The organism is Azospirillum sp. UENF 312511 (assembly GCF_058780635.1).
Genome location: NZ_JBSNCG010000003.1, coordinates 395,568 through 452,697 on the forward strand (window position 1 = coordinate 395,568; position 57,130 = coordinate 452,697).

The following is a 57,130-nucleotide window of genomic DNA, read 5'->3' on the forward strand; positions in this document are numbered from 1 at the left end:
GTTCATCTCGGCCAGCGCGTTGCCGAGGTTGTAGGGATGCGCCCAGTTGGCCGGGTCGAGCCGCCCGGCCCGACCGTAGAGCGTCACCGCCTCCGCCCGTCGCGCCTGGGCGCGCAGCAGCACGCCCAGATTGGCGACGGCGGCCAGAGTCTTCGGGTTCAGCGCGATGGCGCGGCGGAAGAAGGCCTCCGCGCGCGCCGAATCGCCGGCCCGGCGGACCGCCTCCGCCATGGTGAGCAGCCCGTCCATCGCCATCTCCAGCGACGGATCGAGGTTCAGCGCCCCGGCGTAGGCGTTGGCCGCCCCGGCGACATCGCCCAGGCTTTCCATCACCAACCCGTAGTTGGCCCACCAGATGGGGACTGAGGGATAGGCGGCGATGGCCCGCCCGATCAACTCCAGCGCCTCGTCGAACCGCCCGGCCTGCGCCGCGACGAGGCCCTGGCGGTGAAGTCCATCGGACTCGTGCGGCGTCATAGACAACCTCAATATCATTGCGGGATTGCGATAAGCTTTAGGCGTAGCTACATTTGCTTATCATTACGCTAAAGCGAGGCACAGAATGTCTGGAGATGATAAGGTTGGTGGTCCGGTGCTACATCCGGTAACTGAAGGGTTTGCTCCAGCCGCCCCAATCACCCGAGGGCTTGGACCTTCTGCACCAATATCTAAGCCTTCATACCAAGGCGGGCTTACGCCGAGTGCTCCATTGAATCCGACGCAACAGACTGCCCCCTCTGCGCCGCCAGCAAAGCCAAAGAATTGACCATCTTTTTTGGGCAGACACGTACCTCAACGTAATTTATCTCACGTTGAGGTACGTAAGAAAGCTTTACTCCCCACGGCGCATTTTCGACGACACAGCTTGCATCTTCCCAGTCGGCATCTTCTTTTTCTTTTTTCTGAGTTACAACCATTAACAAGTCACCATCAGGGCTTACATAGTACGGAAAAACGCCAGCCTTTCTCAAGTCATCTCGGTGATAAAAAACCGTGTCATCAAGCTGAAGCACTCTACCGCTTTTTAAATGAACTATAATTTGAGAGGGAAATATTTTTGAATTATTAAATACAATCGTCCACGGACTATATTCATTGTCTTCCGAGGTTATGCGAAGAAACTTCAAAAGAGAATGGAGAAGCTTATGTCCAGCACCTTTCCACAGTATACCAAGAAGAAATGAAATCAGTAAATTTATTGAAACAAAAACCCATGTCTCCTTAGGAACAAATCTGTCAATAGCACCAAAATATACAGCATAAGAGACGGTTGAAAACATCAAGCTTCCATAAAACAAATGAATTGCATTCAATGCATTCCACTGTCTATCGATAAAATAGATCTGCATTCCTATATAACCAGGGGCTATAAACAAAAGTATGTAAAACGCCTCGTTTGATACCTTTAATAAGTCCATAGCCCCCTCCTAACGCTACTCACTGAATAACCGCACATTGGATAATTGAGCGGTTATTCAGTAGAAGTGCCAATTAATAATTCATTCCGTACGGCCGAGCTGGTCCATCAGTTCCCGCCACTCGCGCTTGGACAGGCCGCTGGCCTCCTGGGTCACCGCCTCGCCGGAGAGCAGGCGCTTCACCACCTCCAGGCCGGTCTTCGACATGTGGGTGCCGCCCAGCCGGTACTCGCTGAAGGCGTCGAACACGGCGGGGACCCAGCGCTTCACCACGTCCAGCATGGCCTCGGCGTAGACGCGGATCTCGTACTGGGCGTGCGGGTCGGCGCGCAGGCTGAGGAAATGAAGAAGGTTGTGGAGATCGACCTTCCAATACCACTGCGTGTAGTAGTTCAGCGTCAGGTTCATGCGCGCCAGCTCGCGCGCCAGACCCTGGCGCCCTTCCTCGATGGTGGTGCCGTCCTCGCGCTGGTTCAGCATCTCCTCGTAGTGCGCGTAAACCGTCTCCGAATCGTCGCGCAGCAGCTTCATCACCGCCGCCGCCTCGTCGCCCTGAAGAACGTCGCCGCGGCCCTGCCGGTTGACGACGGCCTGGGCGCCCAGGTTCTCGGGCGTCGGGATGTAGAACTCGCGGTCGAGGATGGAGTAGCGCGCGGAGTATTCGTTGACGTTCGCCGTGCGATGGCGAATCCACTGGCGGGCGACGAAGATCGGCAGCTTGACGTGGAACTTGATCTCGCACATCTCGAACGGGGTCGAGTGGCGGTGGCGCATCAGATACTTGATGAGGCCGGCGTCCTCGGTGACCTTCTTGGTGCCCTTGCCGTAGGACACGCGCGCCGCCTGGACGACGGCCGAATCGTCGCCCATGTAGTCGACGACGCGCACGAAGCCGTGGTCCAGGACCTCGATCGGCTCGTAGAGGATCTCCTCCAGGGCCGGAACGGTGGCGCGGCGGGTGGTGGCGGTGACGGCGCGCAGGCGGTCGATCTCGGCGCGCTGCTCGGGCGTGATCGGCATGGGTACTCCGGGGACTGAAATTCGGGCGGCACTCTACGTCCGCGAACCCGGACAGTCACCCCTTTGCAAGAGCCTCCGGTCAGAATCCGCCGCACCCCCTTTCCATATCGGAGCGAAGGGCCTATATTGGGTCCGTCGGCAGCAGCCGACTATGGCGATAAACGCCTTGCGGAATAAGCGTTGTGGACCCGGGGGCGGTACCCGGCGCCTCCACCAAACAAACCACCGGTCTCTCGGGCGTTGCCGTAGGGAGCGGGTTCGTTGGGGGCGAAATAGGATCGACACGCGTGGTAAAGGCATGGTCTTCGCCCGGCATGGTTCCGCCGTTATCGGGCCATTGCAATAGTTGCCAACGACAACGTTGCTCCGGTCGCCGTTGCCGCCTAACAGCGGTAACTGACCGAAATCAATCCCCGATGGGTAGCACCTGAGGGTGGGGCCGTGGGCCGCCTAGCAACAGAAGGCCCACACTTACCCGTCTGGCGTTAAGGACCCGCCCAAGAATGCCGAGAGAGCAGTTGCGTTATGACCGCATGGTCGAGGCCGCCCTGCGCGGTGTCGTCCGTGACGCGCTCCGCCAGGTGACGGACCGCGGGCTCCCCGGCGATCATCACTTCTACCTGACCTTCCGGACGGGTTACCCGGGCGTCGACATCCCCGAATATCTGTCGTCCCAGTATCCCAACGAGATGACCATCGTCATCCAGTACCAGTTCTACGGGCTGGAGGCGCTGGACGATCATTTCGAGGTGACGCTGAGCTTCAACAACGTGCATGAGCGGCTGGTGATTCCCTACGCCGCCATCACCACCTTCGCCGATCCGTCGGAGAATTTCGCCCTGCAGTTCCAGCCGGTCGAGCCCGCCGAATTGGCGGAGATCGCCACCATTCCCGCGCGCGAGACGTCGGAGAAGAAGGCTGCGGACGGCAAGGATGGGCCGAAGCCGTCCATCGCGAAGCTCGCCAAGTCGGATATCGGCAAGGCCGAATCCGGCAAGCCCGACTCCGACCGTTCCGGCGAGGAGCCGAAGCGCGGCGAGGTCGTGGCGCTCGACGCTTTCCGCAAAAAATAGGCTTTTACCAACAGGCTCCCCACCATGGCCACGGTCAGCGAACTCGTCCGTTTCCTGTGCGAGTCGCTGACGCCGTTGGGGGCCATCACCGCCCGCCGCATGTTCGGCGGTTACGCGGTCTATTGCGACGGCGTCGTCTTCGCCCTGGTCGCCCGCAACATCCTGTATTTCAAGACCGACGACGGCAACCGCGCGGAGTACGAGGCGCTGGGCCTGCGCCCCTTCAAGCCCTTCGACGACAAGCCGACGGTCCTGCCCTACTTTCCGCCGCCCGACTCGGCGCTGGACGACCCGGACGAGCTTCTGCTCTGGGCCCGCCCGGCCCTGGCGGCGGCGATCCGCACCGCCGCCGTCAAGAAACCGTCCCGCAAGAAAGCTGTCCTTAAGAAGGCCGGGGCCTGAGCCGTCAGATGTTCTCGGCCATATGGGCGGAGGCGGTGTCCACCGGAGCGGCGCCGGCACGCTGGCGGACCTGACGGGCGAAGCGCGCCGGACTCGGCAGATGGCTGAGCAGACGGCCGGCGCGGCCCATGGCGGACATCGCCTTGCCCATGCTCATGACGTCGCGGAGCCGGCGGTCCACAAAGGCCCAGGTCTCGGCATGGCCCTCCGACCGGTCGTCCAGCCAGTAGAAGGTCGCGGAGCTGAGCACCGCGGCCAGCGTGGCGCGCTTGGTGTAGTGGTTGAAGTCAGTGGCCGTGTCGCCCGCCGCGAACCACATGGCGTCCACCGTGCGGTAGAGCATGGTCAGCCCCATGCCGATATTCTGCGGCATGGCGAGGTAGGCGAGCAGGCGGCGCTTGGCCTCCATGTGCGGTTCCAGCACCTCGAAATGGGTGCGGATGGCGAGCGCGATCTTCTCGCCCACCCTCATCTCGTCGAGCGGGTGCTTGTCCAGCTCGGCCAGCATGCGGCGGTCGGTCCAGGCGCCGAAATGCTCGGCCAGCTCCGGCACGCCGCCGGGGAAGGCGCGGTGCATGGTCGCCGTGTCGTAGCCGGCCATCTGGGCGCCGTCGCGCAGCGCCTGGAGGCTCCAGCCGTCGAACACGATGTTGGGAAGCGTGGAGAGCAGGATGTCGTCCCGCACCGCGTCCATATCCAGCGCAGCGTCCATGTCAGTCTCTCCCCTCCTGCTGTTCCAGCGCCTCGGTGATGTGATGCGCCTCGTCGGTGAAGGCCAGATAGCGCAGATCGGTCATCCGGTCGATGTAAAGCACGCCGTCCAGGTGATCGCACTCGTGCTGGATGACGCGGGCGTGGAATCCCGACGCTTCGCGCTCGATGGGTTCGCCGTCCAGCCCGACGCCGCGGTAACGGATGCGCGCGAATCGCGGAACGACGCCGCGCAGCTCGGGAATCGACAGGCAGCCCTCCATTCCATGCTCCATCCCATCGTCCAGCGGCTCGATCACCGGGTTGATGAGGACGGTCGGCTCCACCGACTCGCCGCCGGAACGCATGGCGGGAACGCGGAACACGATCATGCGCAGCGATTCGTGCACCTGCGGGGCCGCCAGCCCGACTCCGGGCGCGTCCAGCATGGTGTCGATCATGTCGGAAGCCAGCCGCCGGATCTCCGGGGCAGTCGGGTCGGGCACGGGGTCTGCGACCTTGCGCAGCACCGGGTGTCCCATGCGGGCGATCTTCAACAGGGCCATGCCCTATTATCTGGGCGGCGCGGCCCACCGGGCAACCGTTTTGCCCACGCATTGTCGCAGCGGAACACACAGGGTTGGAAGACTCCGCTTCACAGGCGGCCCCGTCCGTGCTACATAAAGGTCCACACAAGGGGTGCGCCCGAAAGCGCATGCCTGTCGCATGCCTGTTTGTTGCTTCATGGCAACTCGGCTCACTTGATAAAGGTGACGGTTAACGTGCAAGTTCTGGTCCGAGACAACAACGTCGATCAGGCCCTCCGCGCGCTGAAGAAGAAGATGCAGCGCGAGGGCATTTTCCGGGAAATGAAGCTGCGCCGGAACTACGAGAAGCCCTCGGAGAAGCGCGCGCGTGAGAAGGCTGAGGCGGTGCGTCGCACCCGCAAGCTGCTCCGCAAGCGCATGGAGCGCGAGGGCTATTAATCCTCAGGCGCGTTTCGCGCCGGATTGACAGGCGCGCTTCGGCGCGCCGGGCATCCAAGCGCGTTCGCGCGCTTGCCCCTCTTGTGTCTTGCACCTGCCGCCCCGCGCCTGCGCGTGGGCGGTTTTGGTGCATCCGCGGTCCGCTTCACCGCACAAAGAACGTCCGCCAAGAAAATATTCTGCCAAAAAATACAAGGGGAGGGTCGCCAATGAGCGCATCCAAGGACACTCCGCGCGTTTCCGTGCCGGCGCTGCGCGCGCGCAAGGGCGGAGAGCCGATCGTCTGCCTGACCGCCTACACGACTCCGGTTGCCCGCCTGCTGGACCCGCATGTCGACCTGCTTCTGGTCGGCGACTCGCTGGGCATGGTGGTCTACGGCTTCGACAGCACGCTTCCCGTCACGCTCGACATGATGATCGCCCATGGCGCCGCCGTGGTGCGCGGCTCGCGCCACGCCTGCGTGGTGGTGGACCTGCCCTTCGGCAGCTACCAGGAAAGCCCCCAGATGGCCTTCCGCAACGCCGCCCGCGTCATGGCCGAGAGCGGCGCCCAGGCGGTGAAGGTGGAAGGCGGGCTGGAGATGGCCGAGACGGTGGCCTACCTGACCACCCGCGGCGTGCCGGTGATGGGCCATGTCGGGCTGCTGCCGCAGTCGGTCAACGCGCTCGGCGGCTACAAGGCGGTGGGCCGCGACCCGGAGGCGGCGGAGCGCATCCGCGCCGACGCCCGCGCCATCGCCGAGGCCGGCGCCTTCTCCGTGGTCATCGAGGGCACGATGGAGTCGCTGGCCCGCCAGATCACCGAGGATGTGACCATCCCGACCATCGGCATCGGCGCGTCCCCCGCCTGCGACGGGCAGGTCCTGGTGTCCGACGACATGTTCGGCCTGTTCGGCGAGTTCCAGCCCAAATTCGTCAAGCGCTACGCCCAGCTCGGCACCGCCATCGGCGAAGCCGCCGCGACCTACGCCGCCGAGGTGAAGGCCCGCAGCTTCCCCGGTCCGGAGCATTGCTTCGGCATCAAGAAGGCGTAGGGCACCCTCCCCTCCCCGAAAGGAAAAGCCGTGCGGCTCCGCACGGCTTTTTTTTCTTGTTCCGGAGAGCGTCAGGCGCCGTCCACCACGATCATGCGGAAGTCGGCGGCGTCCTTCCGGGCCTCGCGCGCCTCGCGGTATTCGGGGCTGTCGTAGAAGGCCTTGGCGGTGGCGTAGTCCGGGAACTCCAGGATGACCACGCGGTTGGGCTGCCAGCCGCCTTCCAGCTCCTCCGCCTGCCCGCCGCGGGCGATGAAGCGTCCACCGTTTTTGGCGACCGCGTTCGGGGTCAGCGTCTTGTAGTTTTCATAGGCCGCGGGATTCGTCACATTCACGTCGGCGATGATGTAGGCGGGCATGGCGTCCTCTCTCCGTTTCTTGTGATGGCAAGAAAGAAACCCCCGGGGCGAGCCGGCCCCGGGGGTTCATCCTACTCCACGGCCGTGACGCCGCGGGTTACTCCATCGACTTCACGACCTCTTCGGTGACCTTCTTGGCGTCACCGAACAGCATCATGGTGTTGGGGCGGAAGAACAGCTCGTTCTCGACGCCGGCGTAGCCGGCGGCCATGCCGCGCTTGATGAAGAACACCGTCTTGGCCTTCTCGACGTCGAGGATCGGCATGCCGTAGATCGGCGACTGCGGATCGGTCTTGGCCGCCGGGTTGGTCACGTCGTTGGCGCCGATCACGAAGGCGACGTCCGCCGTGCCGAAGTCGCGGTTGATGTCCTCCAGCTCGAACACCTCGTCGTAGGGCACGTTGGCCTCGGCCAGCAGCACGTTCATGTGCCCGGGCATGCGCCCCGCCACCGGATGGATGGCGTACTTGACCTCGACGCCTTCCTTCTTCAGCAGGTCGGCCATCTCGCGCAGCGCGTGCTGCGCCTGGGCCACCGCCATGCCGTAGCCGGGGACGATGATCACCGACTGGGCGTTCTTCATGATGTAGGCCGCGTCCTCCGGCGAGCCGGCCTTGACCGTGCCGCGCTCGCCGCCGCCGGCCGCCGCCGACGCCGCCCCGCTGTCGCCGCCGAAGCCGCCCAGGATGACGTTGAAGATCGAGCGGTTCATGCCCTTGCACATGATGTAGGACAGGATGGCGCCCGACGAGCCGACCAGCGCGCCCGTGACGATCAGCAGGTTGTTCTGCAGCGTGAAGCCGATGCCCGCCGCCGCCCAGCCCGAGTAGCTGTTCAGCATCGAGATGACCACCGGCATGTCGGCGCCGCCGATCGGCAGGATCAGCAGGAAGCCGAGCGCCAGAGCAACCAGAACGATGATCCACATCGCCACGCCGGAGTTGCTCTGCACCAGCCAGACGATGAGCAGGATGGTCAGCACGCCGAGGGCGGCGTTGAGGTGGTGCTGGAAGGGGAAGACCAGCGGCTTGCCGGTGACCAGGCCCTGCAGCTTGGCAAACGCGACGATCGAGCCGGTGAAGGTGATGGCGCCGATGGCGGTGCCCAGCGCCATCTCGACCAGCGAGCCCTTGGCGATGGCGCCGGGGACGCCGATGCCGTAGGCCTCGGGCGAATAGAAGGCCGACAGCGCCACGAACACCGCGGCCAGACCGACCAGCGAGTGGAAGGCGGCGACGAGCTGCGGCAGGGCGGTCATCTCGATCTTCTTGGCGATGACGTAGCCGATGCCGCCGCCGATCGCGATGCCGAGCACGATCATCCAGTAGGACTGGACGATGGGCAGGGCCAGCGTGGTCAGCACGGCGATGGTCATGCCGGCCATGCCGAAGAAGTTGCCCTGGCGGGAGGTCTCCGGGCTGGACAGGCCGCGCAGGGCCATGATGAAGCAGACCGAGGCGACCAGATAGAGAAGGGCGGACAGGGTTTCCATGGTTACTTGCCCTTCTTCTTGAACATCGACAGCATGCGCTGGGTGACCAGGAAGCCGCCGAAGATGTTGACGCTGGCCAGGATGACCGCGAGGAAGCCCATGATCTTGGAGAAGCCGAAGCCGGCCGGGCCGGCGGCGATCAGGGCGCCGACGATGATCACCGAGGACACCGCGTTGGTCACCGCCATCAGCGGCGAGTGCAGCGCCGGCGTCACCCGCCACACCACATAGTAGCCCACGAAGCAGGCCAGCACGAACACCGTCAGGCCGGTGATGAAGAAGTTGCCGTGGCTCGCCGCGTCCGCGACGGGAGTGGCGTGGCCGAGCGCGGCGGCCTGGGCGGCGAGCGCGTCGATCTGCTGGCTGGCCGCGGCGAGCTGGGCCTTCAGCTCGGCGACGCGGTTGGACAATTGAGTCTGATCCATGTGTCTCTCCCTAATTCCGTCCGGCCTTTAGACCGTCTGGCCGGCGAAGGCGGGATGGACGACCTGCCCATCGCGGGTGAGCGCGATGGCCTTCACGATCTCGTCGTCCCAGTTGAGCGTGACGCCCTTCTCCTTGTCGTGCAGCGACTGCAGCAACGCGAGCAGGTTCTTGGCGTAGAGCAGCGAGGCGCTCTCGGCGATGCGGCTGGGGTAGTTGGCGTGGCCGACGATCTTCACCCCGTTCTCCGTGGTGACGACCTTGCCCAGCTCCGAGCCCTCGATGTTGCCGCCCTGCTCCACCGCCAGATCGATCAGCACCGAGCCCGGCTTCATCGAGGCGACATGCTCGCGCGTCACCAGGATCGGCGCCTTGCGGCCCGGGATCAGCGCCGTGGTGATGACGATGTCCTGCTTCTTGATGTGCTCGGCCACCAGCGCCGCCTGCTGGCGCTTGTAGTCGTCCGACATCTCCTTGGCGTAGCCGCCCGCGGTCTCGGCCTGCTTGAACTCGTCGTTCTCCACCGCGACGAAGCTGCCGCCCAGCGACTGCACCTGCTCCTTGACCGCCGGGCGCACGTCGGTCGCCGAGACGATGGCGCCCAGCCGCTTGGCCGTGGCGATGGCCTGCAGACCGGCGACGCCGACGCCCATGATGAAGGCGCGGGCCGGCGGCACCGTGCCCGCCGCGGTCATCATCATCGGGTAGGCGCGGCCATACTCGCTGGCGGCATCGACCACCGCCTTGTAGCCGGCGAGGTTGGCCTGCGAGGACAGCACGTCCATGACCTGGGCGCGAGTGATGCGCGGCATGAACTCCATGGCGAAGGCGTTCACCCCGGCCGCGGCGTAGGCCGCCACGTGGTCGCGGCTGTTGTAGGGGTTGAGGATGGCGAACAGCAGCGCGCCGCGCTTGATCAGCGCCAGCTCGTCGAGGTCCCCCTCCCCGGCCAGCAGCGGGCGCTGCACCTTCAGCACGATGTCGGCGTCGGCCAGCGCCGACGCGGCGTCCGGCGCGATCTCCGCGCCGGCGTCCTGATACACCCGGTCCGGCAGGTTCGAGCCCAGACCGGCCCCGGTCTCCACGACCACTTCCAGGCTGAGGGCTTTGAGTTTCTTGACCGTCTCCGGAGACGCCGCGACGCGATTCTCGCCCGCGCGCCGCTCCCTGGGTATGGCGATTTTCATGGTTCTTTATCTCCCCTGCCGCAAGTGGCCGATTTGCGTGCAATCGGCCTAGACCGTCGGCATCAATGCCGGATTTATGTGACTTTGTGAAGCTCTTGAGCGTCGATGGTATTACCAGCGGTGATGGGTGCGGCGCAACAGCCCGGAGAGGGTTGGCACGCCCGCGTGCAACGGAAAGTGCAAGGTCGCCGCTTTCGCACGCTCCCGCCATCGGTCTTTCGCATCAGGCGTCCTCCGACACGGCGCTCGTCGCCACGGGCGTATCCCACTATCCGGGCACACCCGGCCGAGACCTTGCGCGCTTTGCCGCGCCCTGTGGCATCCGTGCCGATGACGCCGGGAGTCGCTTGCCATCGACGGCGCCCGCCGATATCGTCCGCGCCGGATTCCCCGGAAGCACCCAATTTGAGGTTACCCTTATCATGTCCGACGTCGGCGGCATTGCGGCGGATCGCCTGAAATCCTTCGTGGAGCGCATCGAGCGCCTGGAAGAAGAGAAGCGCGGCCTGCAGGAGGACATCAAGGAGGTCTACTCCGAGGCCAAGGGCACCGGTTTCGACACCAAGATCATCCGCCAGATCATCCGGCTGCGCAAAATGGACAAGGCCGACCGCCAGGAGCAGGAAGCCATCCTGGAACTCTATAAGGAAGCGCTGGGGATGGTGGAGTAACCACCCCCAACTCCTTCCCCGTTACGCCGCCCCGATCAAGCCGCAGCGTCCGTCAGGGCGCCGGCGGCCAGCCGGTCCATCACGTTGCCCAGCAGGGCAAGACCGGCCCCACCGTCGAGCGACAGGATCGACTCGGGGTGGAACTGCACGGCGGCGAGCGGAAGCCGCCGGTGCTCGACCGCCATCACCAGACCGTCGGCGGTCTCCGCGGTCACCGTCAGGTCCGCCGGCAACCGGTCGCGCCGCGCCACCAGCGAGTGGTAGCGCCCGACCCTCATCCGCTCCGGCAGGCCGGCGAACAGCGCACCGCCCAGCACACGGACCTCCGTCGCCTTGCCGTGGACCGGCTCCGGCAGCACGTCCAGCGCGCCGCCGAAGCGCTCCACCATCCCCTGCAAGCCCAGGCAGACGCCGAACACCGGCAGGCCGAGCGCCAGCGCCGCATCGATGGTGCCGGCCACGTCGAAATCCGCCGGGCGCCCCGGACCGGGGGACAGCACGACCAGATCCGGCCTCCGCCCCGCCAGCGCCGCCCGCGCGTGGCTGTGACGCAGCGTCGTCACCGACGCGCCGGTCTGGCGCAGGTAATCGGCCAGCGTGTGGACGAAGCTGTCGTCGTGATCCACCAGCAGCACCCGCCGGCCCCGCCCGCCGTTGGGAGCCGCCGGAAGAGCGCACACCACGCCTTCCGTCACCCCGCGGATGGCGTCGCGGAAGGCGGCGGCCTTCAGGCGGCACTCCGCGTCCTCCGCATCCGGGTCGCTGTCGGACAGCAGGGTCGCCCCGGCCCGCACGTAAGCAACGCCCTCGGCCATGCGGATGGTGCGCAGGGTCAGGCCGGTGTCCATCCCGCCGTCAAAGCCCAGCCGGCCGAAGGCCCCGCCGTACCAGCGCCGCGGCGATTGCTCCGTGTCCTCCAGGAACTGCATGGCCCAGCGCTTGGGCGCCCCGGTCACCGTCACCGCCCAGGTGTGGGTGAGGAAGGCGTCCAGCGCGTCCAGGCCGGGCCGCAGCTGCCCCTCCACATGGTCCACCGTATGGATCAGGCGGGAGTACAGCTCGATCATCCGCCGCCCGATTACCCGGACGGACCCAGGCTCGCACACCCGCGCCTTGTCGTTGCGGTCGACGTCGGTGCACATGGTCAGCTCCGCCGCGTCCTTGGCCGAGGTCAGCAGGCGGAGGATCTGGGAGGAGTCGCCCAGCGCGTCGGCCCCCCGCGCCACGGTGCCGGAGATCGGGCAGGTCTCCACCCGCCCGCCCATTCGACCGCCCGCCACCCGCACGTACATTTCCGGGCTGGCGGCGACGAGGAACTCGCCCCGCCCAAGGTTGACGAAGGCCTCGTAGGGCGCCGGGTTGGCGGCGCGCAGCCGCCGGAACACCGTCGAGGGTGCGTCGGCGCAGGGCTCGGCGAAGGTCTGGCCGGGAACCACCTCGAACAAGTCGCCGCGACGGAAAGCGGCCTTGGCGGTCTCGACGACGCGCTGATACGCGCCGGGCGCGTGGTCGCAGCCGGTTTCGGCGTTGGTGTCGGGGCGGTAGGGATGGTCGCGCCCAGCGCGCTCCAGCCCCTCGGTGCTGCCCGCCACCGTGGCGAACTCATACTCGACGAGCCGCGCGAGTCCTGCGATGGGGTCCAGAGCGACGAGGCGGTCCGGCAGGTAGAGCACCAGATCGCGCTGGTCGTCGGGCCGCTCCAGCCGCAGGCGGATCGGCTCGAACTGGAAGGCGAGGTCATAGGCGAAGGCGCCGTAGAGCCCGAGCAGCGGGTCGTCGGGGGCGGCGAACAGCTCCAGCACCGTGCGCAGGACCGAGAAGACGGAGGGCTGGCGGCTCCGCTCCTCTTCCGGGAAGGGGTGCTGGGGCTTGCGGACCAGGGCGGTGACGCGCGACGGCGCCTCCTCCAGCCCGGCCAGCGCCTCCAGGCCGCGCAGGGCCTCGGCGATGGCCGGCAGCAGCACCCGGCCCCGCGCGTTCAGCGCGTCGAGGCGCAGCGTCCGCCCGCGCGCGGTGAGCGCCAGCGGCGGATCGGTGAAGCCCAGCGCGTGGCGGCGGTAGCGGCCCGGCGCCTCCACCCCACTCGACAGCAGCAGACCGCGGCGGCGGTCGAGCGCGTCGATCACTGGATCGAGGGCGCCCTGCGGGTCGAGCGCCGTCGCCCGCCGCGTGACGGTGACGCCGCCGCGCGTCCGGAAACGCAGCGGTTCGAGGAGGCCGGGGGAAGCGAGGAGATCGGCGGGATACATGGTGGGGTCTCCGGTGGTCGATCCGTTGGCGGACGGACACCCGGAGTTCCCTTGCTCGACACCTGGATTCCCTGATCAGGAAAAAGGCCGCCCGGAAGCTCCGGGCGGCCTTTCGATGGTGTGTGCGCTCACGCGCGTCGGCTGGCCGGCCCGGTTAGACGGGCCACCACCAACGACACGACAGGGAGGGCGCAACGAAAATCATGGCGTCGAGTTCGCCACAGGGATGCGGCCCTGTCAAGCCCCCTTGCCCAGCCCGGTCGGGTCGGCGGGGGCGTGCCACGCGCGGAGTTCCGCCACCGCCTGCCGCAGCGCCGTGACCGCGGCGGACAGCACCGTGGCGGCGATGACCGCCGCGACCAGATGGTCCGGCCAGCCCTGCCCCATCACCCAGGCCCCCGCCGCCGCCATCATCACCGCGGCATTGGTCAGCACGCCGTTGCGGGCGCACAGCCAGACCGCGCGCAGCGTCAATCCGCCGCGCCGTCCGGCGAACAGCAGGACCGCCACCGACAGGCTCGCCCCCATCCCGAGAAGCGCGACGAGGCTCATCACCGGCGCGTCGGGAACGGTGCCGGCGGTGGCGCTCCACGCCGTCGCGGCCACCACCGCCAGCCCGAGGACGGTGAGCGCCAGCCCTCGCGCCAGCGTCGCCCAGCCGCGGGACTCCAGCCCCCGCCCCATCATCCACAGGCCGACGCCGTGGGTCAGCGCGGCCGCCAGGAAATCCAGCGCGCTCGCCCGCAAGGCCATGGATTGCGCCTCCAGCCCCGCGGCCAGCGCGACGGCGGCCATCAGCCCGTTGACGAGCAGCGCTAGGCGCAGGGTCCGGCGGTAGTCGGCCTGCCGCCCGCCATTCGGACGACTGCCGCCCCCGCCGCTCCCGCAGGAGCCTCCACAGCAATTGCCGGCCATCCCGTCACCCTCCACCCGCGCCACGCGCTCCATTTATCAAGGACACTCTAATGTACACGGTCCGGACCGTCCACAGGACCGGCCGTCATTCCGCCCATTCCGGGTCGCTGGTGAAGACGATAGTGAGCCAGCGGTCGGGGCCTTCGCCACCGATCGCCGCACCCACCTCGTCGCGAATTTTGTCCCACTCCTCCAGCCTGCGCGGCGGCCATCCGCTCGGGACAATGAAGAACAGCTCGATCTGCCGCCCTCGGCCCACTCGCGCGACATAGGCGCGGTAAGAGGAAAAGCCGTGGCGCCGCACGATGTCCGACGCGACGGCGTCGACGTGCCGCTTGAGGTCGGCGGGCGTGACCAGCAGGACGTCGGCCAGCGCCCGCCGCATCGTGCCGACCGGGATCGGGATGACCACCAGACAGACCAGGGCCAGCACCGCCGGGTCGATGTAGGGCGACATCCATTGAAGCCGGGTGCCCTGGATCAGGTATCCGAAAACGAAGGCGACGAGCAGCGCCGCGGTGAGCGCCGCCGACATGATCCAGGCCTTCGCGTCGAGCGCCAGGAAATCGGAGCGGATTGTCCGGTTCGCCCGCGTCGCGAAGACCGCCATGCCGGCCGCGACGAGAACGGTCACCGCCGCGTAGACGATCGCGTGGTCGAAGGCGAGGTCGCGCCCGCCGGCCATCAGACTGCCCACGGCGTTGATGAGCGCGTAGATCGCCGCCCCCATCAGGAGGGTGGCGTTCAGCCCGAGGACCATGGGTTCGAGATGCCAGAAGCCCATGGTGAAGCGCTCGGCCAGCTTGCCGCGGCGCGGGCCGCCAGTGCTTAAGGTGGCGGTCGAGGCGGCGATCAGGTTGGACACCAGCAGCGTCACCATCGTCATGCTGGCGTCCACCAGCGAATAGATGCCGTCGAAGACGATGGCGAAGGAGCCCGACAGCAGGCCGAACAGAATGCCGGTGCCCGCCAGCAGCACCGTGACGGCGATAGACAGGCGAAGAACCTTCTGCTCGGTGGTCATGCGCGCTCCCTTTCCCCGTCCACACGTTGCACTCATGCATAGCGGCCCTGACGAGGCGGCAAAACCGATTTTCCAATCCGGACCGCCAAGCCCTTGCCGGAACCGCCGGCCGCTCCAGGCTCAATCCGAATCGGACCCCGCCGATTCGCCAACCCCAATGAGGGAGGGTGGACATGACCGTCGTTTCCGAGGTTCTGAACCGCAAAGGCCACAATGTCGCATCGATCCTGCCGTCCGAATCCATCCGGACCGCCGCCCGCACGCTGACCGAGCGACGCATCGGCGCCCTGGTGGTGTGCGACCGCCGGGGCCGGCTGGCCGGCATCCTGTCGGAGCGCGACATCGTCCGCGCCGTGGCGATGCATGGCGCCGACGCGCTCGACATGCCGGTGGAGGATCTGATGACCCGTCAGGTCAAGACCTGCCGGCCGGAGGACACGATCAAGGACCTGATGCAGATGATGACCCTGCGCCGCCACCGCCATGTGCCGGTCTGCAACGAGGCGGGCGATCTCGCCGGGGTGATCTCCATCGGTGATGCCGTGAAGGCCCGCCTGGACGAGCAGGCCCACGAGGTGGCCGTCCTGAAGGATCTTGCATTGGTCCGCTAGAGGCACCCCGGACCTCGACCAAGTCCCCGGACGGGGGAGCCGAAGACCAGGCGCACTCCATGAGGCGAAAAGGCTCCCCCGGTCGTGCGCCGAATGGCGCTAACACGTCTCCGCGTCCTGAAATCCCAGGGCGGCGTTCGGATATTCGGTAACGCTTCGTTCCCGAACCTTCGGACCCGACATGCCGCGCCGCTACCCGACCCACCTGAAGATCCTGGTCGTCGAGAACAACCCGCTGCTGCTGCGGGCGCTGCGGGACATGCTGGAGCATTGGGGAGTCGGTCAGGTCGCCCCCGCCGCCAACGGGCAGGAGGCGATGGAACTGCTGCGCCGGGAGCCCTACGACCTGATGGTCACCGACTGGGTGATGGAGCCGGTGGGCGGTGGGCAGCTCGTCCGCTGGGTGCGCGGCTCGGCCAGCTGCCTCAGCCCCGATCTGCCGATCATCGTCCTGACCGCCAACGCCGACGTCGCCACCGTGCGCGCCGCCTGGGACGCCGGGGCGGACACCGTGCTCGCCAAGCCGGCCTCCGCCGCCACCATCGCCCGGCGGATCGAGACCGTGCTGAACAACCCGCGCCGGGGCGGCCGCTCCCAAGCCGAGGCGGCCACGGCGAAGCCGACGAACAACAACACGCCGCCGCACTCCCGCCCGGCGCCGGCCCGCCCGGTGATCTCCTCCGCCCCTGCGCCGCTGCGCCTGCCGCCTCCGCCGCCCCGCCTGTCCGGCCCGTCCACGGCGGGAACGGGTCCGCTGCGCTCGACCGACCCGAAGATGGTCCGCCTGGTGCTGGCGCTCGACCGGATGGAGAGGGCGCTGGCCTGCCCCGACGCGCTGGGCACGCGGCTGCGCCACGCGGTGTCCGACCTGCAGTTGGCCGCCTCCGGCAACGCCGCGGCCACCGCCATCGTCGCGTCGCTGTCCACCTGCGTCACCTGGGTGGACCATGACGGGGAGAGCTTCCAGGAGGCGGCGCAGGCCCATATCGACGCCCTGCGCTGGACCATCAGCATCGGCGGCGGGGCGGACTCCTCCGCCGCCCTGCGGGTCATGATCGGCGCCCTGCGCGCGATGGTGCGCAGCCTCAGCCTGCGCGACGGCAGCGGCCCCAGCCTGTGGCCGGACGGTGCCTTCGGCGCGCCGGACCACGGGGGTGAGGCGGGCCCCTCCTCCGGTCATTCTCCCCTGCCGCCCGCCTGAAGACGTCCCATATCGGGTAAAGAGCCCCCACCCCAACCCTCCCCCGCTTTGCGGGAGAGGGTGCCTTCTGCGAAGCGGCGGCAGTTCCCTCCCCTGCGATAGCGGGGGGAGGGTCAGGGAGGGGGCAGCGGTCGAACGCATTGGAACGCGAGCGGGAATGTCCCGCCGAAGGGCGATTCCCGCCCGTCCGTTTCACAGCGCTGCGAGTGCCGGACCGTTCCTTGCTTTTTGCAGAAGGAGGCCCGGCGCCGGTTGCCGAATAAGACAGCCTTCGTTACCTTTTTGCTTGTCGAACAAACACAAGAAGCGGCGCGGCGAACGCGCCCCGAACAGCGCTTTTCAGGGCGCCACAAAGGGGATGGAACAATGGCTCTCGCAACCGTGACCCTTGACGACAAGTACGCGCTTGAACAAGGGCGCGTGTACCTGACGGGAACCCAGGCGCTGGTGCGCCTTCCGATGATGCAGCGCCAGCGCGATCTTGCCGCCGGGTTGAACACCGCCTGTTTCATTTCGGGTTACCGCGGATCGCCCTTGGGCGGCTTCGACCAGAATTTGTGGAACGCGCGCAAGTTCCTGGAGAAGAACCACATCCAGTTCCAGCCCGGCGTGAACGAGGAGCTGGGCGCCACCGCTGTCTGGGGCAGCCAGCAGGTCGGCATGTTCCCCGGCGCCAAGTACGACGGCGTCTATTCCATGTGGTACGGCAAGGGGCCGGGCGTGGACCGGTCCGGCGACGTGTTCAAGCACGCCAACGCCGCCGGCACGTCGCGCAACGGCGGCGTGCTGGTGCTGACCGGCGACGACCACAACGCCAAGTCCTCCACCTTCCCGCACCAGTCCGAACACGCCTTCATGCACGCGATGATCCCCGTGCTGAACCCGTCGGGCGTGCAGGAGATCCTGGATTACGGCCTGATCGGCTGGGCGATGAGCCGGTATTCCGGCTGCTGGATCGCCATGAAGACGATCGCCGAGACGGTGGACACTTCGGCCTCGGTGACCATCGACCCGCACCGCGTCAGCCCGATCGTCCCCGCCGACTTCCCGATGCCGCCGGGCGGCCTGAACATCCGCTGGCCCGACCCGCCGCTGGAGCAGGAATACCGGCTGATGAAGCACAAGCTGTACGCCGCCCTGGCGTTCGCGCGTGCCAACCGGCTGGACAAGGTGATGATGGCCTCGCCGCGCCCGCGCTTCGGCGTCGTCACCACCGGCAAGAGCTATCTGGACGTCCGGCAGGCCTTCGACGAGCTGGGCATCACCGAGGAGATGGCCTCCGACTGGGGCCTGACCGTCTACAAGGTCGGCATGCCCTGGCCACTGGAGCGCGACGGCGTGCGCCACTTCGCCGAGGGGTTGGACGAGATCGTCGTGGTCGAGGAGAAGCGCGCGGTCATCGAGAACCAGCTCAAGGAGCAGCTCTACAACTGGCACCCCGACGTCCGCCCGAAGGTGGTCGGCAAGTTCGACGAGCATGGCGAGTGGATTCTCCCCTCCGCCGGTGAGCTGTCGCCCGCGCAGATTGCCGTGGTCATCGGGCGCCGGCTGGAGCGCTTCGTCGACAACGAGACCCTGAAGCGCCGCGTCGCCTTCCTCGACGCCCAGGAGAAGCAGAAGGCCCATCAGGCCCGCGTCATCCGCAAGCCGACCTTCTGCTCCGGCTGCCCGCACAACACCTCCACCCATGTGCCGGAGGGCAGCCGTGCGCTGGGCGGCATCGGCTGCCACTACATGGCGACGTGGCTCGACCGCAAGACCGACACCTTCACCCAGATGGGCGGCGAGGGCGTGCCCTGGGTCGGTCAGGCCCCCTTCACCGAGGAGAAGCACATCTTCGCCAACCTCGGCGACGGCACCTACTACCACTCCGGCATCCTGGCGATCCGGCAGGCCATCGCGGCCAAGGCCAACATCACCTACAAGATCCTGTTCAACGACGCCGTGGCGATGACCGGCGGCCAGCCGGTGGACGGCACGCTGACCGTCCAGTCGCTCGCCAACCAGCTCCGCGCCGAGGGCGTGGGCCGCATCGTCGTCGTCTCCGACGAGCCGGAGAAGTACGGCATCGGCGACGGCCTGCCGCAATACACCAGCGTCGAGCACCGCGACGACCTGGACCGCGTGCAGAAGGAGATGCGCGAGGTCTCCGGCGTCAGCGTCCTGATCTACGACCAGACCTGCGCCACCGAGAAGCGCCGCCGCCGCAAGCGCGGCAAGATGGTCGACCCGGCCAAGCGCGTGATCATCAACGAGCTGGTCTGCGAGGGCTGCGGCGACTGTTCCGTCAAATCCTCCTGCGTGTCGGTGGTGCCGCTGGAGACCGAGTTCGGGCGCAAGCGCCAGATCGACCAGTCGAGCTGCAACAAGGACTATTCCTGCACCAAGGGCTTCTGCCCCAGCTTCGTGACGGTGGAGGGCGGGCAGCTCCGCAAGCCCAAACCGGCCGCCGCCAAGGCCGGCGCCGATGCGTCGGACCTGCGCACCCCCACCCTGCCCACGCTCGACCGGCCCTGGGGCATCTACGTCACCGGCGTCGGCGGCACCGGCGTGGTGACCATCGGCGCCCTGCTCGGCATGGCCGCCCACATCGAGGGCAAGGGCGTCGGCGTGCTCGACATGACCGGCCTCGCCCAGAAGGGCGGCGCGGTGACCAGCCACATCCGCATCGCCGCCACGCCGGAGGACATCCATTCCGTCCGCATCGCGGCGGGCGGGGCCGACGCGGTGGTGGGCTGCGACCTGATCGTCGCCGGGGCGGGCGACGCCCTGTCGAAGATGGCGCACGGCCACACCCGCGCGGTCATCAACACCCACGACACCATCACCGTGGACTTCCTGAAGAAGCCGGACTTCGCGGTGCCGGTCCGGGATCTGGTGGCCGACATCCGCAAGGCCTGCGGCGAGGGGGCGGTGAACGCCTTCGACGCGACCAAGCTGGCGACCGCGCTGATGGGCGACAGCATCGCCACCAACCCCTTCCTGATGGGCTACGCGTGGCAGAAGGGGCTGATCCCGATCACCGCCGAAGCCATTCTGAAGGCGATCGAGCTGAACGGCGTGGCGGTGAAGATGAACACCGACGCCTTCAACTGGGGCCGCCGCGCCGCCGTCGATCTGGCCGCGGTGGAGGCCGCCGCCAACCCGCCGCAGGAGCAGGCCGCCGCCAACGCCAATGGCCACGACCTGTTCATCCTCGACCAGCGCCGCCCGTCGGCCAGCCTGGACGAGGCCATCGCCCGCCGCACCGCCTTCCTGACCGATTATCAGGACGCGGCCTACGCCAGCCGCTACCACGCGCTGGTCGACTGGACGCGGCGCGTCGAGGGGCAGAGGCTCCCCGGCTCCACCGCCCTGACCGAGGCCGTCGCCAAGGGCTACTTCAAGCTGCTCGCCTACAAGGACGAGTATGAGGTGGCGCGGCTCTACACCGACACCGGCTTCGTCGAGCAGGTCGGGCGGATGTTCGAGGGCGACTACAAGCTGGTCTTCCACATGGCCCCGCCGGTGATGGGCGAGACCGGCGAGGACGGCGGCGAGCCGAAGAAGAAGCGCTTCGGTCCGTGGATGCTGAAAGCCCTGCGCCTGCTCGCTAGGGGGAAGCGCCTGCGCGGCAGCCCGCTCGACCCGTTCGGCTGGCTGGCCGAGCGCCGGATGGAGCGCCGCCTCATCGCGGACTACGAGGCGATCATGGGCGAAATCCTGCACGGCCTGACCCGCGACAACCACGCCACGGCGGTGGAGATCGCCCGCCTGCCGCAGGAGATGCGCGGCTACGGCCCGGTGAAGGCCCGCAACGTCGAGGCGGCCAAGGCGAAGGAGGCCGCCCTGCTCGACGGCTTCCGCCAGCCCGCCGCCCCGCAGCCGATGGCGGCGGAGTGACCGCAAGGTTGGGGACCGAAGCGACCGGGTGCGGGGGGCTTGCCTCCCGCACCCTCAGCGCGGCTGCAGGACGCCGATCTCCGCCAGGGCGGCGCGGTTGCGGGTGACGGCGGCGGCAAGATGGCGCAGGTGCTGCTGCTGAAGAGCCGGATTGGCGAAGGTGCGCAGATAGCCCTTCAGCACATGCTCCCCGAAGTTCAACGAGAGGTCGGCGTCCAGGTGATGCCCCTTCCGGGAGGTGGCGTGGACGACCATCGCCGGATGCCCGTCGAGCACGAAGCCATGGCGGTCCCGGGGGTCCGGCATCGTCACATCGGCCAGAGGCGCGTCGTAGACCTGCCACAGGCGCGCATCGAGCACCTCCACGCAGGCGGGATGGGGCAGAACCAGCGCGTTCAGCACATTCTGTTCCCACAGCGCGTGCTGCGGCACGCCCCGGCAGGTCACCGCCCATTCCGCCAGCAACCCGCGCGACACCCACAGCATCAGCGCCGACATCAGGTACGGCGAGTCCGGGTCGATCCCGCGGTCCCGCAACAGGCGTTCCGCCGGCGTGACGTAATGGCCGCCGCTGTGCAGTTCGTCCATCATGCCGCCGAAGGTCATGCGGTCGACCGTGTCGGTGGTGGCGAGCGCCTTGCCGGAGCGCCGGAGGTCATCCGCCAGCCGCTCGGCCACGGCGAGGTCGAGGGCTCCCACCATCATGTCGGCGTCCAGCCACAGCAGACTGTCCCACGCCTCGCCCGCGCAATAGTCCGACAGGTGCCCCTTGCACAGGTAGGGATGCGCGTCCGCCGGCAGGATCTTCGGGCGGTCGAGCAGCAGGCCGGCGGCGCGCAGGTAATCGCGCTGCCCGTCGGTCAGGCCGAAATCGCAGACGCGCACCCGCTCCAGCGGAAAGCGTCCCGTCAGCCCCTCCAGGAAGGCCAGCGTGGTGATGAAATAGCGCGCGTTGGCGCCGGTCACGCACAGTGTCGTCATGGTCGATCCTGCAAGGGTTCCTTCAGTGCCGCCAGATCGCGGCGCAGCCGCTCCACCGGCTCCGTCCAGTCGCCGAACACGGCTTGGCGGTAGAGGCGTGCCGTCGGGTACCAGGGCGAATCCACCCGTCCGCACATCCAGCGCCACTCCGCCCCTTGGTCGAGCAGCACCGCCACCGGCTTTCCCAGCGCTCCGGCGAGATGGGCCACGGCGGTGCAGGGGCTGATCACGATGTCCAGCGCCTGGATCGCCGCGGCGGTGTCCGCGAAATCGCGAAGCTGCGTCCCCAGGTCGAGGAACGGGCCGAGCGGGGTGTGGCGCTCGAGATCCGCACGGCCGTTGGCGACCTGGAGCAGGACGGTCGTCACGCCGGAGACGCCGGTCAGCGGCAGCACCGCCTCCAGCCCCGGCGAGCGCTGGCGGTGATAGGGAAAGGCGACCGAGCCGTGCCAGACCAGACCGGCCTTCAACCCGCTCAAGCCGGCCAACCGGTTCGCCCAGCGCCGCGCCGCCGCGTCCGGCGCCCGCAGATAGGGAGCGGCGGCGGGAACGCTGTCCAGATCGGTGCCCATGCGATGGATCAGACTCATGATGGGGATCTGGAGGTCGTGGGCCGGCGGCGGGCCGTCGAGCCCGGACAGGTCGTCCACCAGATCCGACGCGCGGAAGAGATCGAGCAAACCCTCCGGTCCGTGGAAGACCACGCGCATCCCCTGCGCCCGCAGCGGCCGGGCGTAGCGGATGAACTGGATGGCGTCGCCATGGCCGCGGTCGGCGTGGATCAGCAGCGTTTTGCCCGGCTGGACCCGACCGTCCCAGACCGGCCGGCTGTAGGACCGCGACGGCTGGAAGGTGGGCAGGCTCAGCCGCGCCTCGTAATCCGCCGCCCCGGCGCGCAGGCGCCCGTTGAGCATCCGCAGCGTCCCCCGCCCGGCTCGCGCCGTGTCCATCCCCGGCGACAGGCGCAAGGCGCGGTCGAAGGCGATCTCGGCCAGGGCGATCGCGTGCTGCCCCAGCCCGGCGAAGCCCAGGTTGGCCCAGTGCTCAGCGGTCGACGGGTCGAGCGCGACGGCCCGGCGCAGCGCCCCCCGCGCCTCGTCCTGCCGCCATGCCGCCAGCAGCGCCGCCCCCGCCGTCCCCCAGGCGGCGGCCGTGCCGCGCAGCACCGCCAGCCGGGCGAAGGCGTCGGCCGCCGCGTCCAGCCTCTCCGCCTTGCCCAGCGCCTCTGCCAGATTGTTCAGGCTGCGGGCGTGGCCGGGAGCCAGCGCCAGAGCGAGCCGGTAGAGCGCCACCGCCGCCGCGCCATCCCGCGCGCCCAGCCGCAAGTCGCCGAGATCGCAGGCCAGATCAGGCGACAGCACGCCGCGGCGCACGGCGCCGGCCAGCAGCCCCGCCGCCCGGTCCGCCCGCCCCTGGCGCTTCAGGCATTCCGCCTGGCTGCGCGGATAGTTGGGGTTGTCGGGCGCGCAGACGGACGCCCGGCGGAAGCGCGCCTCCCCTCCGGCGGGGTCGCCCGCGGAGACGGCCAGCACGCCCAGGATGTTCCAGCACTCGCCGTGGCCGGGGACCAGCGCCAGGGCGCGGACGATCCGGCGCTCCGCCCCTGCCCGGTCGCCCCGCTGGAGCGCGGCGGCGCCCGCGCGGAGAAAGTCCATCGCGTCGGTCACGCGGCCTCCGGTGCTGGTGGTCGGGTCATGGCGGCAGGTCCAGCGCGTTCAGGGCCTCCGCCCAGACCTCCGCGGAGCGGATGGGGTGGAGGTGATGGTCGCCGGGGTTCGGGCTGCGGAACGCCTCGGCGACCAGCCCGCTCTCCGGATCGGTGATGCGCGGCGTGATGTCGACGAAGGGCAGCCCGCGCACCGCCGCCTCGTCGCGCAGGCGCGCGTTGTAGCGGTGGGTCAGCTCGGTGCGCTGGCGCAGCGTGGCGGTGACCTCGTGCCGGGCGCGCGCGATCTTGCCCCGACTGTCGCCGTCCTGGATGGTCGGCAGCACCGCCCCGGTCAGCACCAGCGTGGGATAGCCGCCCTCCAGCAGATCGTCCACGAAGGCGGCGCAGGCGGCCACCGAGTCCTCCAACTGCCGCTCGACGCCGTCGCCGTGCTTCTGCGCCCGCCACCAGATGACGAAGCCACAATCGACCTCGCCGAGTTGGATCACCGGAATGGCGTTCGGATCGGCAGGCAGCAGCGCCTCCTTGAACAGAACAACAGCGTGCGTCTGGCTTTCCGGGTTGCGCAGCCCAATCGAGGTCGCCCCGGGAACCAGCAGACAGCGCGCCGGCCGGTCGAGCAGGCGGATCGTCGCAGCGATCTCGAAGGATTGTACATGGCTGTCGCCGATGAAGTACCAGCCCCGCATGCCCCACGTTCCACGCCGCCACCGGCGCATTGTGGAGCGGCGGCGGGGTGGGAGTAAACCGGGAAACGAAAAGCGGGACGTTGTCTCAACTTGAGCGCCCCAAGAGTCCCGTCATCTCGTAAGGGGGCGCGAGGGGTGGTGCCCCTCGATAAAATCCCCGCCTCCCCGCTTAGCTATCCTTCGGCTTGTGCGTGTCACTGATCGGCTGGACGCCGGCCGGCGGCTGGTCCTGCTGCTGCTGGGGCTGCTGCTCCTGCTGCTGTTGCTGCTGGGGCTGCTGGTTCTGTTGGGCCTGCGGCTCGGGGCGGCGCGGGCCGGCCTTGACGTCGTTGTAGACGGCCTCGGCGACGCGCAGCAGGTCCTCCTTGGACATCCGGCCGGCCAGCGCGTAGGCCAGCGGGCCCTCCACCCAGTAGATGGTCGCCACGTCGCCGTTCTGCGAGAAGCCGAACTTGGCCGGGTTGCCGGAGCGCGGGGCGCCGACGAACAGGGTGACGCGCTTGTTCGCCTCGTTCACGTACATATACTGGGCGCCGGCCCCCAGCTCGGTGGGCAGCGACCGCCCGCCGATCAGCCGCAGGCCGACCTTGTCGAGGTCCGGGCCGAAGACGTCGCGCCCGACGCGCTTGGACAGCCAGCTGTTCAGCTCGTCCTGGTTGTCGGCGCCAAGCTCGACCTGGAAGCGCTCGTCGGAGGTGTAGAAGCGGTGGGCCTGGGTGGCCTCCTCGGCGAAGGTCTGGAGCGTCTGGCGCTGCTGGACGACCGGCGACTGGTCGACGGCGCCGCGGCCCAGCCAGCCGCCGCCGGCCCCGCCGACGATCAGCATCACCGCCGCGGCCATGCGCACCCAGTGTCGGGCGTGCCAGGGGGCGGCGTTGTCGTTGCCGGGCATGCGCCCGCGCAGCTTGCCCGTCAGCTCATCGACCGGGCCGCTGGCCGGCTCGCGCAGCACAGGGTCGAAGAGTTCGTGCAGCAGCGCGGCCTGGGCGCGGTAGTCCTCTGCCCGGCGGGCGGCATCCGGGTCATCGGCCAGCCATCGCTCCACGAAGAGCCGGCGTTCCGGAGCCAGTTGCCCATCCACGTAGGCATGCAGTTCGTCGTCCGTTACGCAATGCGCGTTCATCACTTCACCCGCCTGAGGGCAACCGAGCCCTCGTTCGCCAGCTTCGCCCTGACCGCCTCGCGCGCCCGTGAGAGGCGCGACATGACGGTCCCGATCGGCACGCCGAGCGTCTCGGCGACCTCCTCGTATTTCAGGCCCTCCAGCGCGACGAGGAGCAGCACCTTGCGCTGTTCCTCCGGCAGGTCGTCGAGCGCGCGCATCATCTCGCGCAACTCCACACGTTCCTCCTGCCGGGCCGGCGTCACCAGCTTCGACTCGACGCTGTCCACATCGACCTCGTCGGGCCGCGACGCTTTGGAGCGGACCTGATTGACATGGACGTTGTGCAGGATGGTGAAAAGCCACGCCCGCAGGTTCGTCCCCGCCTTGAAGGTGTCGGCGCGCGCCACCGCCCGCGTCAACGCCTCCTGCACCAGATCCTCGGCATCCGAACGGTTGCGCAGCAACGCGCGCGCGTAGCGGCGCAGCGACGCAATATGGACTTCCAGCTCGACCCCGAACGTGCTCAACCGCGCACCCGATTGTTGCCTCGAAGGCTCCATGGACCGCCGGGTGGCGGATCATGGCACTCCTTCAGGTAGGAACGGGTGGCGCGCCCTCCCAGGGCCGAGCCCCCTCGCAAGGACCCGGTACGCCAGGATGAACGCCCCCCGCTCATCGTTTATTCCAGACTTTGATGCCCGTGCAGCAAAAATTCGGCAAAATCGAGGCGGGGGGTTGCGGTCAGTTGCGGACAAAGCGCCGCGGCAGGGTCAGGCCGGCCCACACACCGGCCAGGACGGTCAGGCCGAACACCCAGCCCGACAGGGCGCCGGCCATGGTGCCGGACAGCAGCGTGCCGACCGTGCAGCCCAGCCCGGTCATGCTGCCCCAGCCGAGCAGAAGCCCACCGCCGAGGCCGCGTGCGGCGTCCCTCAGCGTCGGGCGGCGCGGGGTGAACTGGCCGGCGGCCAGCGACGCGGCGAAGCCTCCGGCGACCAGACCGGCGACCAGCAGCCCGTTCGGCGTCAGCCAGCTGTCGCCCGGCACGGTGGCGCAGCCGGCGAAGCCGTCCAGCCCCTCCAGCCGCAGGGGAACGAGCCCGGCCTCGCTGCCCAACTGGCGGGCGGCGCTGCCGATGGCGGAGGTGACGCCCAGCGGCTTGAGCCGCAGGATCACCAGGAAGCCGATCAGCCCGACGCCCAGCCCGCCGATCCAATAGGGCCAGCGCCCGTCGAACCAGGAACGCAGCAGGTCCGGCAGGGTGTGCGGAGGCTCACGGACGGCCGTTTCGGGGGCGGAGGCCGCGCGGAAGCGCCAGAGCAGGGCCGCAAGGCCGCCAAGCGCCAGGAGCTGCACCGCCAGCGACCCGCCATAACCCAGATGATGGGGCAGCCAGACCACCGGGGCCGTGATGATGGTGGACAGGTAGAGATCGTTCCAGGTGAGGAAGCCGAGCAGGAAGCCGCCCGCCGCCCCGACCAGAGCGAAGGGGGAGACCGGCGAGCCCTCGCCCAGCCGGTAGAGATGGGCGCTGATGCAGGAGCCCGACACCGCCATCCCCAGCCCGAAGGCCAGACCGGCCAGCGCCAGAACCCAGCTCACCGGACCGATGTGGGCGTCGGGTGGCAGACGCGGGGCGACCGGGTTGGGCACCCAGGCCCCGAAAACGATGTGATAGCCGACCGTCCCCACCGCCAGGGCGAGCAGGATCGCCAGCAGGCCGCGCGGGTCGCGGCGGTCGATGAAATCGCGGGCGTGGCAGAGGAAGCAGAAGCGCGTCCGTTGCAGAATCGCGCCGAACGCCGCACCCAGCGTCAGCGCGAAGGCCAGCGACGGGCCGCCGCCGGGCTGCGCGGCCAGCGCGTAGGCCGCCGCCACGACCGCGCCGGCCAGCAGCAGGGGAAGCAGAACCCGCCCGGCCAGCGCGGTGGCGCCGGAAGCCGGGGCGGGAGCTGCGTGAAGCGTCGGGGAAGCCCGCAAGGCGGGCTCCCCGTTGCGGATCCGGGCCGTCATGCGACGGGTGTCAGTCGGCCATCCATCCATGGCCACCCGTCACTTGGCCGCCCAGACCGTACCGGCCGGGTTGTTCACCGGGACCCCCACGGCGTTGCCGTATTCGGTCCAGGACCCGTCGTAGTTCTTCACCTCATAGCCCAGCAGCTTGGACAGCGCGAACCAGGTGTGGCTCGACCGCTCGCCGATCCGGCAATAGGTGATGACCGGCTTGGAGCCGTCGATGCCGACCGAGGCGTAGAGCGCCTTCAGCTCCGCCACCGGTTTGAAGGTGCCGTCGGCCTCGTTCACCGCCTTGCCCCACGGGACGTTCACGGCGCCCGGCACATGGCCGGCGCGGATCGACAGCTCCTGGATGCCCTGCGGGGCGAAGACCTTGCCCTGGTATTCGTCGGGGGAGCGGATGTCCACCAGCTTGGCGTCGCTCTTGCCGTCGGCAACGGCGACCACATCGGTCAGGCGGGCGCGCAGGCCGGCGTTCACCTTGGAGACGGTGTAGTTGCTGGGCTTCACCTCAGCCGGCTTGCTGGACAGGGTGCGGTTCTCCGCCTCCCACTTCTTGCGGCCACCGTCCAGCAGCTTCACATTGTCCACGCCGTAGATGTCGAACACCCAGGCGCCCCAGGCCGCGAACCAGTTGTTGGTGTCGCCGTAGAGGACGACCGTGCTGTCCTTCTCCACCCCGGCCTTGGACAGCAGGGCCTGGAACTGTTCCTTGCCCACGATGTCGCGGCGGACGGTGTCGTTCAGGTCGGTGTGCCAGGAGAAATTCACGCTGCCGGGGATGTGCCCGCGCTCGTAGACGCCGGGGTTCACGCTGACCTCGATGACCTTCACCTTCGGGTCGCTCAGATTCTTTTCCAGCCAGTCGGTGGTGACCAGCGGCCCGTCCGGGGCGGCGGCCAGGGCAAATCCGGACATCGTCGTCACCAGCAGGGCGCCGAAGGCGGCGGCGAAATGGCGCTTGGCCAAACGGATTTTGCAGGGCAGTGGCGTGTTCATCGTGTCTCCTGGTTCGTCAGCGGTGCGGAAGCGGATCGGTGAAGCGAGAGACTGGCACGCCAGATTACACGGCATGGCTTGTGTTATTATTCATATAAAACTACTAGATAAATAGTTTTATCGCAAGCGCGATCCATTTCCCGGGGTGGGAAAGAATGTTTCCGCGGAGGATTGTGGCAAATTGCCGCTGCGCGCTGATGAATCAGCGAATTCGGCCCGTGGCTTGGCAAGATTGCCGGCACTGCGTCATAAGGGCGGGGCCATGGCACGCCATCACGACACCATCGAAATCCTGGTCACCGCCCGCCATCTGGAGGCCCAGGGCATCCGCCCGACCACGCGCATGCTGCGGCTGGCGCTGGGCGGCGGCAGCAACGCGGCCATCGCCCAGGCGCTGGCCGTGGAGGAGCTGACCCCTCTGGAGGAGCTGATCCGGCGACGGCGCGACCAGCTCGACCTCGACATCGCCAACGCCCGCCGCGTCCTGGCCGAACTGGAGGCCGAACAGGCCCGGCTGGACGAGCTGGACGACTCCCTGGCCGCGCTGGGCAGGGCTTAAAGCGGATTGCGATCCGCTTTGGACCGCGACGGCGGTCCTGGTCGCACATGCGACCGGAGCCCGCCGGCGAATGAGGCGATATGAGTCTAAAGCGAACGAATGTTCGCTTTAGCCGAAAAGGAAAACCCCTTCCCCGGCCGGTGCCGGGGAAGGGGCTTGGAACGCGGTGCCGGCGGAAGCGGTCAGCTCGCCTGATGCGTCTTGGCGTAGCCCAGAGACTGCAGCGCCTCGGCGATCTCCGGCAGGATGCCCGGATCGTCGATGGTCGCCGGAGTCTTGTAGTCCTGGTTGTCCGCGATCTTCTGCATGGTGCCGCGCAGAATCTTGCCGGAGCGGGTCTTCGGCAGGCGTTCCACGACCACAGCGCGCTTGAAGTCGGCGACCGGGCCGATCTGCTCGCGCACCAGCTGGACCACCTCCTTGACGATCTCCTTGTGCGGGCGGGTCACGCCGGCCTTCAGGCAGAGGAAGCCCAGCGGCACCTGCCCCTTCAGGTCGTCGGCCACGCCGATCACCGCGCATTCCGCCACGTCCTTGTGGCTGGCCAGAACCTCCTCCATGCCGCCCGTCGACAGGCGGTGGCCGGCGACGTTGATGATGTCGTCGGTGCGGGCCATGATGTAGACGTAGCCGTCGTCGTCGATGAAGCCCGCGTCGCCGGTCTGGTAGTAGCCGGGATAGTCGGACAGGTACGACGTCCTGTAGCGGTCGTCGGCGTTCCACAGCGTCGGCAGCGTGCCCGGAGGCAGCGGCAGCTTCACGCAGATGGCGCCGATGTCGCCGCGCGGCACCTCCTTGTTCTCGGCGTTCAGGATCTGCACGTCCCAGCCCGGCATCGGGCGGGTGGCGGAGCCGTACTTGATCGGGAAGAGATGCACGCCCAGCGGGTTGCCGGAGATCGCCCAGCCGGTCTCGGTCTGCCACCAGTGGTCGATGACCGGAACGTTCAGATTGTCCTCGGCCCAATGCAGCGTGTCGGGGTCCGACCGCTCACCGGCCAGGAACAGGGCGCGGAAGTGCGACAGGTCGTACTTCTTCAGCAGTTCGGCGTTGGGGTCCTCGCGCTTGATGGCGCGGAAGGCGGTCGGGGCGGTGAACAGCGTGCCGATCTTGTGCTGCTCGATCACCCGCCAGAAGGTGCCGGCGTCCGGCGTGCCCACCGGCTTGCCCTCGAACACCACCGTGGTGCAGCCGTGCAGCAGCGGGCCGTAGACGATGTAGGAGTGGCCGACGACCCAGCCCACATCCGACGCCGCCCAGTACACCTCGCCCGGCTCGACGTTGTAGATGTTCTTCATCGTCCACTTCAGCGCCACGGCGTGGCCGCCGTTGTCGCGGATGACGCCCTTCGGCTGGCCCGTGGTGCCCGAGGTGTAGAGGATGTAGAGCGGGTCGGTCGCGGCCACCGGCACGCATTCCGCCGGTTCGGCCTTGGCGACGGCCTCCGCCCAATCCACGTCGCGGCCTTCGACCAGGGTCGCGGTCTCCTGCGGGCGCTGGAAGACGATGACGCTGGACGGCTTGTGCTCCGCCTGCTCGATGGCGGCGTCGAGCATCGGCTTGTACTTGACGACGCGGTTCGGCTCGATGCCGCAGGAGGCCGAGACGATGGCCTTCGGCCGGGAGTCGTTGATGCGGGTCGCCAGCTCGTGCGGGGCGAAGCCGCCGAACACCACCGAATGCACCGCGCCGAGACGCGCGCAGGCCAGCATGGCGACCAGCGACTGCGGGATCATCGGCATGTAGAGGATGACGCGGTCGCCCTTCTCCACGCCCTGGGCGCGCAGCGCGCCGGCGAAGCGGGCGACCTGATCCTGAAGCTCGGCGTAGCTGATGGTCTGCACGGTCTTGGTGACCGGGCTGTCGTAGATGATCGCCGCCTGGGGGCCGCGTCCTGCCTCCACATGGCGGTCGACGGCGTTGTAGCAGGTGTTCAGGACGCCGCCGGTGAACCAGCGGTAGAAGGGCGCGTTGCTGTCGTCCAGCACCTTGTCCCAGCGCTTGATCCAGGTGATGTCTTCCGCCGCCTCGCCCCAGAATCCGTCGGGGTCGGACAGGGAACGGGCGTGGATCTGGTTGTAGCGATCGGCCGAGCTTTGGCTCATGGGGGCGTCCCTTATATTTTGTTTGGTTCGCGTTTCTCCGCAGCCGCGCAATGAACGTTCACGCAGCGGCCCCAATCTGCGTCAGATCTGCATCGTTTGGCAAACGGCATTCCGGAAGGTGCGGCGGGCTGTCGCACCACTTTGGTGAGTGCCGGACCCGCCCGCCGCCCTTCCGGCGGGTGTTACTGTTCCAGTTGCAGGAAGCCGGCGGCCAGCGCGGCGCCGCAGAAGCCGACATCCTCGATGTAGGTCTTCGTCTCCGACACCCGCACCCGCCCGCAAGGGCGCTGCGGGTTGCGGGTATCGATGGGCATGACGTGGCCGACGTCCTTCAGAAGCACCGTCTCCACCCACAGGGCGTTGGCACCCACCGGGGCGTAGCCCTGCCGCACGGCGCGCGCCGGCCAGGAGGGTTCCTGCCCGATGACCACCGGAGCGTCGGTCTTCAGGCCATGGAAGGCCGTCCACTGGTTGGTCAGGTAGAGGGCGTTCTGCGGGTCAACGGTGCAGTCCGCCGTCCCCTGGACGATCAGCACGCGCGGACGCCCGGCGGGATGCTGGGCGCGCTGGACCGCCTTCGTCCATTCGCGGCTGTCGTAGCCGCCGGAGCGCGCCTTCACCTCGGCGCAGCCGCGCATAACCGAGATGCCGCAGAGCGAGGCGGCCGACTGCATGCTCTGGGCGCACAGTGCCGGAACGCCCGCGAAGAGCGCCCCGCCCGCGAAGACCTGCGGGAAGTCAGCCAGCAGAACCGCGGCCATGCCTGCCCCCGCCGACAGGCCGGTGACGGACACCTGTTCCGCGTCCACCACCGGGCCGTTGGCGCCCAGCCCCTTGCCGGAGACGACGGCACCGACCATCGAGGCGATGGCCGCCGCCTCGCTCGGCACGAAGCCCTTCAACGGGCTGTTCAGCCGGTCGGCGAAGTTGAAGCAGCCGAGCGGGTTGCCGTACCGCCCGAGCCCTCCCGTCCCCACCATGGAGAACAGGTTGTGCTTCTGCGCCGGCAGCAGGGCGACGAAGCCATGGGCGTCGGCCATGTCCTTCCAGCCCGAATCCTCGAAGAAGGTGCGGGCGTCCTGCTCGCAGCCGTGCAGCAGGACCAGCAAAGGCACCTTGCCCCGCGCCCGCGCGCTGTCCGGCACATAGACCAGGGCCGACAGGGCGGTGCCCTGCGCGTCGTAGGCGCTGGCGGGCAGTTCGACGGGAGCCGGCTGAGCTGGCGCCGCGGCGACGGGAAGAAGCCACGACAAGAGGAAGAACACCGCCAAAACCGGCTTTCGTAAGCGCACCAACAATGTCATCGCCGCCTTCTCCTTTCCATACTAGGAGAATTGATTCGCCGATCATCAAATCTCCTCACCAGATTCCATAGAAAACACGCAACAATCACTTGTGAACCACTAATTTTCAGGTGACCGATCCGATCACATACTTGCGTATGACTGCGCTCATTTTTCACAGGCCGCAACGTCCTGTCGGTGATCGGCTTCCCTCTGCGGCGGCCTTGTCTCTGGCCTATTGGAGACCGGAACGCTATGCATGTCCCCATGAGCATCGACCCGCCCGTCTTCGGCATCCGCCCGATCCTGACCGTCGTCCACCCGAACGGCGAACGGCTGATCGTGGCCCGGCTGACCAGTCTCGGCGGGTCCAGCCAGTCCAACCGCTTCGTCCTGCGCCGCGCCGATTTCCGCGCGCCGTGGGAGCAGCCGGACAAGGGCTATTTCGGTTATGCGGAGGTCGCCCGCGCGCTCGACGCCAACGGCTGGCGCGGCTGCGCCATCGAGGCGATGCCGACCACCGACCTCGAGGAGCGGCGGACCCGCCAACTCGCCCGCAAGAAGCTGCACCTGCAATGCGTGGAGGCGGCGATCCGCCGCGCGCAGGAAAGCCAGACTCCCTGAGCGGGCGCCGCAGCGCAGCCTTCCCCCGAGCCCGCACGGCGCTTATATCCGGTTCCAAAGCTCAGAACGGCTCAAGCCCAGAACGGCCAAAGCCCAGAACGGAGGGACAGATGACCCGCAGCGCCACCCGGCACCCGATTGGCGATTTCCTTGGCGCTCCTCAGACCACCATGCCCGACACCGCCCTGGCCGCCACGGGGGACGGGCCGGACCTCGGCGCCCTGCCTTCCTGGGACCTGACCGATCTCTATCCGGGCATGGAGTTGGCGGAGCTGAAGGCCGACCTGGAGCGGATGGAGGGCGCGTCCAAGGACTTCTATGAAAAGTACGCAACCAAGCTGGCCGGGCTGGACGGCAACGCCTTCGCCGCCGCCATCCGCGAGTACGAGCACATCGACGAGGTGCTGTCGCGGGTGATGTCCTACGCCGGGCTGGTCTACAACGGCAACATGACCGACCCGACCATCGCCAAGTTCTACCAGTCGGCGCAGGAGCGGGTGAACGGCATCTCCACCCACCTCGTCTTCTTCACGCTGGAGATCAACCGGCTGGAAGACAAGGCGCTGGACGCCAAGCTGAAGGCGTCGAAGGACCTCGCCCGCTACACCCCCTGGCTGCGCGACGTCCGCCTGTTCCGCGAGCACCAGCTTTCCGACGAGGTCGAACGACTGCTCCATGAGAAGCATGTGGTCGGGCGCGCCGCCTGGAACCGCCTGTTCGACGAGACCATCGCCAGCCTGCGCTTTCCCATCGGCGGGAAGGAGCTGACCTGCGCGGAGGCGCTGAACCGCCTGTCCGACCGTCGTCCGGAGGTCCGCAAGGAGGCCGGGGCGGTGGTCGGCCGGGTGATGGGCGACAACATCCGCCTGTTCGCCCTGGTCACCAACACCCTGGCCAAGGACAAGGAGATCGACGACAAGTGGCGCAACTACAAGGCGCCCACCTCGGCCCGCAACCTGTCCAACCGCGTCGAGGACGAGGTGGTGGACGCGCTGGCCGCGGCGGTGAAGGACGCCTACCCCGCCCTGTCCCACCGCTACTACGCGATGAAGGCCAAGTGGTTCGGCCAGGACCATCTGGATTACTGGGACCGCAACGCGCCGCTGCCCGACGACGCCGACCGCAGCATCCGCTGGGACGAGGCGCGCGATCTCGTTCTGGGCGCCTACGGCCGCTTCTCGCCGGATCTGGCGGCGCTCGGCAAGCGCTTCTTCGACAACGCCTGGATCGACGCGCCGGTGCGCCCTGGCAAGGCGCCGGGCGCCTTCGCCCACCCGACGGTGCCGAGCGTTCACCCCTATCTGCTGGTCAACTACCAGGGCAAGACGCGCGACGTGATGACGCTCGCGCATGAGCTGGGCCACGGCGTGCACCAGATTCTGGCCGGCGGCCAGGGGCACCTGCTGTCCGACACGCCGCTGACCCTGGCGGAGACCGCGTCGGTGTTCGGCGAGATGCTGACCTTCCGCGCCCTGCTCGACCGCGAGACCGACCCGAAGCGCCGCAAGATCATGCTGGCCTCGAAGGTCGAGGACATGCTGAACACGGTGGTCCGCCAGATCGCCTTCTTCGACTTCGAGCGCCGCGTCCACACCGAGCGCCGCGAGGGCGAACTGACGGCGGAGCGGCTGGGCGAGATCTGGATGGCGGTGCAGACCGAAAGCCTCGGCCCGGCGCTGCGCTTCGACGAGGGCTACCGGAACTATTGGTCCTACATCCCGCACTTCATCCACTCGCCCTTCTACGTCTACGCCTACGCGTTCGGAGACTGCCTGGTGAACTCGCTCTACGCGGTCTACCAGGAGTCGGAGAAGGGCTTCGCGGAGAAGTATCTGGCGATGCTGTCGGCAGGCGGCACGCTGCGCCACCAGGAGCTTCTCGCCCCCTTCGGTCTGGATGCCAGCGATCCGGCCTTCTGGCAGAAGGGGCTGAACGTCATCCGCGGCTTTGTTGACGAGCTGGAAAATCAGCCCTGACCGGAGTTTCCCACCGGGTTTTCTTGACGGACGTCAAGAATCCCCAATCGGCGGATGGGTATGGTGGCCTCCAACGATCCCTTCGGAGAGCACCATGCCCACCCTCTCGATCCCCGCCTGGAGCCCGTCCCTGGAAGTCGGCAACGCCATCATCGACGCCGACCACAAGGAAACCGTCGAGCTGCTGGCCGAAGCCGCCAAGGCGTCGGACGCCGACCTGCCTACCCATTTCACCGCCTTCGCCCAGCACCTCCGCGACCATCTGGCCCGCGAGGAGGAGCTGATGCACCAGTACGGCTTCCCGCCAACGCCCATCCACGTCCACGAGCACAACCGCGTCCGTCTGGAGCTGGAGGGCATCGCCAAGCGCATGGCTGCCGGAAATCTGGCGCTGGTCCGCGGCTATCTGACCGAGGTCGTGCCGGAGTGGTTCATCAACCACAAGAACACCATGGACAGCGCCACCGCCGCCTGGATCCGCAGCCAGGGCGGCTGATCCACCACCCTCCACCGTCGAAGCCGCGCGAACACCGAATTGAGGGGTGGCTCCGTCCGGAAGAACACCGGATGGAGTCCTTTCCCGGATGGCCTGTGCAGGGGTGGAACTTTACCCTTGTTGCGCCAATCCGCTCCGGATATTCGCGAAAATTGCTGCTTTGACGTGGGAGGTGCTTGATGGGCGATTTCACGCTTCGCACCGCCGACCGGCGGGACGCGAACTCTTTCCGAGGACGCCGTCAACGATCTTGCCGCCCGCTTGCGCGGCCCGCTGCTGACCCCGCAGTCACCGGGCTATGACGAGGCCCGGACGATCTGGAACGCCATGATCGACCGCCGGCCCGGCCTGATCGCCCGCTGCGCCGGCGCCGCCGACGTCATGCAGGCAGTGCGCTTCGCGCGGGAGAACGGGCTGCTGGTCTCCGTGCGCGGCGGCGGCCACAACATTGCCGGCAATTCCCTGTGCGACGGCGGCCTGCTGATTGACCTCGGCGCGTTGCGCTTCGTCCATGTCGACCCGATCAGCCGGACGGCGCGGGTGGCGCCCGGCGCCACGCTGAGTGACCTCGACCGGGAGACGCAGGCTTTCGGGCTGGCCGTGCCGGTCGGCATCAACTCGACCACCGGCATCGCCGGGCTGACGCTGGGCGGCGGGTTCGGCTGGCTGACCCGCAAATACGGGCTGACGGTGGACAATCTGCTGTCCGCCGACGTGGTCACCGCCGACGGCAAATTCCTGCGCGCCAGCGCCGAGGAAAACGCCGACCTCTTCTGGGCCATCCGCGGCGGCGGCGGCAACTTCGGCATCGTCACCTCCTTCACCTTCCGCCTGCATCCCGTGGGGCCGATGGTGTTCGCCGGGCTGGTCGTCCATCCCTTCGCGGGGGCGGGCGACCTGATGCGCCGCTACCGCGACGCCACGGCGGCCCTGCCCGACGAGGCCACCGCCTGGATGGTGCTGCGCAAGGCGCCGCCCCTGCCCTTCCTGCCGCCGGACGTTCATGGCAAGGAGGTGGTCGTCATGCCCGTCATTTACGCCGGAGACGACGAGGCGGCGGCCCGCAAGGCGCTGGAACCGGTTCTGTCGCTGGGCACGCCCGTCGGCGAGCATGTCGGCCTCATGCCCTACGCGGCGTGGCAGGCGGCCTTCGACCCGCTTCTGGTGCCGGGCGCGCGGAACTACTGGAAATCGCAGAACTTCACCGGGCTGGAGGACGGGTTGATCGACCTGCTGGTCGAGGAAGCCGGGAGACTGCCCTCCGACCAGTGCGAGATTTTCGTCGGGCTGCTCGGCGCTGCGGCCAACCGCGTGCCGGCGGACGCCACCGCCTATCCGCACCGCGACGCCCTCTTCGTCATGAACGTCCACGCGCGCTGGAACACCCCGCCGGAGGACAGCGCCTGCATCCAATGGGCGCGCGGCGTTTCCGACCGGACCGCCCGCTATGCCACCGGTGGGGTCTATGTGAACTTCGTCACCGACGACGAACAGCGCGTCCAGGCCGCCTATGGGCCGAACTACGAGCGCCTGCGGGCGCTGAAGGCAAAGTACGACCCGACCAACCTGTTCTGCGTGAACCAGAACATCGCACCGGGTGGGTAACGACGCCTGTACGTTCCGGTTTCGTCCAGCCTGGGACTCGCCTTTCGGCCTCCACGCCCCCACCTATTCGGCATGCCGAACACGGATGAGAACAGGCTTGGCGGCCGGATCGCGCGGTATGCGCGGGTCGGAACCGCCGTGGGGGGCCTTGCGGCCCGTTTCGCCGGAGAACGGGTGCTGGGCATCCCCCTGGAGCGGGATCGCCACGCCGCCGAACTGCGCGCCGCGCTGGGCGGGCTGAAGGGACCGCTGATGAAGGTGGCGCAACTGCTGTCCACCATCCCCGACGCCCTGCCCCGCGAGTATGTGCAGGAGCTGTCCCAACTCCAGGCCGACGCGCCGTCGATGGGATGGCCCTTCGTCAAGCGTCGCATGGCGAGCGAGCTTGGTCCCACTTGGCACAAGCGCTTCCGGCACTTCGAACAGACCGCCGCTGCCGCCGCCTCTCTGGGGCAGGTGCACCGCGCCGTCGGGCTGGACGGGCAGACTCTCGCCTGCAAGCTCCAGTACCCCGACATGGCCTCCGCCGTGGAGGCGGACCTGCGCCAGCTCGGCCTGATCTTCGCCATCTTCGAGCGCACCGACAGCGCCATCTCCACCAAGCAGATCCAGGCGGAGATTGGCGCCCGGCTGCGCGAGGAGCTGGATTACGAGCGCGAGGCCAAGCACGCCCGCCTCTACCGCGCCATGCTGGCCGACACCTCCGGCGTTCATGTGCCGACGGTGGTGCCCGACCTGTCCACCCGCCGCCTGCTGACGCTGGAATGGGTGGAGGGCCGCAAGATCCTCGACTTCGTCAAGGACCATCCGGACGCCCGCGACGCGCTGGCGATGAACATGTTCCGGGCCTGGTACGTGCCCTTCTACGGCTACGGGATCATCCACGGCGACCCGCATCTGGGGAACTACACGGTGCGGCCCGACCGCTCCATCAACCTGCTGGATTTCGGCTGCGTCCGCGTCTTCCCGGCCCGCTTCGTGAAGGGGGTGATCGACCTCTACGATGCGCTGCAGACCGGCAACCAGGACAAGGCGGTGGAGGCCTACCGCACCTGGGGCTTCGGCAACCCGACCAAGGAGCTGGTGGACGTGCTGAACATCTGGGCGCGCTTCGTCTACGCCCCGATCATGGACGACCGCAGCCGCCGCATCGAGGAGACGAACTCCGGCCACTACGGCCGCGAGACCGCCGCCAAGGTCCACGCCGAGCTGCGCCGCGTCGGCGGGGTGGAGGTGCCGCGGGAGTTCGTCTTCATGGACCGCGCGGCCATCGGGCTGGGCTCCGTCTTCCTGCATCTCCAGGCCGAGGTGAACTGGTACCGGCTGTTCCAGGAGATGATCCAGGGCTTCGACGTGGACGTCCTGCACGCCCGCCAGACCGCCGCCCTGACCGCCCAGTCCCTCCCTTTGCCCGAATAGCCGCCAACTCGTAATGCTTCCCCCGTCCCACCGCTTTGGTCTATACGAGCGGCTCCCATGAAGACCGCCGATTTCGACTTCGACCTTCCGCCGGACCGCATCGCCGAGCATCCGGCCATGCCGCGTGACGCCGCCCGTCTGCTCGACGTGGCGGAGCGTCTGCACAACCGCACCGTGCGCGACCTGCCCGCCCTGCTGGAGCCGGGCGACCTGATGGTCGTCAACGACACCCGCGTCATCCCCGCCCGCCTCGATGGCCGGCGCGGCGAGGTGCGGGTGGAGATCACGCTCCACAAGCGCGAGGGCGAGCGGGAGTGGGCGACCTTCGCCCGCCCCGGCAAGCGGCTGAAGCCCGGCGACGTGATCGCCATCGCCGACGACTTCGCGGCCGAGGTCGTCGCCAAGGATGGGATGGAGGTGCGCCTGCGCTTCTCCAAGGGCGGGCCGGCGCTGATGGAGGCGCTGCACCGCCACGGCCGGATGCCCCTGCCCCCCTACATCCGGCGCGAGGCGGACGAGCAGGACGCGGCGGACTACCAGACCGTCTTCGCCGCGCGCGAGGGCGCCGTCGCCGCCCCCACCGCCGGGCTGCATTTCACGCCGGAGCTTCTGGCCGCGCTCGACGCGCGCGGCATCCGCCGCGTGCCGGTGACGCTGCATGTCGGGGCCGGCACCTTCCTGCCGGTCAAGGTGGACGACATCGCCGAGCACCGCATGCACAGCGAGTGGGGCGAGATCTCCGCGGAGACCGCCGAGGCCATCAACGCCACGCGCGCCGCGGGCGGGCGGATCGTGTCGGTCGGCACCACGGCGCTGCGCATCCTGGAAACGGCGGGGCTCGACGACCGCAGCATCCGGGCCTTCAGCGGCGACACCGACATCTTCATCACCCCCGGCTACCGTTTCAAGATCGTGGACCTTCTGGTGACCAACTTCCACCTGCCCCGCTCCACCCTGTTCATGCTGGTCTGCGCCTTCGCGGGCATGGACACGATGAAGGCGGCCTACGCGCACGCCATCGGCCAGAACTATCGTTTCTTCAGCTACGGCGACGCGTCGCTGCTCCGGAGGGTGTGATGACCGGGATCGGGTTCGAGCTTCTGAAGACCGACGGGCGCGCCCGGCGCGGGCGGGTCTCCACCGCGCACGGCGTCATCAACACGCCGGCCTTCATGCCCGTCGGCACCGCCGCCACCGTCAAGGCGATGACCAGCGACGCGGTGAAGTCCACCGGCGCGGAAATCCTGCTGGGCAACACCTATCACCTGATGCTGCGCCCCACGGCGGAGCGCGTCGGGCAGTTGGGCGGCCTGCACCGCTTCATGAACTGGGACAAGCCGATCCTGACGGACAGCGGCGGCTTCCAGGTCATGTCCCTGTCGGACCTGCGCACCATGACCGAGGAGGGGGTGACCTTCAAATCCCACCTCGACGGCAGCAAGCATCACCTGACGCCGGAACGCTCGATCCAGATCCAGCACCTGCTGGACAGCAACATCACCATGTGCCTGGACGAGTGCACCCCCTTCCCGGCGACGGAGGCGCAGGCGGCCAGTTCCATGCGCCTGTCGATGCGCTGGGCCAAGCGCAGCAAGGACGCCTTCGTCGAGCGGTCCGGCTACGGCCTGTTCGGCATCGTCCAGGGCGGCGTCTATGCCGACCTGCGGGCGGAAAGCGTGGCGGCGCTGAGCGAGATCGGCTTCGACGGCTACGCCATCGGCGGGCTCGCCGTGGGCGAGGGCCAGGAGACGATGTTCACCGTGCTCGACTTCACCGAGCCGCTGATGGTCAAGGAGCGCCCGCGCTACCTGATGGGCGTCGGCCGCCCCAGCGACCTGATCGGCGCGGTGCGGCGCGGCGTCGACATGTTCGACTGCGTGATGCCCACCCGCTCGGGCCGCACCGGTCAGGCCTTCGTGCGTCGCGGCACCATCAACATCCGCAACGCCCGCCACGCCCATGACGAGCGCCCGCTCGACGAGGAGTGCGGCTGCCCGGCGTGCCGCAACCACAGCCGGGCCTATCTGCACCACCTGTTCAAGGCGGGCGAGATGCTGGGGCCGATGCTGCTGACCTGGCACAACCTGCATTACTACCAGGACCTGATGGCCGAGCTTCGGCAAGCCATCGAGGACGGCCGCTTCGAAGAGGTCGCAAGCGCGCTGGAGGCCCGCCTGAACGAGGGCGACGTCCCGGCCACCGAAGACCCGCTGGCCCACCTGAAGGTGAAGCCGGCCAAGCCGGCGAAACCCGCGAAGAAGGAATCCGCGGATGTCTGAGAACATCTACGCCGGCCTGACGCAGCTCGGCGGCGCCACCGTCCAGCCGAAGACGCCGGAAGAAGCGCTGCTCGAGCGCGTGCCGAACCCGAACCCCGGCGAGAACTACGTCGTGCGCTTCACCGCACCGGAGTTCACCTCGCTCTGCCCGATCACCGGCCAGCCGGACTTCGCCCACTTGGTCATCGACTACGTACCGGGCGAGTGGCTGGTGGAGTCGAAGTCGCTCAAGCTGTTCCTGACCAGCTTCCGCAACCACGGCGCCTTCCACGAGGCCTGCACGGTCGGCATCGGCAAGCGTCTGGTGGATGAGCTGAAACCGGTGTGGCTGCGCATCGGCGGCTACTGGTACCCGCGCGGCGGCATCCCCATCGACGTGTTCTACGCCACCGGCGAGCCGCCGAAGGGCGTGTGGATTCCGTCGCAGGACGTCCAGACCTACCGCGGCCGCGGCTGATTCGGGAGTGTAACCCTCCTAAATCCCCTCTCCCCTCTGGGGAGAGGGTTAGGGTGAGGGGGCTGCGCTTCTGCCGAACCTCACGCCATGCGCATCCCCCTCACCGGCCCTCCGGGCCACCCTCTCCCCGGAGGGGAGAGGGCTAACACTTCAAAACATCACCATGTCCGACCCAGACACCTCCACCCGTGAAGCCATCCGCGACCGCGCCCTGTCGCTGGGCTTCGACGCGGTCGGCTTCGCGCGGGCGGAGCTGGGCGAGGAGGCCAGGGCACGGCTGGCCGAGTTCCTGAGCCAGGGCCGGCACGGCGACATGGGCTGGATGGAGAACAAGGCCGACCGCCGGGTCCATCCCCAGGCGCTGTGGCCGGAGGCGCGCACCGTGATCGCGCTCGGCACCAGCTACGCCCCGGCGGAGGACCCCCGCGCCCTGCTGGCGCATCCCGACCGCGGCATCGTGTCGGTCTATGCGAGGAACCGCGACTATCACGACCTCATCAAGGGCCGCCTGAAGACGCTGGGCCAATGGATCGCCCACCGTTTCAATGCCGAGCTGAAGGTCTTCGTCGACACCGCCCCGGTGATGGAGAAGCCGCTGGCCGAGAAGGCCGGGCTGGGCTGGCAGGGCAAGCACACCAACCTCGTGTCGCGCTTCCACGGCTCCTGGCTGTTCCTGGGCGAGGTCTACACCACGCTGGAGCTGCCGCCGGACCCGCCGGGGGTCGACCGCTGCGGCCAGTGCCGCCGCTGCCTGGACGCCTGCCCCACCGCCGCCTTCCCCGCTCCCAACCAGTTGGACGCGCGGCGCTGCATCTCCTACCTGACCATCGAGCACAAGGGGCCGATCCCGGAGGAGCTGCGCCCGCTGATGGGCAACCGCATCTACGGCTGCGACGACTGCTTGGCCGCCTGCCCGTGGAACAAGTTCGCCCGGCGCTCGCGCGAGGCGGCCTTCCTGCCGCGGGCCGAACTGACGGCACCGCGGCTGGCCGATCTGGCGCAGTTGGACGACGCGGGCTTCCGGCAAGTCTTCAGCGGCTCACCGATCAAGCGGATCGGCCGCGATCGCTTCGTGCGCAACGTGCTGGTGGCCCTGGGCAACAGCGGTGACGCCCGCCACGCCGCAGCAGCCGAACGGGCGGCCGAACGCCTTCTGGAAGACCCAAACGAGGTGGTGCGCGACGCCGCCGGCTGGGCGCTGGCCCGCCTCAGGGCCGCCCAGCCCCCTTCGGACCCTTCAGGCTGAGCCAGAGCAGGCCGCCCGGCAGCGACGACAGGGTGACCGACAGGCCGATCATCAGCGACAAAGCCAGCGCGTCGGTGGCGCCGAGGCCGTAGAGCGCGAAGCCGGCGACGAACGCCCCCTCCCGCACGCCCCAGCCGTTCAGCGAGATCGGCAGGGCCGCCGCGAAGATGGTCATCGGCACGACGGCCAGCGCGTCCAGGACCCGCACGGGAATGCCCAGCGCCTGGGCGTAGGCGATGACCGCGAAGACGGTGCACAGATGCACCGCCGCGCTGTGCAGCAGCCCGACCAGCGCGGCCCGGCTGAGCAGCGCCGCGCGCAGCCGCGCCACCTGCGCCCGCACGGCCCGGACCGGCGGGCGCAGCAGGACGCCCGGCAGGGGAAGGCGGTCCGCCTGGAGCCCCACGATCATGGCGAATGCGAGCAGCAGGACCGCCGCCGGCCCGGCCCAGGCGACCGAGGGCGGCGCGGTGGCGACGAGATGCGGCAGGCCGAGAAACAGCAGCAGGATGCAGCCGACCAGCGCCAGCAGCCGGTCCAGAACCAGCGCCAGCACCACGGCGGCGGAGGACGCGCCGCCCCGGTAGGTCAGCCAGCCGCGCACCACGTCGCCGCCGAGCGCCCCCGGCAACACCTGTCCGAAGAACAGACCGGTGAACATCAGCCGCAACGCCAGCCCGTGCGACACCCGTTCGCCCGCGGCCCACAGGGCGTCGCGCCAGCGCTCCCCGGCGCAGACCACGGCCAGCAGCTTCGCCGTGAAGCCGGCGGCCAGCCAGACCGGGTCCGCCCCGGCGACCCGCGCCAGCAGCGCCGGCCAGTCGGCCTTGGCCCCCAGCACGCCGAGCACCGCCAGCGTCACCGCCAGCTTGACGAGCAGCATCAGGCGCCCGCCCTGTTTTCCGGCGGGCAGGGTGACCGCGTCCGCGGGCATCGCGCTGGCGTCCTGGCTGCTCAAAACCTGCATGGCTCCTGGAAAAAGGCCGGCCGGCACTCTACCGGTTCGGCGGAAGAGCGTCCATCGCCGCCAGCACACCCGCCACGTCCATGTCGGCGAAGGACGGCCGGTGGTGGATGACCATCCGCGGCCCGTTGGCGTGGATGGGGATGGACGCGTCGCAAAAAAGTCCCAGGGTGGGACAGCCGACGGCGGCCACCAGATGGGTGGGACCGGTGTCGTTGCCAACCGTCGCCCAGGCCCGGCGGGCCAGCCCGGCGATTTCCGGCACGCTGGTACGGTCGGTCAGGTCCACCGCCTGCGGACAGGCCGCGGCGATCGCCCGGGCGAGGTCCGCCTCGATGGCTGTGCCCAGAACGACCGGCGTGATCCCGCGCGCCGCCAACGCGCGCGCCAGTTCGCCGTAGCGCTCCACCGGCCAGCGCTTGTCGGGCCGTCCGGGGGAGGAGCCGGGGATCAGCAGGGCGTAGGGTGCGGCGATGCCGAAACCGCCGGTGTCGGCGTCGAGCCAGGACAGGTCCGGCACCGCGTCCAGCACGATGCCGAAGGGGGCCAGTTGCCGGGTGTAGCGCTCGATCACCGGCACCTTGCGGCGGCCCGGATACTGGTCGCGATGCGAGGCGCCCCAGGCCGTTCCCGACCATTCCGGCCAGGGACCGGGGGCGAGCAGCCAGAAATAGCGGTCGGTGCGTGGCTGCGCCTGAAGGTCGTAGACCCGATCGAAGCGGCCGGCGCGCAGCAGCCGGCGGACCCGCCGATAGGCGCCGAGGGAGCGCCCGCGCGGATCCTCCAGCACCTCGTCGAACAGGCCGCTGAGGCGGGCAAGCGGGGCCAGGGGCGGCAGGGTCAGCAGCGTCAGATGGTCGCCGTCATGATGCCGGCGGATGGCCGAGAAGGCGGTCTGGGCGAGAAAGAAGTCGCCGAAGGCCCCCAGCTTGATGACCAGGACGCGGCGGGGTCCGTTGCCGTGCGCCCCCGTCATTCGCCCCCCGCCGGGGTGCGCGCGGCCAGCCGGAGCATCAGGCCGGCGGCCAGCATCCCGCCCATCCACCACGCCTGCCAGATCCCATAGGCCGTGCTCGCCATGGCGAGGCCGGACGCGAACAGGGCCAGCGCGAAGGGTTGCAGCCGCCGCTCCATCCGCACCGTGCCGAACAGCAGGAGCAGCGACGCCGCCAGGGCCAGCGCGGCGCCGACGCCGCCAAGCTCCAGCCAGACCTGCAGGAAGGCGTTGTGGGGATGAAGCGGCAGCAGGCTGTCGGTCAGCGTGCCGAAGCGCGACACCGCGCCCTCCGGGTCAAGCGCGCGGGAGGCGTCGATGCCTTGCCCGAAGACGGGCGTCTCCAGCGCCCGGCTGGCCGCCATGCCCCAGATCTCCACCCGATGCCGGGCGGAATGGAACAGCCAGGCGGCGCCATCCAGGTTCAGCACGCGGTCGAACAGCAGGGCCAGCGGCAGCACAAAGGTGAAGGCCACCGCGAGGACCCCCGCCAGCACCCCGCGAACCAGCCGCGGCGACCACACCGCCAGCGCGAAGGCCACCCCGCCGGCGGCGATGCCCAGCATCGCCGACCGGCTGGTCAGCAGCAGGCAGGCGCCGGCGAAAATCACCGGCAGCGCGACCGCCGCCGCGCGGCGACCGGCCCGGTCGAGCGCCATCGCCGCCGGCCAGACCAGCAGGCAGAGCAGCACCGCGGTGCGCTTGGGCACGTTGGTCTCGGCGATCTCGGCGCCCGCCGGCACATGGTTCCACCAGCGGTGCAGCGGGAAATCCAGCGCGGCTTCCACCGCGAACAGCAGGACACCGGCGAACACGCCGATCAGGAACAGGCCGATCAGCCGCCGCGCCTCCACCCCGGGCAGCGAGGACAGCCACGCCCCGCCGGCCAGGGCGCCGAGGCCGATGTAGCCGATCTCCACCACCGTCAGGCCGGCGCGCGGCGACGGGCTCCACAGGATGGACAGCGAGGCCAGGGCCAGGAAGGCCAGAACCACGGCGGTGCCGGGCATCGCCCGCTGCAGCCGCCCCAGGGCGCCGCGGCGGGCCAGACCGGCCAGACCGATCAGGGCGATCAGGATAGCCCAGACCGGCAGCCCGCGCGGCGCCATCGAGGCCAGCGGGCCGAGCACCAGCGCCGCGACGCCGGCCAGACCGGCCAGCAGCGCGTCGGGAATCCCCCGTGTGGAATCGCGCTGTGACAAGGGGAAGTCCATGAGATCTCGCGTCCGTGAGGCTCGGCGCGGCTTAACAGAAGCCCCGTGCGAAAGCAACGGGGACGGGCCGGGGGATTTTTCAGCCCCCGGCTCCCCGATGGACCGCGGTCAGGCGGTCATGTGGTCAGGCGGTTCGCACCTTGTTGAGGAAGCCCTGCACCTCGGACCGCAGATGCTCGGCCTGCCGGGTCAACGTGCGGCTGGCGCCCAGGACGGCGTCGGCGGCGCCGCCGGTCTTGATGGCGGCGTTGGTCACCTCGGCGATGTGGTGCATCACCTCCTGCGTGCCCTCGGCGGCCTGGTTGACGTTCTGGGCGATCTCGCGGGTGGCGAGACCCTGCTGCTCCATGGCGCAGGCGATCTCGGTGACCGTGCTGCTGATGGTGCCGACGGCGTCGGAAATGGTGCGGATGGCGCCCACCGCCCCGCCCGTCGCCGCCTGCATCTGCGCCACCTGGCTGGAGATTTCCTCGGTCGCGCGGGCGGTCTGGCCGGCGAGGTTCTTCACCTCCGTGGCCACCACGGCGAAACCCTTGCCCGCCTCGCCGGCGCGGGCCGCCTCGATGGTCGCGTTCAGGGCCAGCAGGTTGGTCTGCTCGGCGATCTCGCCGATCAGGTCGACCACCTGCCCGATGCGCTGCGCCGCCTCGGCCAGCCCCTCGACGATGCCGTTGGTCTCGGTCGCCTTGGCCGCTGCCCCGACCGCCACCTGCGAGCTGCTGTTGAGCTGGCGGGAAATCTCGGCGATGGAGGAGGACAGCTCCTCCGCCGCCGCGGCGACGGTCTGCACGTTGCTCGACGCCTGTTCCGACGCCGCGGCGACCGCGCTCGACTTGGCGGTGGTCAGGGCGGCGTCCGACGACATCTCCTGCGCGTCACGGCCCAGATTGCCGGCGGACTCGGTCAGCGACTGGACGACGCCCGACACCGCCTGTTCGAAGCCGTTGGCGAACTCGTTCATGGTGCGGCGGCGGTCGGCGTCGATCTGCCGGCGCATCTCCTCCCGCTCGCCCTCCATGCGCTGCATCTCCAGGGCGTTCTCCTTGAAGACGCTGAGCGCCTCGGCCATGGCGCGCAGTTCGTCCTTACGGTCGCCGGCGGGGATGTCCACCGTCAGGTCGCCCTCGGCCAGCCGGCCCATCGCCTTGGTCATGGCGTGCATCGGGTGGGTGATGGCGCGGTCGATGATCCAGGCCATGATCATGCCGAGCGCCAGCGCCACGGCGGCGCCGATGATGATGATCAGCTCCGCCCCGCTGCGCCCGTTCTCGCGGTCGTCGCGCTGGATGGAGACGAGACGGGCCACCTGCTCGCTGACGTCGCCCGCGGCCTTGGCCATGGTCTTGGAGGCGGTGCGCTGGTTCTCGCTGGTGGTGACGAGGGCGGCGAACTCCCGATCAAAGGCCTGGGCGGCCTCGGTGATGGCGGCGATCAGCGCGCGGCCTTCCGAATCGACGAGCACGGCCCCGGCCTGGGTGGCCAGAGCCAGCGTCTCCTTCACCGCGCCATGCACCTGGGCGCGGGCGCCCTCCCCATTCATCAGGATGAAGTCGCGCTGCCCCAGCATCGCGGACTGAGCGCCCTGGATCAGGCGCATGGCGATGCCGCGCAGCTGGACGGCCTCGTTCACCTCGCTCTGGGCGAAGTTCGCGGCCTCCTGAAGCGCGCTGGAGACCATCGCCTGATTCTCCTGCATCTCGTGGGCGAGATTCTGGATCTCGAGGGCGTGGCGATCCAGCGCCTGGATGCGGCCGCTGGCCGACTCCCCGGCGCCTTCGGTGCGGGTCTGATCGAACACCATGCGGTAGGCGCCGGCGATGGTGACGATCCGCTGGGCCAGTTCCTCGTCGTTGGTGCCGACGAGGTCCTTCTCGATGGCCTCGGCGTTGGCCAGCAGCGCCGCGATGGCCTCCCCGGCGGCCGCCATCGTGGCGGGATTGCGGGTGTGGGCGAAGTCGGACTGGAGGCGCCGCGCCTCCAGCACCATCTCGATCAGCCGGTCGGCGCGGTCGGAGGTGTCGCGGCTCTGCCGCACGGCGTGCTCCGCGTCCTTCAGGCTGACCATGTTCTGGTCGTAGCGGTCGGACTGCTGCTTGCCGATTTTCTCCGCGATCTCCCGCAGGGCCTGGGCGCGCGTCTCCATGCTCTGGGTGCGGGTGCGGGCCTCCCCGTCCTGGGCGACGAAATTGGCGAAGGCGCTGCGGTAGCCGGCGATGCCCGCCAGGATCTCGTCCACCAGCCGGACGCTGCCGGCGTCCTCCAGCGCGGACCGCGTGCCCTGGGCCTCGTCGCGCAGCCGGTCCAGCATGCCGGGCACGTTGTCGGCGGCCTTGGAGTCCCGCTCGGTGACGAAACGGGCTTCCTCGATCCGCACGGTTTTCAACCGGGCGTCCAGTTCGGCGGTGTGGGCTGCCAGATCGACACGTCCGGCGTAGGTGCGCAGGCTGTTCCAACCAACGAACGCCACGGCAACCGTCATTAGAAGGACCGCCGCAAAACCGAGCGCAATCCGCGTTCCAATCGTCATGAAATCGGGCTCCCCCGGATCGTACGGCCTTATGCTTTGGCCGTCGTCATGCCTTTGTCGCTAAGGGATACATCAGAAAGGGTTAATTTCTGGTTTGATAAACGTAACTGGTATCACCGCTTCAGAAACGGTCCGGCATCCAGGGCGCCGGCCCCGAGAAAAACAGCGCCGCCAGCGCCAACGCCTCATCCCCTCCGCGCAGAAGACCAACCTGACGGAGAGCGTGAGGACCCTTGTGCCCGCTGTAGAGGCTGGCGAGCGCGGCGATGGACAGCGACAGCACCGCTCCATCCGTCTTTCCGCCGGCCTTTTCAGCGCTGTTCCGCGCCCTCGGCAACCGGCGCACGGCCGCTCTTCCCTCGGACAGGCACAACCTGAAGCAGCCGGAATTCTCCGGAATCAGCGCGTCCGACACATCAAAAACCAACTCCCCCACAACCCCCGGTGGGTATCCGCGGCTTTCCAGGGCACGCGGCACGTCGAGAATGCGCAGCAACCATTCGTCGCAGGCGTCCGCACGCACCCCGCGTTCCGGCGCCAGCAGAACCAGCGGATCGTCGGGTCCGCCGCGCCACGTCACGCGGTCGACCTGCGCCCGGTAGCCGGCCAGGAACCCCTGGGCCATCCGCACCGCCCGCGGGCTGATGAGGCAGAGATCCGCAACATGGAGTTTTCTATCGGCCGGCGGCGCCACCGCAACGTAGCCCTCGGGGCCGCCAGAACCACCAAAAGTGTAAACATCGGACGGAACTCCGTCCGGGCAAAGAGCGAAGCTCCACAGCCCTTCATTGCGCTCCACCAGACCGTTGGTGGTGGAGAGCAGGCTGCGGCGTAGCGCCGCAAGGGGGCTGGCGTCGCTCGCCTCGGTCCGGCGAATCCATCCGTCTCCCGGCGGCGGCCCGGCGGAGAGGACAGCCGGCGGAGCGCTCCAGTCGAAGGACACCCCGCCCCGCCCGAAGCCCAGGCGGGTGTAGAGCGGCAGGGTCGCCGGGTAGAGCACCGACAGCGCAGCGCCCCCGGCCCGCGCCTCCTCCAGCAGCCCGCGCATCAGCGCGCTGCCGTAGCCACGCCCGCGCTCCGCCGGATCGACGGCCACCGCTGCCACGCCGCAGGACGGTACGGGGCGCCCGCCGAACCAGTGGTCCATCGGCCAGACGGCGGCGCAGGCGACGAGCCCGCCGGCGCGCCCCGCCTCCGGTCCGGCGCGCAGACCGCGCATCACGTCCGGCCCGAACAGCTCCACCGACCGGTCGAAATACTCGCGGGGAATGCCGAAACCCTGGCGGACCAGGGTCGCGGCGTCCGCCCGCTCCTCGGGCAGAAGGGGGCCGAAGCCCCCGGTCACAGCGGTCACGCCTTCTCCTCGTTGAGCGCACGGGCCTGATCGCGCAGCACGTATTTCTGGATTTTGCCGGTCGAGGTCTTCGGCAGGGCCGTGAAGACGATGGTGCGCGGGCACTTGAAGTGGGCCAGATGCTCGCGGCAATAGGCGATCACCTCGGCCTCGGTCAACTGCTTGCCCTCCTTCACGGTGACGAAGGCGCAGGGCGTCTCGCCCCACTTCTCGTCCGGGCGGGCGACCACGGCGGCCTCGACGATGTCCGGATGCTTGTAGAGCACCGATTCGACCTCGATGGTCGAGATGTTCTCGCCGCCGGAGATGATGATGTCCTTCGACCGGTCCTTCAGCTCGATGTAGCCGTCGGGATGCCAGACACCGAGGTCGCCGGTGTGGAACCAGCCGCCGGAGAAGGCCTCCTGCGTGGCCCGCGGGTTCTTCAGATAGCCCTTCATCACGGTGTTGCCGCGCATGAAGATCTCGCCCATCGTCACGCCGTCCTTGCGGGTCGGCTGGAGCGTGTTGGGGTCGGCGACCATCAGCCCTTCCAGCGTGGCGTAGTTCACGCCCTGCCGCGCCTTCAGCGCCGCGCGCTCCTCCAACGGCAGGTCGTTCCAGTGCTCGTGCCAAGCGCAGATGGTGACCGGGCCGTACACCTCGGTCAGGCCGTAGACGTGGGTGACGTCGAAGCCCATCCGCTCGATCTTCTCGATCACCGCGGCGGGCGGGGCGGCGCCCGCGGTCATCATCTTCACACCGCGCGGGATCTCCCGCTTCTGGTCCTCCGGCGCGTTGACGATCAGGCCCATGATGATTGGGGCGCCGCACATGTGGGTGACGCCGAGGTCGGCCAGAGCGTCGTAGATGCCCTTGGCGGTGATGGTGCGGACGCAGACGTTGGTGCCGGCCATGGCGGTGACCGTCCAGGGGAAGCACCAGCCGTTGCAGTGGAACATCGGCAGAGTCCACAGATAGACGGGATGGTGCGGCATCGCCCAGGTCAGCACGTTGCCCATGGCGTTCAAATAGGCGCCGCGGTGGTGGTAGACGACGCCCTTGGGGTTGCCGGTCGTGCCGCTGGTGTAGTTCAGCGCGATGGCCTGCCACTCGTCGGCCGGCATCGGCCATTCATAGGCCGGATCGCCGGTTTCCAGGAACTGCTCGTAGGTCTGCTCGCCGATCAGTTCGCCGCCCTTGGCCTGCGGGTCGTCGATGTCGATGACGATGGGGCGGCGCTTCGGCTCCAGCATGTGGACGGCCTTGGAGATGACGCCGGAGAACTCCCGGTCGGTCAGCAGCACCTTGGCCTCCCCATGCTCCAGGATGAAGGCCAGCGCCTCGGCGTCCAGGCGGATGTTCAGGGCGTTGAGGACCGCGCCGGTCATCGGCACGCCGAAATGCGCCTCGAAGGACTCCGGGGTGTTGGGGGCCATGACCGCGACCGTGTCGCCCAGCCCGATGCCGCGCTTGGCCAGGGCCGAGGCGAGGCGCACGCAGCGCTCGTAGGTTTCCGCCCAGGTGCGGCGGACCGGGCCGTGGATCACGGCGATGCGCTGCGGATAGACCGCGGCGGTGCGGCGCAGGAACGAGAGCGGCGACAGCGGCACCGTGTTGGCGGCGTTCTGGTCGAGGTCGGTCTCGTACGGGTTGTGCCGGGCGTCAGTCACGGGGGGCCTCCCTGATGCGTCTCTGTTCAAGAACTCGTTGGGAAGAGTCTTGCCAGAGAATCCAGAGGCTTGGAAGAGGGGTGACCCGGCGATGCGCGGTCATGCCGCGCTGCGGCATCCTGCCCGGTTGACCGGCTCGGTTGTCGGACCGTCAGCCCTTGCGGATGGCTTCGACCCGCCCCTCGGTGATGGCGACGAGTTCCGCCGGGGTCAGGCGGAAGACCGCGTTGGGGGTGCCGGCGGCGGCCCAGATGGCGTCGAGGCTCATCAGGTCGGCGTCGATCAGGACCAGCGGCGGCATGGCGTGGCCGATGGGCGGCACCCCGCCGATGGCGAAGCCGGTGGCCTCGCGAACGAAGTCCGGATCGGCCCGCTCGATCTTCTCGCCGATCAGCCGGCCCACCGCCTTCTCGTCGACCCGGTTGGCCCCGCTTGCCACCACCAACACCGGCCGGCCGCTGTCCTTCGCACGGAAGATCAAGGACTTGGCAATCTGCGCCACGGCGCAGCCGACGGCGTTCGCGGCGTCTTCCGAGGTGCGGGTGCTGCCCTCATGCTCGACCACGCTGTGGCCGTGGCCGAAGCCGTCCAGCAAGGCTTGGACCCGTTGGGCGGAGGGGCTGAGGGCCGCCATAACGCCTTACTTCGCCAGTTCGCGAGAGCGGTTTGCGGCAGCAGCCACGGCGCGGTCGAACAGCGGCTGCATGCCGTCCGCGGCCATCAGCACGTCGAGCGCCGCCTGGGTGGTGCCGTTGGGGCTGGTCACCGCCTTGCGCAGGTCGGCGGCGGCGGTTGGGGACTGGTGGAGCAACTCGCCCGCCCCCGCAACGGTGGCCCGCGCCAGACGCATGGCAAGCTCGGCGGGCAGACCGGCGGCCTCGCCGGCCTTCGCCATCGCCTCGACCATCAGGAAGACGTAGGCGGGGCCGCTGCCCGAGACGGCGGTCACCGGATCGAGAAGCGACTCGTCCTCCACCCAGGCCACATCGCCGACCGCGCGCAACAGCGAGTCGCACAGGGTCTTCTGCGCCTCGGTCACCACCGGGTTGCCGACGGCGACGGTCATGCCGCGGCCGATGGCGGCGGGCGTGTTGGGCATGGAGCGGACGATGGCCGCGCCCTCCCCCAGCGCCGCTTCGAAGGAGGCGATGGTCTTGCCGGCGGCGACGGAGAGGAACACCGTGCCGGGGCGGACCAGCGCCCGGTAGGCCAGAAGGACCGAGTCCATCACCTGCGGCTTCACCGCAAGAACCACCACGTCCGGCGCGAAGCCGGCGGGCAAGGCGTCCGCGCCGCTGGCCAGCACGACCGCGGGGTTGCCCCGCAGGGACTCCGGCAGGCCGGACGGTTCGATGACGGCGACGCTGGACGCGATGCCGGCCTTCAGCCAGCCGTCGAGCATCGCGCCGCCCATCTTGCCGCAGCCGGCCAGCAGCAACGTGCAACCCTGAGTCCCAGCTTGCGCCATGGCGGTCACGCCTCCCCGGCGGTGTCGAGGATGGCGGCGGACACCGCCTCCGACGCGGACTTGCCGCCCCAGATCACGAACTGGAAGGCGGGGTAGAAGCGCTCGCACTCCGAGAGGGCGATCTCGACGAGGTCCTCAAGCTGCTCCACCGTGGCGCCGCGCGAACCGCGCAGCAGCATGGTCTGGCGGAACATCGGGGTGTGCTCCTCGGCGCAGACGTCGAAATGGCCCAGCCACATGCGCGCGTTCACCTCCGCCAGCAGGTCGTTGACCGAGGAGCGGCGCGCCGCCGGAACCTTCATGTCGAACTGGCAGGAGAACTGCATCGCGCTGACGTCGGACTGCCAGACGAAATAGAGACGGTAATCGCACCAGCGCCCGCCGATCTCGACGATCAGCTCGTCCTCGCCGGCCCGCTCGAAGGGCCATTCGTTGGCGGTGACGATCTCCTCGACGATGTCCAGGGGATTGTGCGCGGATGAGGGGGTGTCGACGGCAACAGCCGACATGTCGGCGTCCTCCTGTAAAGGCGCGGTGGACGGAACCGCCCCGGGGCCGGTCCGCCTTCGCGCAAGAAGGGGAAGCCCCGAGATGTTGTGGCTGGCAGACGGATGAATACCACCAAGAGCACCGTGCCAAAAGGGTCTGGCCGGCGCAACTGGTTTTCGGCGGTGCATCCGTGAAGGGCTGGAGACGGGACGGAGGCCGGATCAGACCGGCCCGCCGCCCCCTCCGGCGATGGGACCGACGGCGGGAGCGGAGGCGCCCGTTGCCGGCTTCGGATCGTGTTCGGCCTTGAGCGTCGCGACCGTGGCCTCCAACGCGGCGAGCCGCTCGGCCATGGTCTCCTGCTCCTCGCGGGCCTTGGCGGCCATGGCGCGGACGGCCTCGTATTCTTCGCGGCTCACCACGTCCATCCGCGACAGAACGCGCTCGAACTGCTGGCGCATCTGCGCCTCAGCTTCCTCGCGCAGGGACGACAGCGCGCCGAGCGCGCCACCCGCAACGCGGGCCAGATCGTCCAGAATCTTATTGTCCACCTGCATCGACTCAAAATCCGCTTCTTGTCTGCCGCATTATGGGACCCGCCCCACGGAACTTCAACGGGCTTGGACGCAATGCGTCACGGGGCTTGGACGCAATGCGTCACGCGCCCCCACCCTCTCAACGCCTCAGCCCGTCGATCAGCCCCTTCAGCAGCGCGTCGGGTTTCGGAGCGTTGCCGCCGCCGGGAATCGGCAGATCCTTCGGCACCACCCTGTTCAACAGCCCCTCGGCGGCACGGCGGGCGAAATACTCCTGCACCTCCTGCATCTCGAAGGAGCGGGTGGGCTTGTCGAGCGCGCCGGTCATGCGGACGGTCAGCGGGGGCAGCGACTGGTCGGACTGCACGGTCAGGCGGACGCGCATGTCGATGGTCTGCGCCGGCAGGTTGACCTGCCCCACCGCCACCGCCTCGCCCAGGTCGGAGGTCAGCCGCGTGTCCTCGGTGCGCGCCACGCCCTTGTCGATGGCGAAGCTGCCGTCCAGCCGGGCGAAGCGGGTCTCCCCGCCCTGAAGCCCGCCCATCACCGCGCCCAGCAGCTCCTGCGGGCGCTCCAGCCTGGTCAGCCGGTCGCGCAGGGCGCCGAGGTCGAAGCCGCGCAGCAGGCCGTCGCGGGCGCTGATCCGGCCCTGGCCGGCCAGCGCCTTGAGCATGGCGTCGCCGCCGGCCCCGCTGGTCGTCAAGTTAGCCTCGGCGTCGAGCACGCCCCCGGCGATCTCCAGCGCTCCGCCGCCCAGCCCGCCGCCCACCGCCTCGGCCAGCTTGGCCTTGGACAGGGTGATGGTGGCCTCGGCGGTCGGCGTCTGGTTGCCCGGCGCGGCGAGCCGCCCCGTGGCGCCGAGCTGCCCGCCCATCAGGGTGCCGTCGAACCGCTCCACCGTCAGCACGCCGTTGGTCACGGTGGCGCGCAAGGCGGGATTGTCGATCCGCGTTCCACCCTTGACGAGGGCGGAGGAGGTCAGCACGAAGCGCCCGTCGAAGCGGCGCAGCCCGCTGAAATCCCCCGTCGCGGCGGCGGGCGCGCCCGGCGACGCCTCGGCCGCCGGAGAGGACGCGCCGGCGGGGCGGGCCGCGGCGGCGGGAAGCGCCGCCAGCCGATCCAGCTCCAGGTCGCCGGTCTGCAGCTCGGCCTCCACCCGCGGCTTGCTGCCATTCAGATCGGCGCTCGCCTTGCCCTTGACGGTGACGCCGGCCACCGTCCCCTGGATGTTGCCCAGGGTGAAGGCCTTCCGAGTCCCCGCCAGTTCCGTGTAGAGGTCCATCGGACCGTAGGAGCCCGACACCGCGCCGCCGGAGGACGGGGTATCGGCGAACAGGCTGGCCAGCCGGGCCAGCTCCGGATGCTTGGCGCGCAGCTTCAGATCGACGGACGGGTTCTTCTCGACGTTCAGCACCGTGCCGCCCGCCTCCAGCGAGCCTTCGGCCGCCTCAGCCCCCAGCTCGACCGCCAGACGCTCGGCGTCGCCCGACAGGCGGGCCTGCGCCTTCACCGCGCCCAGCCGCTCCGGCGCGGGGGCGCCCTCCGGCCAGGGAACGGCGCGCGCCACCCCTTCCAGGCTGGCGGCCTCGGCGTTCAGCGTCAGATGGGCGCCGCGCAGCGGCTCCAGCCCGGCGATCTGCCCGTCCAGACGGAGCTTCACCCCGGCGGCGTCCTGCACCATCGCCTCCTTGATCGACAGGGCGCCGCCCGCGGCGGTGGCGTCGAGCCGCAGCCCCTGGACCGGCGTGTTGCGCACGGTCAGCTGCCCGACCGACAATTCCAGATTGGCGTCCACGCCGGCCAGCAGCCGGGCCGGGGTCGTCGATGAACTCCCGGACGAGTTCCCGTTGCGCGCCGGCGCCGGGGCCGTGGCCGCGCCGTTGGCAGTGGTCTGGGCGGTGGTTTGGGCGCTGTCCGGCGCGGGCAGATAGGCGTCGAGATTCAACCGGTCGAGGTCGAGCCGCGCCCCGAAGGCGGGCCGCCCGCGGTCCACATAGGCGACGGCACCGGTCAGGCGGCTGGCGTCCACCCGCAGGTCCAGCCCGTTCACGTCCAACCGCCCCGGCCGCCCCTGCAACTGCGCGGCGATCGACGCCCGGCGCAGGCGGTCCGCCGGCACGGCGCGGACGTCCACCCGCAGCCATTCCAGCAGGGCGCGCAGATTGTCGGCGTTCGCCTCCATCCGCAGGTTGAGGTTCGGCTGGCCATTGGCCGCCGCCAGCTCACCCGCCGCCACGATGTCGGACCCGCCGGGCAGCAGCGCGCTGATGCGGTCGATGTTCAGCGTGCCGCCGCTCAGGCTGGCCTCCACCCGCCCCTGGCGCATCACGCCGCCGTTATAGGTGATGCCGTCCACCGCGAGGTCGAGCTTGGCGTCCAGCGCGTCCGGAAGGGCGAACCCGCCCGGCTGGTCTGCGCCGCCCGATGGCGTGCCGCCGGACGGAGCGCCGCCGGACGGAGAAGTGGATGGCGCGCCCTTGGCCGCGTTTCCGTTGCGGGCGGCGGGCGGGGCGCCGCTCTCCGAGCCGCCGCTCGACCGTGCACGCTCCAGCCAGGCGTCGAGGTCCAGGCGGTTCAGGGCCAGGGTCAGCTCCGCCCGCCCCGGCGTGCCGCTGTGCAGGGTCGCCGTACCGGTGGCGCGCGTGTCGCCAAGCTGCGCTTCCAGATTGGTGAAGCTCGCCGCGGTCGGGGACGCCTCGACCGCCGTGCGGATGCCGAAGGACTGGGCGAGCAGCGCGTTCGCCTTCTTGTCCCCGCCGGCCGCCGAGCCGCTGCGGACCAGAGCCAGGGCGCGGGACAGGTCGCTGCCCTCGACGCGCAGGTCGCCCTGGGCGCGCGACCCACCGCTGCCCGGCGGGTTGGTCACGATCCCGGCGAAGCGCAGCGTGGCGTCGGTGTCGGTGTCGGTGTCGGCCATCGACAGCGTCGCCCGGACCTGGACGGCGGCGCCATCGATCAGGCGGCTGACGAACATCTCCCCGCGCAGCGGCACGCCGCGCGCCCGGAAGCTGCCCTGCCCCTGGAACGGTCCGGTAAAGCTGCCGGCGACGATGCGCGCGTCGACCTGGTCGATCACCTCCGACTGGCCGGTGCGGGCGTCGCGGTACTGGATGGTGCCGTTCTGCACCGTCACCTGATCGAAGCTGACCGCCGAGGCCAGCCCGTCGCCAGACCCGCTCCGCGCGCCGTCGGCCGGGCGGCCGGCGCCGGACAGGTCCCAGTTGAAGCGCCCGTCGGGCAGCGTTTCGAACAGGAAGGTGGGATCGATCAGGCGGATGCTCTGCACCTGGATGTGGCCGCTGAGCAGCGGGCCGAGCGCCACGCGGACGTCCAGCTCCTTCAGGCGGGCCATGTCCTGCTCCGACCCGCCGGGCGCGTTGGCCAGACGGGCGTCGCGCACCGTCAGCGCCGGGGCCGGCAGCAGCGACAGGCCGATGTCGCCCCTCAGCTCCACCTCGCGCCCCGTGGCGGCGGACACCCGCTCCGCGATCTGGGATTTGTAGGCGTTCCAATCGACGACGCTGGGCACGACCAGCACCGCGGCCACCAGCAGACCGACGAGTATCAGAGCTGCGATCAGGAATCTCTTCACCGGTTGACGCGCCTTCCCCACCGTTCGGCTGTTGAGTCGCCGTGTTTCCGCCACAAGCCGCGAGAGCCGCCGGCGCCCGCTCCGGTCTTCCGGGTGGCACGGGGTTTCGCTAAACTATCGTCCCGAAAGAAAACAAGCAATTTGGGCATTCCAACGGCCGAGTTGATCGAAGGAAGGAAATGCCCCGCCCTGCGG

The 57,130-nt window shown here is 69.0% G+C and carries 49 protein-coding genes, 1 other RNA gene and 1 pseudogene (1 of these 51 running past the window's edge); 19 read left to right on the top strand and 32 right to left on the bottom strand.

What is annotated here, in order from left to right:
• The 3 genes from ACWPN7_RS13230 to thyX form a co-directional block, all read right to left on the bottom strand.
• A protein-coding gene (locus ACWPN7_RS13230) for an O-linked N-acetylglucosamine transferase, SPINDLY family protein (RefSeq protein ID WP_459197886.1) crosses the window boundary here: on the bottom strand, positions 1-477 show its start. It extends 1,419 nt beyond the left edge of the window; only the first 477 of its 1,896 coding nucleotides appear in the window; it begins with the start codon at positions 475-477; its stop codon lies beyond the left edge, outside the window.
• A gap of 215 nt (positions 478-692) precedes the next feature.
• Positions 693-1,418: a hypothetical protein gene (locus ACWPN7_RS13235; protein ID WP_407825992.1), complete on the bottom strand. Its 726-nt coding sequence runs from the start codon at positions 1,416-1,418 to the stop codon at positions 693-695.
• Positions 1,419-1,499: 81 nt separating this feature from the next.
• Positions 1,500-2,438: an FAD-dependent thymidylate synthase gene (thyX, locus tag ACWPN7_RS13240; RefSeq protein ID WP_407825991.1), complete on the bottom strand. Its 939-nt coding sequence runs from the start codon at positions 2,436-2,438 to the stop codon at positions 1,500-1,502.
• Between the two features lie 95 nt (positions 2,439-2,533).
• Here thyX and ssrA point away from each other — a divergent pair.
• From ssrA to ACWPN7_RS13255, 3 genes are all read left to right on the top strand, one after another.
• Positions 2,534-2,910, top strand: a transfer-messenger RNA (tmRNA) gene (gene ssrA / locus ACWPN7_RS13245).
• Positions 2,911-2,941: 31 nt separating this feature from the next.
• Positions 2,942-3,511 carry an SspB family protein gene (locus ACWPN7_RS13250; RefSeq protein ID WP_492273317.1) on the top strand — a complete coding sequence of 190 codons (570 nt, stop codon included), beginning with the start codon at positions 2,942-2,944 and terminating at the stop codon, positions 3,509-3,511.
• A gap of 24 nt (positions 3,512-3,535) precedes the next feature.
• Complete coding sequence (locus ACWPN7_RS13255) at positions 3,536-3,913, top strand: TfoX/Sxy family protein (protein WP_149650491.1); 378 nt, start codon at positions 3,536-3,538, stop codon at positions 3,911-3,913.
• A gap of 4 nt (positions 3,914-3,917) precedes the next feature.
• On the opposite strand, the gene ACWPN7_RS13260 is transcribed toward ACWPN7_RS13255, so the two are convergent.
• Positions 3,918-4,625: a COQ9 family protein gene (locus ACWPN7_RS13260; RefSeq protein WP_051657888.1), complete on the bottom strand. Its 708-nt coding sequence runs from the start codon at positions 4,623-4,625 to the stop codon at positions 3,918-3,920.
• 1 nt (position 4,626) lies between these two features.
• Complete coding sequence (gene def / locus ACWPN7_RS13265; RefSeq protein ID WP_038528638.1) at positions 4,627-5,169, bottom strand: peptide deformylase; 543 nt, start codon at positions 5,167-5,169, stop codon at positions 4,627-4,629.
• Between the two features lie 216 nt (positions 5,170-5,385).
• Between def and rpsU the strand changes: the two genes are divergently transcribed.
• On the top strand, positions 5,386-5,589 hold the full coding sequence (rpsU, locus tag ACWPN7_RS13270) for a 30S ribosomal protein S21 (RefSeq protein ID WP_012974546.1): 204 nt from the start codon (positions 5,386-5,388) through the stop codon (positions 5,587-5,589).
• Between the two features lie 209 nt (positions 5,590-5,798).
• Positions 5,799-6,623: a 3-methyl-2-oxobutanoate hydroxymethyltransferase gene (gene panB / locus ACWPN7_RS13275; RefSeq protein WP_459197887.1), complete on the top strand. Its 825-nt coding sequence runs from the start codon at positions 5,799-5,801 to the stop codon at positions 6,621-6,623.
• Positions 6,624-6,694: 71 nt separating this feature from the next.
• Here the strand turns inward: panB and ACWPN7_RS13280 are convergent, their stop codons facing one another.
• From ACWPN7_RS13280 to ACWPN7_RS13295, 4 genes are all read right to left on the bottom strand, one after another.
• Positions 6,695-6,982: a DUF1330 domain-containing protein gene (locus tag ACWPN7_RS13280; protein WP_459197888.1), complete on the bottom strand. Its 288-nt coding sequence runs from the start codon at positions 6,980-6,982 to the stop codon at positions 6,695-6,697.
• A 97-nt stretch (positions 6,983-7,079) separates the two neighbouring features.
• Positions 7,080-8,474, bottom strand: a complete 1,395-nt coding sequence (locus tag ACWPN7_RS13285) for an NAD(P)(+) transhydrogenase (Re/Si-specific) subunit beta (RefSeq protein ID WP_014239969.1) — start codon at positions 8,472-8,474, stop codon at positions 7,080-7,082.
• Positions 8,475-8,476: 2 nt separating this feature from the next.
• Positions 8,477-8,899 (bottom strand): NAD(P) transhydrogenase subunit alpha part 2, encoded by a 423-nt coding sequence (locus ACWPN7_RS13290; protein ID WP_038528650.1) that lies wholly within the window; start codon positions 8,897-8,899, stop codon positions 8,477-8,479.
• 27 nt (positions 8,900-8,926) lie between these two features.
• On the bottom strand, positions 8,927-10,084 hold the full coding sequence (locus tag ACWPN7_RS13295; RefSeq protein ID WP_459197964.1) for a Re/Si-specific NAD(P)(+) transhydrogenase subunit alpha: 1,158 nt from the start codon (positions 10,082-10,084) through the stop codon (positions 8,927-8,929).
• Between the two features lie 422 nt (positions 10,085-10,506).
• Here ACWPN7_RS13295 and ACWPN7_RS13300 point away from each other — a divergent pair, with 422 nt between their 5' ends.
• Complete coding sequence (locus ACWPN7_RS13300; protein ID WP_014239966.1) at positions 10,507-10,755, top strand: DUF2312 domain-containing protein; 249 nt, start codon at positions 10,507-10,509, stop codon at positions 10,753-10,755.
• Between the two features lie 35 nt (positions 10,756-10,790).
• Here ACWPN7_RS13300 and ACWPN7_RS13305 read toward each other — a convergent pair whose 3' ends face one another.
• From ACWPN7_RS13305 to ACWPN7_RS13315, 3 genes are all read right to left on the bottom strand, one after another.
• The gene (locus tag ACWPN7_RS13305; protein WP_459197965.1) at positions 10,791-13,004 is read right to left on the bottom strand and encodes an anthranilate synthase; all 2,214 of its coding nucleotides are present in this window, start codon (positions 13,002-13,004) and stop codon (positions 10,791-10,793) included.
• A 237-nt stretch (positions 13,005-13,241) separates the two neighbouring features.
• The gene (locus tag ACWPN7_RS13310; protein ID WP_349621366.1) at positions 13,242-13,952 is read right to left on the bottom strand and encodes a cation efflux transmembrane domain-containing protein; all 711 of its coding nucleotides are present in this window, start codon (positions 13,950-13,952) and stop codon (positions 13,242-13,244) included.
• Between the two features lie 52 nt (positions 13,953-14,004).
• A complete protein-coding gene (locus tag ACWPN7_RS13315; protein ID WP_459197966.1) occupies positions 14,005-14,943 on the bottom strand; it encodes a cation diffusion facilitator family transporter in 939 nt (312 codons plus the stop codon).
• Positions 14,944-15,116: 173 nt separating this feature from the next.
• Here ACWPN7_RS13315 and ACWPN7_RS13320 point away from each other — a divergent pair, with 173 nt between their 5' ends.
• The 3 genes and pseudogenes from ACWPN7_RS13320 to ACWPN7_RS13330 form a co-directional block, all read left to right on the top strand.
• Positions 15,117-15,554, top strand: coding sequence for a CBS domain-containing protein (locus ACWPN7_RS13320; RefSeq protein WP_038528663.1), 438 nt, complete (start codon positions 15,117-15,119; stop codon positions 15,552-15,554).
• 181 nt (positions 15,555-15,735) lie between these two features.
• Positions 15,736-16,755, top strand: a complete 1,020-nt coding sequence (locus ACWPN7_RS13325; RefSeq protein WP_459197967.1) for a response regulator — start codon at positions 15,736-15,738, stop codon at positions 16,753-16,755.
• A 363-nt stretch (positions 16,756-17,118) separates the two neighbouring features.
• Positions 17,119-20,637: pseudogene (locus tag ACWPN7_RS13330) on the top strand (indolepyruvate ferredoxin oxidoreductase family protein); the annotation flags it as partial.
• Positions 20,638-20,691: 54 nt separating this feature from the next.
• Here the strand turns inward: ACWPN7_RS13330 and ACWPN7_RS13335 are convergent.
• From ACWPN7_RS13335 to ACWPN7_RS13365, 7 genes are all read right to left on the bottom strand, one after another.
• Positions 20,692-21,618, bottom strand: coding sequence for a hypothetical protein (locus ACWPN7_RS13335; protein WP_014239959.1), 927 nt, complete (start codon positions 21,616-21,618; stop codon positions 20,692-20,694).
• Positions 21,615-23,285 carry a tetratricopeptide repeat protein gene (locus tag ACWPN7_RS13340; protein ID WP_451991672.1) on the bottom strand — a complete coding sequence of 557 codons (1,671 nt, stop codon included), beginning with the start codon at positions 23,283-23,285 and terminating at the stop codon, positions 21,615-21,617. Before ACWPN7_RS13340 ends, ACWPN7_RS13335 begins: the two co-directional genes overlap by 4 nt.
• A gap of 25 nt (positions 23,286-23,310) precedes the next feature.
• Positions 23,311-23,976 carry an SGNH/GDSL hydrolase family protein gene (locus ACWPN7_RS13345; RefSeq protein ID WP_451991670.1) on the bottom strand — a complete coding sequence of 222 codons (666 nt, stop codon included), beginning with the start codon at positions 23,974-23,976 and terminating at the stop codon, positions 23,311-23,313.
• A gap of 169 nt (positions 23,977-24,145) precedes the next feature.
• Positions 24,146-25,099, bottom strand: a complete 954-nt coding sequence (locus tag ACWPN7_RS13350) for an anti-sigma factor family protein (RefSeq protein WP_038528673.1) — start codon at positions 25,097-25,099, stop codon at positions 24,146-24,148.
• The gene (locus ACWPN7_RS13355; protein WP_014239953.1) at positions 25,099-25,608 is read right to left on the bottom strand and encodes a sigma-70 family RNA polymerase sigma factor; all 510 of its coding nucleotides are present in this window, start codon (positions 25,606-25,608) and stop codon (positions 25,099-25,101) included. Before ACWPN7_RS13355 ends, ACWPN7_RS13350 begins: the two co-directional genes overlap by 1 nt.
• A gap of 214 nt (positions 25,609-25,822) precedes the next feature.
• Entirely contained in the window at positions 25,823-27,094 is a 1,272-nt protein-coding gene (locus tag ACWPN7_RS13360) for a YeeE/YedE family protein (protein ID WP_459197968.1), read from the bottom strand.
• Between the two features lie 39 nt (positions 27,095-27,133).
• Positions 27,134-28,096, bottom strand: a complete 963-nt coding sequence (locus ACWPN7_RS13365; RefSeq protein ID WP_211113251.1) for a sulfurtransferase — start codon at positions 28,094-28,096, stop codon at positions 27,134-27,136.
• 262 nt (positions 28,097-28,358) lie between these two features.
• Here ACWPN7_RS13365 and ACWPN7_RS13370 point away from each other — a divergent pair, with 262 nt between their 5' ends.
• On the top strand, positions 28,359-28,655 hold the full coding sequence (locus ACWPN7_RS13370; protein WP_038528676.1) for a hypothetical protein: 297 nt from the start codon (positions 28,359-28,361) through the stop codon (positions 28,653-28,655).
• Between the two features lie 182 nt (positions 28,656-28,837).
• Here ACWPN7_RS13370 and ACWPN7_RS13375 read toward each other — a convergent pair whose 3' ends face one another.
• The gene (locus tag ACWPN7_RS13375) at positions 28,838-30,760 is read right to left on the bottom strand and encodes a propionyl-CoA synthetase (RefSeq protein WP_459197969.1); all 1,923 of its coding nucleotides are present in this window, start codon (positions 30,758-30,760) and stop codon (positions 28,838-28,840) included.
• A 182-nt stretch (positions 30,761-30,942) separates the two neighbouring features.
• Entirely contained in the window at positions 30,943-32,013 is a 1,071-nt protein-coding gene (locus ACWPN7_RS13380; protein WP_459197970.1) for an extracellular catalytic domain type 1 short-chain-length polyhydroxyalkanoate depolymerase, read from the bottom strand.
• Between the two features lie 297 nt (positions 32,014-32,310).
• Between ACWPN7_RS13380 and ACWPN7_RS13385 the strand changes: the two genes are divergently transcribed.
• From ACWPN7_RS13385 to queG, 9 genes are all read left to right on the top strand, one after another.
• Positions 32,311-32,667 (top strand): hypothetical protein, encoded by a 357-nt coding sequence (locus tag ACWPN7_RS13385; protein ID WP_038531059.1) that lies wholly within the window; start codon positions 32,311-32,313, stop codon positions 32,665-32,667.
• A gap of 170 nt (positions 32,668-32,837) precedes the next feature.
• Entirely contained in the window at positions 32,838-34,643 is a 1,806-nt protein-coding gene (locus ACWPN7_RS13390; protein WP_492273488.1) for a M3 family oligoendopeptidase, read from the top strand.
• 94 nt (positions 34,644-34,737) lie between these two features.
• Positions 34,738-35,139, top strand: coding sequence for a bacteriohemerythrin (locus tag ACWPN7_RS13395; RefSeq protein WP_051657892.1), 402 nt, complete (start codon positions 34,738-34,740; stop codon positions 35,137-35,139).
• A 261-nt stretch (positions 35,140-35,400) separates the two neighbouring features.
• Complete coding sequence (locus ACWPN7_RS13400) at positions 35,401-36,744, top strand: FAD-binding oxidoreductase (protein WP_492273318.1); 1,344 nt, start codon at positions 35,401-35,403, stop codon at positions 36,742-36,744.
• Between the two features lie 72 nt (positions 36,745-36,816).
• A complete protein-coding gene (locus ACWPN7_RS13405; RefSeq protein ID WP_459197972.1) occupies positions 36,817-38,163 on the top strand; it encodes an ABC1 kinase family protein in 1,347 nt (448 codons plus the stop codon).
• Between the two features lie 57 nt (positions 38,164-38,220).
• Positions 38,221-39,240, top strand: a complete 1,020-nt coding sequence (gene queA, locus ACWPN7_RS13410) for a tRNA preQ1(34) S-adenosylmethionine ribosyltransferase-isomerase QueA (protein ID WP_459197973.1) — start codon at positions 38,221-38,223, stop codon at positions 39,238-39,240.
• Positions 39,240-40,442, top strand: a complete 1,203-nt coding sequence (gene tgt / locus ACWPN7_RS13415; RefSeq protein ID WP_451991656.1) for a tRNA guanosine(34) transglycosylase Tgt — start codon at positions 39,240-39,242, stop codon at positions 40,440-40,442. The genes queA and tgt overlap by 1 nt, the downstream gene beginning before the upstream one ends.
• Positions 40,435-40,899, top strand: coding sequence for a preQ(1) synthase (gene queF, locus ACWPN7_RS13420; RefSeq protein WP_038528696.1), 465 nt, complete (start codon positions 40,435-40,437; stop codon positions 40,897-40,899). Before tgt ends, queF begins: the two co-directional genes overlap by 8 nt.
• 163 nt (positions 40,900-41,062) lie before the next feature.
• Entirely contained in the window at positions 41,063-42,145 is a 1,083-nt protein-coding gene (gene queG / locus ACWPN7_RS13425) for a tRNA epoxyqueuosine(34) reductase QueG (protein ID WP_456531308.1), read from the top strand.
• Here the strand turns inward: queG and ACWPN7_RS13430 are convergent.
• From ACWPN7_RS13430 to ACWPN7_RS13480, 11 genes are all read right to left on the bottom strand, one after another.
• Positions 42,108-43,079, bottom strand: coding sequence for a lysylphosphatidylglycerol synthase transmembrane domain-containing protein (locus ACWPN7_RS13430; RefSeq protein ID WP_456531307.1), 972 nt, complete (start codon positions 43,077-43,079; stop codon positions 42,108-42,110). The genes queG and ACWPN7_RS13430 overlap by 38 nt on opposite strands.
• A 61-nt stretch (positions 43,080-43,140) precedes the next feature.
• Positions 43,141-44,085: a glycosyltransferase family 9 protein gene (locus ACWPN7_RS13435; RefSeq protein ID WP_456531306.1), complete on the bottom strand. Its 945-nt coding sequence runs from the start codon at positions 44,083-44,085 to the stop codon at positions 43,141-43,143.
• The gene (locus tag ACWPN7_RS13440; protein WP_459197975.1) at positions 44,082-45,317 is read right to left on the bottom strand and encodes an O-antigen ligase family protein; all 1,236 of its coding nucleotides are present in this window, start codon (positions 45,315-45,317) and stop codon (positions 44,082-44,084) included. Before ACWPN7_RS13440 ends, ACWPN7_RS13435 begins: the two co-directional genes overlap by 4 nt.
• Before the next feature lie 124 nt (positions 45,318-45,441).
• Complete coding sequence (locus ACWPN7_RS13445; protein WP_247887781.1) at positions 45,442-47,784, bottom strand: methyl-accepting chemotaxis protein; 2,343 nt, start codon at positions 47,782-47,784, stop codon at positions 45,442-45,444.
• 181 nt (positions 47,785-47,965) lie between these two features.
• Positions 47,966-49,198: a GNAT family N-acetyltransferase gene (locus ACWPN7_RS13450; RefSeq protein ID WP_459197976.1), complete on the bottom strand. Its 1,233-nt coding sequence runs from the start codon at positions 49,196-49,198 to the stop codon at positions 47,966-47,968.
• Positions 49,195-50,850 (bottom strand): acyl-CoA synthetase, encoded by a 1,656-nt coding sequence (locus ACWPN7_RS13455; protein WP_200475981.1) that lies wholly within the window; start codon positions 50,848-50,850, stop codon positions 49,195-49,197. The genes ACWPN7_RS13450 and ACWPN7_RS13455 overlap by 4 nt, the downstream gene beginning before the upstream one ends.
• A 151-nt stretch (positions 50,851-51,001) precedes the next feature.
• Positions 51,002-51,484 (bottom strand): YbaK/EbsC family protein, encoded by a 483-nt coding sequence (locus ACWPN7_RS13460; RefSeq protein ID WP_200475980.1) that lies wholly within the window; start codon positions 51,482-51,484, stop codon positions 51,002-51,004.
• A gap of 6 nt (positions 51,485-51,490) precedes the next feature.
• A complete protein-coding gene (proC, locus tag ACWPN7_RS13465) occupies positions 51,491-52,318 on the bottom strand; it encodes a pyrroline-5-carboxylate reductase (protein ID WP_459197977.1) in 828 nt (275 codons plus the stop codon).
• Between the two features lie 5 nt (positions 52,319-52,323).
• Positions 52,324-52,827, bottom strand: a complete 504-nt coding sequence (locus tag ACWPN7_RS13470) for a type III secretion system chaperone family protein (RefSeq protein ID WP_014239927.1) — start codon at positions 52,825-52,827, stop codon at positions 52,324-52,326.
• 201 nt (positions 52,828-53,028) lie between these two features.
• Positions 53,029-53,364, bottom strand: coding sequence for an accessory factor UbiK family protein (locus ACWPN7_RS13475; protein WP_038528721.1), 336 nt, complete (start codon positions 53,362-53,364; stop codon positions 53,029-53,031).
• A gap of 118 nt (positions 53,365-53,482) precedes the next feature.
• A complete protein-coding gene (locus ACWPN7_RS13480) occupies positions 53,483-56,935 on the bottom strand; it encodes an AsmA family protein (protein WP_492273319.1) in 3,453 nt (1,150 codons plus the stop codon).
• Positions 56,936-57,130: the final 195 nt, after the last annotated feature.

Coding starts and splice junctions, on each gene's coding strand:
- ACWPN7_RS13285 (WP_014239969.1), bottom strand. CDS start 8,474: ATGGAAACCCTGTCCGCCCTTCTCTATCTGGTCGCCTCGGTCTGCTTC.
- ACWPN7_RS13260 (WP_051657888.1), bottom strand. CDS start 4,625: ATGGACGCTGCGCTGGATATGGACGCGGTGCGGGACGACATCCTGCTC.
- ACWPN7_RS13375 (WP_459197969.1), bottom strand. CDS start 30,760: ATGAGCCAAAGCTCGGCCGATCGCTACAACCAGATCCACGCCCGTTCC.
- ACWPN7_RS13335 (WP_014239959.1), bottom strand. CDS start 21,618: ATGACGACACTGTGCGTGACCGGCGCCAACGCGCGCTATTTCATCACC.
- ACWPN7_RS13405 (WP_459197972.1), top strand. CDS start 36,817: ATGCCGAACACGGATGAGAACAGGCTTGGCGGCCGGATCGCGCGGTAT.
- ACWPN7_RS13325 (WP_459197967.1), top strand. CDS start 15,736: ATGCCGCGCCGCTACCCGACCCACCTGAAGATCCTGGTCGTCGAGAAC.
- ACWPN7_RS13430 (WP_456531307.1), bottom strand. CDS start 43,079: ATGCCCGCGGACGCGGTCACCCTGCCCGCCGGAAAACAGGGCGGGCGC.
- ACWPN7_RS13385 (WP_038531059.1), top strand. CDS start 32,311: ATGAGCATCGACCCGCCCGTCTTCGGCATCCGCCCGATCCTGACCGTC.
- ACWPN7_RS13320 (WP_038528663.1), top strand. CDS start 15,117: ATGACCGTCGTTTCCGAGGTTCTGAACCGCAAAGGCCACAATGTCGCA.
- ACWPN7_RS13345 (WP_451991670.1), bottom strand. CDS start 23,976: ATGCGGGGCTGGTACTTCATCGGCGACAGCCATGTACAATCCTTCGAG.
- ACWPN7_RS13440 (WP_459197975.1), bottom strand. CDS start 45,317: ATGGACTTCCCCTTGTCACAGCGCGATTCCACACGGGGGATTCCCGAC.
- queA (WP_459197973.1), top strand. CDS start 38,221: ATGAAGACCGCCGATTTCGACTTCGACCTTCCGCCGGACCGCATCGCC.
- tgt (WP_451991656.1), top strand. CDS start 39,240: ATGACCGGGATCGGGTTCGAGCTTCTGAAGACCGACGGGCGCGCCCGG.
- ACWPN7_RS13235 (WP_407825992.1), bottom strand. CDS start 1,418: ATGGACTTATTAAAGGTATCAAACGAGGCGTTTTACATACTTTTGTTT.
- queG (WP_456531308.1), top strand. CDS start 41,063: ATGTCCGACCCAGACACCTCCACCCGTGAAGCCATCCGCGACCGCGCC.
- ACWPN7_RS13250 (WP_492273317.1), top strand. CDS start 2,942: ATGCCGAGAGAGCAGTTGCGTTATGACCGCATGGTCGAGGCCGCCCTG.
- ACWPN7_RS13360 (WP_459197968.1), bottom strand. CDS start 27,094: ATGACGGCCCGGATCCGCAACGGGGAGCCCGCCTTGCGGGCTTCCCCG.
- def (WP_038528638.1), bottom strand. CDS start 5,169: ATGGCCCTGTTGAAGATCGCCCGCATGGGACACCCGGTGCTGCGCAAG.
- queF (WP_038528696.1), top strand. CDS start 40,435: ATGTCTGAGAACATCTACGCCGGCCTGACGCAGCTCGGCGGCGCCACC.
- panB (WP_459197887.1), top strand. CDS start 5,799: ATGAGCGCATCCAAGGACACTCCGCGCGTTTCCGTGCCGGCGCTGCGC.
- ACWPN7_RS13315 (WP_459197966.1), bottom strand. CDS start 14,943: ATGACCACCGAGCAGAAGGTTCTTCGCCTGTCTATCGCCGTCACGGTG.
- ACWPN7_RS13365 (WP_211113251.1), bottom strand. CDS start 28,096: ATGAACACGCCACTGCCCTGCAAAATCCGTTTGGCCAAGCGCCATTTC.
- ACWPN7_RS13390 (WP_492273488.1), top strand. CDS start 32,838: ATGCCCGACACCGCCCTGGCCGCCACGGGGGACGGGCCGGACCTCGGC.
- ACWPN7_RS13395 (WP_051657892.1), top strand. CDS start 34,738: ATGCCCACCCTCTCGATCCCCGCCTGGAGCCCGTCCCTGGAAGTCGGC.
- ACWPN7_RS13290 (WP_038528650.1), bottom strand. CDS start 8,899: ATGGATCAGACTCAATTGTCCAACCGCGTCGCCGAGCTGAAGGCCCAG.
- ACWPN7_RS13255 (WP_149650491.1), top strand. CDS start 3,536: ATGGCCACGGTCAGCGAACTCGTCCGTTTCCTGTGCGAGTCGCTGACG.
- ACWPN7_RS13295 (WP_459197964.1), bottom strand. CDS start 10,084: ATGAAAATCGCCATACCCAGGGAGCGGCGCGCGGGCGAGAATCGCGTC.
- thyX (WP_407825991.1), bottom strand. CDS start 2,438: ATGCCGATCACGCCCGAGCAGCGCGCCGAGATCGACCGCCTGCGCGCC.
- ACWPN7_RS13435 (WP_456531306.1), bottom strand. CDS start 44,085: ATGACGGGGGCGCACGGCAACGGACCCCGCCGCGTCCTGGTCATCAAG.
- ACWPN7_RS13470 (WP_014239927.1), bottom strand. CDS start 52,827: ATGTCGGCTGTTGCCGTCGACACCCCCTCATCCGCGCACAATCCCCTG.
- ACWPN7_RS13280 (WP_459197888.1), bottom strand. CDS start 6,982: ATGCCCGCCTACATCATCGCCGACGTGAATGTGACGAATCCCGCGGCC.
- ACWPN7_RS13475 (WP_038528721.1), bottom strand. CDS start 53,364: ATGCAGGTGGACAATAAGATTCTGGACGATCTGGCCCGCGTTGCGGGT.
- ACWPN7_RS13300 (WP_014239966.1), top strand. CDS start 10,507: ATGTCCGACGTCGGCGGCATTGCGGCGGATCGCCTGAAATCCTTCGTG.
- ACWPN7_RS13350 (WP_038528673.1), bottom strand. CDS start 25,099: ATGAACGCGCATTGCGTAACGGACGACGAACTGCATGCCTACGTGGAT.
- proC (WP_459197977.1), bottom strand. CDS start 52,318: ATGGCGCAAGCTGGGACTCAGGGTTGCACGTTGCTGCTGGCCGGCTGC.
- ACWPN7_RS13370 (WP_038528676.1), top strand. CDS start 28,359: ATGGCACGCCATCACGACACCATCGAAATCCTGGTCACCGCCCGCCAT.
- ACWPN7_RS13460 (WP_200475980.1), bottom strand. CDS start 51,484: ATGGCGGCCCTCAGCCCCTCCGCCCAACGGGTCCAAGCCTTGCTGGAC.
- ACWPN7_RS13310 (WP_349621366.1), bottom strand. CDS start 13,952: ATGGAGCGCGTGGCGCGGGTGGAGGGTGACGGGATGGCCGGCAATTGC.
- ACWPN7_RS13305 (WP_459197965.1), bottom strand. CDS start 13,004: ATGTATCCCGCCGATCTCCTCGCTTCCCCCGGCCTCCTCGAACCGCTG.